Source organism: Metabacillus flavus, from assembly GCF_018283675.1.
GTDB lineage: Bacteria > Bacillota > Bacilli > Bacillales > Bacillaceae > Metabacillus_B > Metabacillus_B flavus.
On sequence record NZ_JAGVRK010000001.1, the window covers coordinates 3,218,061 to 3,273,419 of the forward strand.

A 55,359-nucleotide genomic window follows, 5' to 3' on the forward strand; every position below is an offset into this window, starting at 1 on the left:
ACCGAAGCCTGGTCTGCCAAAGCCAAATCCCGGCCTTCCAAAGCCGAACCCTGGTCTTCCAAAGCCGCCAAAGCCAAATGGACGCCTGAAATCGTCATTTATACTAATTTGTTCATTCATCACATAACCTCCAAAACTCTTTCTGTATCATCCTGCCTACTGTAACCTATGCAGACGGACTGTCCAGAGAGTTAGGCGGAAGCCCTGTTTCCTGTTAAACCTCGAAATTTTCTACGAATGTAGCGAGTGTTCTTGCCATGACTCCTGTCGCTCCCGACGGTCCAAGACGGCCTTCCTTGCTCGTAACCGATGTACCTGCAATATCCAGGTGAACCCATGGCGTATCCTCAGCAAATTCCTTCAGGAAAGCGGCAGCCATAATCGCATGTCCCTCTCTTCCGGGAGAATTGCTCAGATCTGCCATTTTGCTGCTTTTTACACGTTTTGTATCTTTTTCTGTAATCGGCAGCTGCCAGATTGGCTCCCCGCATTCCTTAGATGCCGCTGTCACTTGTTCATAAAGGGATTCATTGTTCGTCGTTGCACCCGTCATATCATTTCCCAATGCAACAATTACTCCCCCGGTCAGAGTCGCAACATCAACTAAATGGGTCGCTCCATGATGTTTGGCATATGTGATGGCATCTGCAAGGACAAGCCTTCCTTCGGCATCGGTATTTAACACTTCAATCGTTTTTCCACTCATGGAAATGATGACATCGTCCGGCTTGAAGGCAGTCGCTGAAATGACATTGTCTGTAGAAGGAATAACCGCCACTACGTTTTGCTCAGGCTTTAGCTCGCCGATAATTTCCATTGCTCCTAATACAGCCGCAGCGCCTCCCATATCTGTTTTCATTCCGACAATACCGGATTTCGTTTTAATGGAATATCCGCCTGTATCAAAGGTGATTCCTTTGCCGACAAGGCCGATTATTTCCGTGCTGTTTTCACTGCCATTGTATTTCAATGTAATCATTTTTGGGGGCTCAGCGGAACCTTGATTTACAGCAAGCATCGCGCCCATGCCAAGCTTTTGCATTTCTTCTTTTTCAAGAATTTCACACTCGAAGCCATATCGGTCGGCAAGCATTTTTGCATGTTCTGCAAGTTCGTTGGCCGTGAGTATGTTCGACGGCATATTGACCAGCGTCCTTGCTGAATTTGTGCCTCTTCCATGTGCCGCTCCAACAAAAAGAGCAGCTTTTATCTCAGAAGCATCTTCTTTCGTCAAAACCGTCAGCTCTTCAATCTTTTTTTCCGGTTCATTTGATTTGTGCTTATAATCCTTAATTTTATAAGAAGCGAGTTCAAGTGCCTCCGCCAGTGCATGTGCGGCTTCTAATCCGTTCAGGTGTTCAGAAGTAAAACTGTCCAAATCAATGACTGCCTCTGTTTTCCGGTCAGCAAGAAGGCGCTTCACGATATGGCCGAATGCTTCTCTTGCTGATTCGAAATCCCATTCCTTCTCTCTTCCCAGCCCGGCAATGTAAATTCGTTTCATTTCCGCCTTTCCTAACGGGAAGATCTTTGCAACGGCCATGGAGTCTGCACTTATATCCCCTTCTTTAAGCAAGGCCGTCACATGACCTTCAAGACTCTCATCTATCGCTGCGAGTGTGCCCTGCAAAGGCTGTGTTTTCTTAAATAATCCTGTAATCAGGGTTTCTTCATTTCCTGTCAGCGTATCATTTACTTTAAACATGTCACATTCCTCCATTAAGGGTTTTTATCAGGACGATTCAAGGTATAGAATAAGCAAGGGGAGACGGGGCAGATCCTTAGTCATTTCATACGGTACCTTATCCGGGACCTGTGGTATAATGAGTAAACAATTTTCCATGAACTGGCTTGTTTTTTCCAAATCAATGCCCCAGTGTGACGGGCGGTAGGGCTGTATGTACTTCCTGCCTGCAAGCATCATGGACCTTGCCCCTTTTAAGTTGCCGTAGCTGTAATGATAAAGGGCAACAGACATTTGAAGCAGTCCTTTTAAAAACAGGTTCGACTTGTCGGTCAGCCACATCTCTTCCAGAAGATCATGGCACGTATAGAAATCGCCTTCATTGAAATGGATGAAAAACTGGTAGTATTCCTCCGGATAACCATCCATAAAGCGGTCCCCCTTCACCTGTTAGCTTTATTCTATCAGAAGGAAAGAATTTGAACACAATTAAGTGCTGATACATATGGAAGGCAGGAGAATCCATTATGGATATATTTTATAATTTCCCTTTAATCGCTGCTCTGACAGCAATATTTTTCGCTCAGGTTGTAAAAGTACCGATTCATTTTATTGCCATTAGAAAATGGGACTGGTCACTCGTAACCAGCACAGGCGGTATGCCAAGTTCGCACTCCGCAGCCGTTACGGCTCTGACTACAGCCGTAGCTCTCGAAGAAGGTCTTGGTTCCACCCTATTTGCCGTGTCGGCCATTTTCGCCGTCATCACTATGTTTGATGCAACCGGTGTACGGCGTCATGCAGGCGAACAGGCAACTGTTCTTAATAAACTGGTCATTGACTTTAACCGTTTCATGAAAGAAGCGAAGGATTGGCAGCAAAATCAGGAACAGGAAAAACAAAAAAGACTGAAAGAATTGCTTGGCCATCAGCCAATAGAAGTTTTCTTTGGCGGGATCACAGGCATTCTCCTTACCCTTTTAATGCACTACCTCTTTTTCCAACTATAGGGCATGAGGTGAACTGGATGAAAATTGTTTCGATTTGCCCAAGCAATACCGAGCTCGCCGTCTGCCTGGGATTAACGGATCAACTAGCGGGACTTGACGATTTTTCAGATTGGCCGGATGAGATTAAGCATCTTCCAAGACTTGGTCCGGATTTGGCGATACGGATGGATGATGTTGAAAGATACGAGCCTGACTTAGTGCTAGCTTCCTTAAGCGTACCGGGCATGGAGAAGAATATTGAAGAACTCGAACGGAGAAATCTTCCGTATATGATATTTGATCCTCAATCCTTTGAAGACCTGAACGATGATTTAATAAGGCTGGGGAAAAGAACCGGCTGCCTGGAACGGGCTCAGGACAAAACGAAGCTCCTGCGAGAGATCCTGATGCAATTTGAAAGAAAGTCATCAGAGCTCTCCTCCAAGCCTTCCGTCTATTTTGAGTGGTGGCCGAAACCGATTTTCACTCCCGGAGGAACAAACTGGCTGACTGAGATGAGCCGCCTTGCAGGTGCAGAAAACATATTCAGTCAAACTGAAGTTCCCAGCATTCAAACGGACTGGGAGGAAATTTTAACAAAAGACCCCGATTACTTCTTTATGGTGTGGGTCGGAGTGAAAGAATCCAAAATGAAAATTGACCATGTTCAAAAAAGGACCCGTTCATCCGAATTATCAGCTTTAAAGAACGGCAGAGTACTCATGCTTCAGGAAGCGCTCTTTTGCAGACCATCTCCCAGACTGTATGAGGGACTGGCAAGCCTTGCATCTATCCTGCATCCAGAGCATTTTAAGGATGAAATTTCCCTAATTCGGAACTCTTCTATTTATTAAAGGATACATAACTCCAATTAAAAGGGCATCCGGATGAGTCATCCGGATGCCCTTTTCGCGTTAATATCCAGTGTTCGCTTTAGTGTATTGCTGCCTGAATGCCTGCAGAGACTCACTTTCATTCAGCTTCGCCAATTCCTTTTCCGTAAAGCTGCCGTCCCCTTTTTTAACAACATACACGTCAAGCTCTTTTTTGCCCCAATTATTATAAACATCCGCAACCGTGTCAAAATACAAGTCCAGCCTGTCACCCTTAATCGCTGAACCTGTATCCGTTACCACTCCATAACCATAATCAGGAATAAAAAGGACCGTTCCAATCGGGAACACCGTAATATCTGCAGCGATCGTAGAAAACAAATCCCTTTTCACCTTTACACCGGAATAAGTTATTCCGTACTCAGGATGCCCGGGATTTTTACCTGTCGACTCAAATCCTGCCGTATACCCGGTAGCTAAAACCTTATGCTTCGGATATTTTCCCCAATCAAAAGCCGACTCCAATGAATCTCCCTTACTCACAGCAGGTGCTGAAGAGGTTAACGCCGCCAAATGATGATCTGATGGCAAAAACTTCAAAGCGAGTCCAAAGAAACGAAAAGATCCGTCTTTATTATTTTGATATGTATACGTATTATATAAATCTTGGGTCAGTTCTCTCGCTTTAACGCCTGATACACCCTCAAACGTTGCAGCCAATGCTCCTGCAAAAAGCATAGCCATAACAAAACGTCTCGACCATATTCCAAGTTTTTTCATTCTTTTGGTTTTCACTCCTCTCACTAGACTATTAGTTCCCAATTAGAAACTAAAATATGCCAAATGAAAGGAAATGAAAAATTTGTAATAAAAAAACCTCCGAAATAACCGGAAGCTTAGAACATTTGATATCCTCTTTTTCTTAAAGTCTGAATCACCAATCCAGAACAGATTGCACCTGCGAGACCGCTTATCAAAATCGTAATGTCCACTCCTTGAAGGGAAACCACTTTATGAAGCAGAGCTGGAAATGACTCTCCCGGTGCGGTGATATACGAGGCAGCTGCCGTATCATCAATAATTAAAATGCAAACAACCGGATAAATGATAGCCATAATCCATGACATTCTAAGCAGCATATTCAATAAAAAACCGATTCCAAAAAACAGCACGAAAAACAAGACGATGGAAATAATAAATACCGGTAATATCATATCAAAAACACCTCCAGTACACCAATTTCAGTGTACTGAAAGCGCATTACATACGTCAATATGAATATTCCTGAATTTTCTATATATCAAGACTTTTTTCCAGTTCCATTGCAGCAATCACATGTTTCTGTACCGCCAAGCAGCAACTGAAAATAACCTTTACCTGAGCAATATGGACATTCTCTCTTTTCAGCCTTCAATGCCATCTATGATCTCCCCTTTACGATCTATTGTTAATTAAGATATCAGGTATCTTGTCAACAATAAAGTCAGATAAGATGACAAAACAGCTAATGAAAGCGAATACATTAAGTCCATACTCTTGTTTTCTTTAATTTTCTTATTTTTTTGAAAATTATAAAAATAAGTTATATGCGGAGTAATGAAATTGCTCACCGGGGTCCAGCTGGTCAAATAACTTCAGTTTCGGATGGATATCTTTTTCTGCCAGAGCGGTAAGCAGCAAAGACGAATCCGGATCCGTTTTCAGCTGCTCGTAAGGAATAAATGCTGCCTCAAAAAGCTCATCTTCCTGGATGCGGATTACATTGCTTGCTGCCCGAAGTTTAAAGATAATCATGTTATCACTAACCTGTCCTTTTATAACGCCGGATCTTACCCCTACAATTCCATCGATGACCGCCTTAACCCCTGTTTCCTCATAAACCTCTCTGATTACAGCCTGATCAACCGTTTCATTCCCATCCACAAACCCAGCCGGCAAGGACCACTTCCCCATCAATCCCCCGTATTTCTTTTTTACAACAAGCCACCTGTTCGATTCATCGGTAACGATACCTGCAGCAGCCAGCCAAACATTTCCCCGTTTACTTGTCATGATGCCACTCCTCTATCTGTCATTCCATCAAATGGTATATACTTTTTATTATGTACCCAAAAATAATAAAAGGCAAAAGCTATAAGCCTTTGCCTTTCCTTACTTATTAAAAGAACTTGAATTTTCCTTTTTTCATGACCATACCAGGTCCGCCCACCATGTATAGGGCACGGTTGTCGATCATCTTTTTCATGAACGATGCTTTCGTTCCAACAAGCTTCTTGCCGAAAACGGTTCCCACTGCATCATCTTCACCAAGGGAAGCAACTGTACCTTTAATGTCAGCTTTAAAGCCTTCCATTTCTCCCTGGCCTTTAATTAATACAGCGAGGTTCTTCGCACAAGTTTCACCCTGCTGCATCGCAATTTGTGCAGTTGGAGGGTATGGACGGTTGATTTCTTCATTGATAATCAATGAGCAATCTCCAATGATGAATACATCTTTGTGGCCAGGTGCAAGAAGATCAGGAGTAACTTTAACGCGTCCGCGCATGTTCTCGAATCCAGCTTCTTCTACTACGCTGTTTCCGCGGACTCCAGCAGCCCACACAACTGTTCCAGCTTTGATTTCTTCCATATGGTCATCTTTAGCAACGACGATTCCATCTTCCGTACATTCTTTAATCGCTGTACCAATTTTAAATTCTACACCTTTGCGCTCAAGGTGGTTAACTGCATATTCAACAAGTTCCGGATCAAATCCTGGGAGAGCCGTTGGAGCAGCCTCCACACAGATAATGCGGACTTTCTTAGGATCAATATCATATTCACGGCAAAGCTTCGGTACACGGTTGGAAAGTTCACCAAGGAACTCGATACCTGTGAATCCTGCTCCCCCAACAACAATTGTCAAACGGTCATCATGTTTTACTTCTTCAGTTTGATACGTTGCGAATTGAAGCTCAATATGCTCGCGAAGCTGGCGTGCAGCATTAATATTTGTAATTCCGAAAGCATACTCTTTCAAGCCTTGAATTCCAAAAGTTTCCGGCTGAGAACCAAGAGAAACAACCAGATAGTCGTAATCAAGCTCGCCCTTCTCAAGAACAATTGTCTTCTCTTCCGGTTTGATCGCAGTTACTGTATCCTGAACGAAGTTTACACGGCTGCTGATTACTTCTTTGATTTGGTAACGGCATTTATCGTGATGAAGCGTACCTGCTGAAGCTTCATGCAGCCAAGTTGTTTCATAATGATAATCATTTTTGTTAACAAGCGTAATATCCGCATCATTAACTCCTACTAATTTAGAAAGACGGTTAACCGTAATTAAACCACCATAACCTGCACCTAAAACCACTACTTTTGGTTTTCTCAAGACGATCACATCACCTTTACTTAATTTGTCGGTAAAAGAACTAAAATGATACCTGTGTATATTTTCCGCTCTTTTCACCATTTTATTTTGTTTTTCGCCAAAAACTTTGTGAAATACTTCACTATATAGTGCGCAAAAAATAATCCAACACATAAAGAATGGTTCACAAAAAATTAACAATTATGCCTATTACCAATATTAATCCTTTGTGAATTGTTTTTCAAGCTATAATTAGCCCAAATCATCTGTTGCGAAAATTCCGAAAATAATGTAGGATACTTACTTAAATTGCATTCTTTTCACCAATTGAAAAGCCTGCAAGCTCTAATCAGGAAAAACTTACCGTTTTTTTATGGAAGATGAGCTTCCTAAAAAAATATGGTATGATGTCAATAAGAATAGTTATCAATTAGGGGGTTACATTGTGAAAGAAGATACAAAGGTTTACGACATTACGATCATTGGCGGAGGGCCAGTCGGCCTGTTCACTGCATTTTACGGAGGAATGAGACAAGCAAGCGTTAAAATCATCGAAAGTCTCCCTCAGCTTGGCGGACAGCTTTCTGCCCTTTATCCTGAAAAATACATATATGATGTAGCTGGTTTTCCAAAAGTCCGTGCCCAGGAGCTCATCAACAATTTAAAAGAGCAAATGGCAATGTTCGATCCTGCTGTTGCCCTGGATCAGGCAGTGGAAGATGTTGAAAAACAGGCGGACGGCGTATTTAAGCTGACAACCAACTCTGAAATCCACTATACAAAAACCATCATCATCACCGCCGGAAACGGAGCATTCCAGCCGCGCCGCCTGGAACTTGAAAATGCTGCACAATACGAAGGCAAAAACATGCACTACTTCATCGATGATCTTAACTCCTTTGCCGGCAAACGCGTCATGATCTGCGGCGGCGGAGATTCAGCTCTTGACTGGGCCCTTATGCTTGAGCCAATCGCAGAAAAAGTAATCCTTGTTCACCGCCGCGACAAATTCCGCGCTCACGAACACAGCGTTGAGCAGCTGATGAACTCCAAGGTCGAAGTCATGACGCCATTTATACCTGAAGAAATTATCGGGGAATACCGCATTGAACAGGTCGTCCTTCAGGAAGTAAAAGGCGAGCGCAAAGAAGTTATTGATATCGACGATCTCATCGTCAACTTCGGATTCGTTTCCTCACTTGGCCCAATCAAAAATTGGGACCTGAACATTGAGAAAAACAACATCCTCGTTAACTCTAAAATGGAAACCAACATCGAAGGCATATACGCAGCCGGAGATATCTGTACGTATGATGGAAAAGTAAAGCTCATTGCCAGCGGTTTTGGAGAAGCGCCGACTGCTGTCAATAACGCAAAAGCATACATGGATCCGAAAGCGCGTGTACAGCCGCTTCATAGTACTAGTTTGTTTGAGAAATAATAAGAAAGAGGGCGGTCATGATGACCGCCCTCTTTCTTTTATCCCATTTTTCTTTTATCCCATCTGCATTCTTGCCTGGCATCCGGTGGATTCGGGGGGTTTGCCTGGCATTCATGGGTCTGGACGGTTTGCCTGGCATTCTTGCCTGGCATCCACGAGTCTGGACGGTTTGCCTGGCATTCTTGCCTGGCATCCATGAGTCTGGACGGTTTGCCTGGCATTCTTGCCTGGCATCCATGAGTCTGGACGGTTTGCCTGGCATTCTTGCCTGGCATCCATGAATTTTGGCCGTTTGCCTGGCATTCTTGCCTGGCATTCATGAATTTTGGCCGTTTGCCTGGCATTCTTGCCTGGCATCCATGAGTCTGGACGGTTTGCCTGGCATTCTTGCCTGGCATCCATGAATTTTAGCCGTTTGCCTGGCATTCTTGCCTGGCATCCATGAATTTTGGCCGTTTGCCTGGCATTCTTGCCTGGCATTCATGAATTTTGGCCGTTTGCCTGGCATTCTTGCCTGGCATTCATGAATTTTGGCCGTTTGCCTGGCATTCTTGCCTGGCATCCACGAGTCTGGACGGTTTGCCTGGCATTCTTGCCTGGCAACCATGAGTTTCGGCCGTTTGCCTGGCATTCTTGCCTGGCATCCATGGGTTTTGGCTGTTTGCCTGGCATTCTTGCCTGGCAAGAATAAGTTTTGGCCGTTTGCCACGCATTGCAAAGTCATTGGCGGTTTTCATGGCACCAAGTAATTCAAGCAGTTTGATAGCCGGAAGTAATTTCTATACTAAACCCCTATATAATTTACAAATTTTTACATATATTCAACAGGTGTTTACGGCATGTTGTAGAATACTTCTTTAAAATAATGAAAGGCGGGAGTCTATGCCAAAGCCGCGAAATTGGAGTCTTAAACCTGGATCTATTTATCACATTGTATCAAGGGGAATACGAAAAACTGCTTTATTTGAAGATTACCGCGATAAAGACCACTATTTGAAAATCCTCCAGGAAGTCCAGCATAAATACCCCTTCAAGCTTCATTCCTTCTGTTTAATGAAAAATCATATTCATCTCCTAATTGAAGTTATACAACACCAGCCAAATGTGATTATGCAGCAGTTAAACTTTCGGTACGCCAGATATTTTAACTCCAGACACAACTTCAAAGGACATTTATTCGAAGGCAGATTTTACGCTGACCCCATTACTACCATCTCAAAATTCCTCAACACCACCCGCTATATTCACCTAAACCCCTACAAAGCCATGGCCGTCCAGCAGGCGGAAAACTACAAATGGAGCAGTTACCCTTATTTGGTCAAGAGCCTTGAATGCCCATTTCTCTATAAAGACAAAACTCTTAGTCATTTCCCCTATCCTCCCGAAGAAGGCTACAAACATTTCGTAGAAGAATTGAAATGGTATGAGAAAGAGGAAGTGAACGAAAAAAAGGCCCTGAAATAGGACCTTCTTGCATCAGCACTCTTCCGGAGTCCCCTTATTCGTCGCCGTCACAAACGATGACCCGCATCCGCATGAGGCAATCGCATTAGGATTGTCGATGGTAAAGCCGCCGCCCATCATGGATTGTTTGAAGTCGATCACGGTGCCTTTTAGTGCAAGGCTTTTCAGATAATTGTAGGGATTGATTCTATTCATTTAGGTTGTCTATTACTATCACCCATAACGGTGTATCTCACTTACTACATTTTACCTAAAGTATAAATAACTTACAATAGATACCTTTATATTCTCTTGAATTTTTCCGCACCCTTTCAGTCAATATTTAGCATATAAGAGTTTGAAGCTTTTCCTTTTCCATAATTTACGGAAATTAGGTTGAGTTGGGATAATTCTTTAAGACTGTTATTCACAGTCAAACGGTTCATCTTGCTCAACTCAGTTAGCTTATCCAGTGTGACGGAAATCGGCGCAATATCCGCATCCATTTCTTTAAAGATATATACCAATAACTTTTGAGACTTGTTTAACTCCAAATCATATATTTTCTTCATACACTCTTCCCTTTTTGGAGCATTATAAAAATTCAATGAAAACTCCAAATTCTGTGGTGGTACTTTTATAAGGAGCTTTTAAGCCTTTCAATGTCTCCTCTACATAGTAAGCAATCTCATCAGCATACACTTCCTTATTGCCTTCTATAAGAACTTCACCCTTATATTGTAAAGTAATTAAAGATTCCCCAACTTCCACTAGGATACCATTCAATGCTTTCACTCCCTCTTTAAAACCAATTTCTCTTCTCTTTGTAGTATAAAACTGATACCACTAAAAATCAACCCTTTACTCTGAACTTTTACAAATCCATACCAAATAATCTCTTCAAAGCCACTTTTATATCAGTTTTTTCATACATCTTTGACACATTAATAAAACCAAAATTCCATCCAATGTCTAGACTATTTCGCACCCTTACCATTGTTATTCGATAGAAACATAGACGCATATCAAGGTGATGAAACCAAGCAAAAACTCTAAAAGATGTCATCTTAACTGCATAATGACATCCCGTGTATGGCTTTTTATTAAAATATAAAGTCACGAACAAGAAAAACTCATTTACTAATTTTAACCAATGAATTACAATTTTATGGGTATCAAAACCCAAAAAACCATAGGAGGTAAAATGAAGACTTTAGTAAAATGGTTTCTATATTTTATGGCTATCTGCATCGTGCTTGCACTTATAATTTCTTTAGGATTGTTTGTCTTAGGAATAGGACTAATCGTATGGGCGGTAAAAATTCATCTCAAGAATAAGCAAATAGGTGTCAGAAGCAAAGCGCCCGCTATGATATCTGTGTTAGGTGTATTGATATTCTTTAGCCAGTTCTACGTTAATTCAGTGGTTTTTAAAGAAGATACTGTACCCGTTGCGGGAGAAGAACAAAAGACCTCAACATCTGCTCAAACTACTCAAGTTGCCACAATTGAAGAACCAAAATCAGAGTCAGAACCAGTCAAAGAAGAACCTGCCAATGTAGAAGCTGCTGCATCAGTAGCAACTCCAACTCCCAAAGTTAAAGTTGAAAAGGAAGTCCCTAAGCAAGCTACAGTGAAGGGTATTAACGGAATTGTGACAAGAGTTGTGGATGGAGATACAATAGAAGTTAAACTTTCTGATACAGGCAAGGTTGAAGACATTCGAATGATTCTAGTTGATACCCCTGAAACTAAACACCCTAGATTGGGAGTACAACCTTTCGGCAAGGAAGCGAGTAAATTCACTACTGACCAATTGAGCGGGAAAAATGTTGTACTCGAAAAGGATTTAACAGAGCGTGATAAATATGGAAGGGTACTAGCTTATGTTTGGGTAGATGGAGTTAACTTCAATAAGAGGTTGATTGAACAGGGTTATGCTCGATTAGCTGTATACCAACCAGACGTAAAGCATTTAGATGAGTTTAGGGCTGCTCAAACAAAGGCTCAAAAGACAGGTAAGGGTATCTGGAGCATTGAGGACTATGTGCTTGAGGATGGTTACAATACGCCTGAAAAGAAAAAGGAAGTAGCAAAGAAAGAAGAACCAAAAGCTGCTGTATCTAAAGTTGAAGAGAAGCCTAAAGACAGGGGTTCTTGTAATATTAAAGGAAATCAGAGTGGAATTTATCATGTGCCCGGTGGTCAATATTACGAAGTAACAAAGGCGGAAGAGATGTTTTGTTCGACTGCCGAAGCTGAGGCTGCTGGATATAGAGCATCTAAAAAATAAGGGATGACTTTCGCTTATAGCTTTAGATAATTAGAGAGCAAGAGTACATTCCACATTCATTCAGAAATAAACTTTAAACAGTCCAGTGCTAAAAACAAGAGTAATAAGGACACCTAATTATAATCAACTCTTGATGTATGAGACCGAACAAAGAAAGGGAGCAATAAAATGGAAAAAAACAAAATGAATATCCAAGAAGAGCAAGCGATATTAATAAAACCAGAAACACCGAGAGATGATGTGGAGACAATTTCAAACGTCAATGTGTGGGATATTAAAGTAATACCTTCCTTCATACTTTCAGCGTTATTCCTTTTTGTGGGGGCGTATAAATTATATGCATACTCAAACAGTGACCTAGGTGAACCAGTCAATGCTTATGTAGAAGGTGATGCTTATAATTTCATTATTAATGCAGGACAATCTACTGCTTATTTTGTCTTAGCTCTTATTTTCGTCGTACTTGGATGCACATTCTTAATATGTAATCAACTAAAAGAAAGTTTCAAAAAATGAGGAAATCTTTGAAGTTTGTCCTTCCCTTCTTTGCATTGCTAATTTTGATGTGTGGTTGCGGAGATAGGGATACTAATAAGCTAGATATAGACAAAAATATCTTTACTGAGGGAAAACAAATAGTAAAACTATATGCTAAAGCATATAACGAGGATGGAGAAGGTGAATCAGGAAGTAAAGCTCATGAGCTTGCAAATGCGTTTTTAGGAGATTATGAGACAGGGAATTATTCCTCTGAGGATGAGGAGTATTTTATAACTTTAATTAAGCTGCTTCAAACACAATATACTGTGTATGGGATAGCAGATTTCAATGAATCTCTATCAGGGGAAGATGAAGGGGTAGAAAGCGCTAAAGAAAAAGTAAAAGATAGCTTGCTAGAGATTAAGGAAACATTCGGTATCTCACTTGAATAGTAAAGCATCCTAAAAATCTAAAGTTCTAAACCGTGTCCAATAAATTAGAGAAACCCTTTCTATGTTGAGAAAGGGTTTTTAATATTCTTTTTACATAAAGCATTACTTAACATCTAAAATTATCTCTAGGTTCTCCCTGTACTCCTTGGGATATGTGCCGCTTACTTTAGCTTGGGCAATTGCGTCATATGCTAGTCGGTTGATTTCGTTCATTACTTTTTCATACTCAGTACCTATAAAGATGGCATGAAGAGGTTTTTGTTTACCACCGAATATCTCTATCAGTTTATTATTATTTTTTGGTGATAGTAGTTTATGAAAGAAGTCATACTGTATTTTAATTGCTAATCTTTCTGCATTTTCAGCAAATGCATTCTTATAGTCTTCCAATAATCCGCTCACTGTAACTATTTCTTTAGAAGTGTCTATGTGTTCAACAATCATGGCTGTATATATATATTGGATTCCGATTGCTTCAAAATACTTTTGTTCATCTTTTTTAAAGGCAAGGACAAAAGCATGCTTAGGTCTATAAAGTGTATCTTGATAGGTTACACTATGTTTATCATATAATTTTTTTATTTCTGTCCTAATCTTGTTCGCTTCCACAACATCTATAGGATTATGCTCTTCTTTGCCATCTTGTAAAATAACTGCATTAGTAACTTCTCTGTAAAACAAAATGCCATCGTCGTTCATTCTTTGTAAAACACTTTTTAAATGGTCTGTAATTCGCTTGCTTTCCCTTGGAATGATGTGCCAAAACATGGAATATCCTATTCTGTACTTTGGTTTAAGGTTATTGTAATGAGCAATCTGTTGATTAGCTAAAATCTTTTTACTTGCTTCATAAAGTGTTTCGCTCATTAGTCCTATATCAAATGCGAATTTCTTAAAAGTAGTGGTAGCAGGGCGAGGTGCTTCCTCTTGAAGATATGATACGACCAATCTTCTTACAATATCTTCATAAGGAATTTGTTTTTTGCCATTGTTTTTCCTGTTATCTTGTCGTACTGAAGGTGTGCTTTTTTTTCCAGTACAAGTTATAATTCTTTCAAAACCATCACCGCTTATTTCAACATTTCCCCAGTCAACTTTCATGTTCTCGATAAGCTGCTTTGTTTGATTTGCTCCAAGATTACCATTTCTCTTTACACTGGACTCTTTTTTTTGGTAGAAATGCTTTTTTAGAGCCTCATTGCTATAACAGCTGTTTACAGCTTCTTCTAAACTGAATGATATGGTTTCGCTATCCATCTAGAACCACTCCTGATTTAAATTTGAACAAGAATCGGTCACTAAATTATACTATTTTTATTATTAATATAGTGACCAATCTTTGTTCAAGAAAACTTATTGTGCGACCTTTTGCTTCTTTTGTGTCGCAACACCTTGAGAAAGTTGTGAGGTACGAACAACTTTATTAAGGTGCTTGTACAAAAGAAGAACTTGCGAAGCAAGTTGGGGTTTTGAATTTATAGCATGATGATTACTCAACAAATAACTATATGACGATTTAATGCAGATACCCAAAATACAATATCAGTGAAAATCTAAAATGTCAAAAACTCCATTAATGTGAATCTTTTGCCAATAGACTCTATTGATTATATGAATAAAATAACATTTTTATCCAATTATAAGCTGCAATCAATAATAAAAAGGAGATGGCACATGGAATTTCCAAAACTAGACCCAGTGAAACGTTCTAGAGAGTTTAATACATATGATGCTTCAATTAGAAGCAGAGTGGTTTTTGAGTATCTATTTAAATCAAAGACCCATCGTTGGATAGATGAACACATAATTGGCTTAAACCCAATTGAAAGCCGTGGGTATCAAGCGATGGGCATTCTCCACCATATAGGACTGAAGGACAAGCACAAAGGGATATTTGAGGGGTATAACATTAAAGAAGCAATAAACAGATTGAGAGGGCAAGCGAACGACTTTCAAATGGTAATAGAAAGCCTAGAACAGTTTGACAGTAATGGAGTTCAGCAAAGAAGCTTAGAAACGACTATTGAGATTGACATAGACGCAGAGCAATCAGAAGAGGAAGAATATCATAAAGATGGGGCTTCTACTTACTATTACGGTAAACGTTATGAGAGAAATCCATATAATCGAGCAAAGGCGATTGAAATTCATGGACTGAATTGTGCGGTATGCGGGTTCAACTTTGAAAAGGTATATGGAGAACGAGGCAAAGACTTCATAGAGATACATCATATAGAGCCATTAAGCACGGTGAGAGAAGAAGTTATTATCAATCCTGCTACAGACCTTGTCCCTGTTTGTTCGAACTGCCATAGGATGATTCACAGAAGAAAAGATAAGGTGTTGAACATAGACCAACTAAGAGAAAAAATGCGTAGATGAAACATTAGGTCAGAGACTCTTTTGGATTTTTGAAAGAGTGAGAGGGAAAGAATCCATTGAAAAACACCATCAAAATACTGATGGTGTTTTCTTTGTAAGATATTCTCTTGACATATATATAATAATACGGTATATTGATAGATACACGTCTCTTAAGTAAAAAAATATATACTCCTAGCTATAATCCTATTATAAATCCATGGGCTGTCGTTTGTCAACAGATTTATTCAATATAGAAGAGTGTAATTAGTTGAGACTGTAAATCTAAATGCGAAAGGAGAAAGAGATACAATCACACTACCTTATATCGAGCCGTTTTGCGTACTTTTTCGGCTAGGCTTTAACAAGCGCTTTTTGCTTGTTAAAGGATGGTGATAAAAAGTACATAGTGTACTGGCGATTGTGCACTTTTAATCTATTTCTTTTAAGAGATAGAGCTTCAAACCCTTGGTACATAAGGGGTTTTGATGAACTTCTGCACTTTCGCACATTTAATAGCAGCAAATCAAGTAAAAGGGATAGCCATTTAAAAAATGAGAGGTATGAAGAATATGAAAGAAATAACAGTTATTGATTCTATCATGGGTAGCGGAAAGACATCTTGGGCAAAGGGGTACATGTTAAAACACAATAAAAGTAAAAGATTTTTATACGTATCTCCATTTTTAGATGAGATACATAATAACATCTTGGTGGACTGCCCATTCCTTAATGAACCAGATAGCAGTTTAGGTAAAGGAAGTAAGCTGAATCATTTCAAAGAACTAGTAGCGAGTGGCAAAAGTATCGTTACAACTCACGCTTTGTTTAGGCTGTTTGATGAAGAGGTTATTGCATTACTGGAGGATGCGGGGTATGTGCTGATTCTAGACGAAGTTGCAAATGTGATTGAAGATTTAAATAAGATTTCCAAACATGATATTGACATTCTTCTAGAGACTAAGATGATTAAGGTCAACGAAAATAGACAAGTAGTATGGTTGGCTGAAAACTACAACGGAGTATTTGATGGAAGATACGCCAATATTAAATACCATGCTGAACTAGGTAACATCTATCTCCATAGAAAGTCGTTGCTGTTTTGGACTTTTCCTGCCAAGATTTTCAGCTTATTCGACGAAGCGTATATACTTACTTATCTGTTTAGGGGTCAAGTCCAAAGGTATTACTACGACTTATTTCAAATAGGATACACCTACAAAAGTGTTTGCAGAATGGGAAAAGGATATATCTTGGTAGATTATAATCCTTTAACTGAAGAGCGAAATCAATTCAGGCAATTGATAAACATATATGATGGCAAGATGAACAATAACTATGTGGATGGCGGAAAAGTAAAAGGTAATGAGTTATCAGCCACTTGGTTTCAAAGAGCCAGTAAAGAAACCGTAACACGATTACAAAAGAACTTGTACGCATACTTTCGGAAAATGGGAAAGTCTAATGACAATCTTTGGACTACAAAGAAATCAATGAAAACTAAGCTTCAGGGCAGAGGTTATTCAAGGAAATTTATCGCATGGACAACTAGAGCAACCAATGACTATCAGGACACTCACAATTTAGCTTTTGCATATAATCTATACATGAAGCCTTTTGAAAAACAATTTTTCGAAGATGCTGGAGTTAAAGTCGACCAAGATTTGCTCGCATTGAGTGACCTATTACAATGGATATGGCGAAGTGCAATAAGAAAGCAGACTCCAGAACCGATAAACATATATATCCCAAGTGTGAGAATGAGGACACTGTTAGTGCAATGGTTAAACAACCAAGAGGTGAAATTTATTAGATAGCCTATAAGATACCGTACACGCATGTCAATAAAACGTACAAGTGAAATCTTTGATTAGCCTTATATCCAACAACAAACACAAACCGACTTAGGTAAACACAAATAATGCTAATCAAGGATTGCACAATGCTTTCAATGGACAATGAATCATATATGTCTTTGGGAGACTGAAATGAGCTTTGGAATCATTCATCTAAAAGGATTGATGAATTGGATAACATACCATTGCTTACGCAATGCCCTGTATTAATTAACCTCTTATAGCTAAAAACGCACAAAGTCCTGTGTTACATCCACGCATTCCGTTAAGAATCCTGCACCGTGCAAAATGGAAAAAAACCGCTTAAATAACAGGGTTTACACGTGTGTGTGACACTAATAAATATAATCAAGGAGTGAACACCATGAAAGAAAAAATCATACAGAATGATGAACTTTGGGAAAAAGCAGGAAAGGAAATTAGAGAAAAAATGCCCCAACATATCATTGAAAGGCTTGCAAGAGAGATATACAAGAGATATCCCTTTACACGAATCAAAGAAGATTCAGAATCGAGGAGTGAGCATAATGAAGGAAAGAATCACACACAACCCTGAGATTGTTGAAAAGTATGGGCGAAGGCGATTCACAAAGCCTACTCTTCAAAGCCAATTGAAACGACGGAGGAAAGCAAAAAGACTCCATAACATCTAAACGCTATCCATCATCAGCGGTTTTGCTTTAGACACTGGAGAGTATTCCTATTTAATGTATTGAATCATCCATTTGAGACCATCTAATTTATAAAAAAGAGAGCCAGTATCATTTAACTGTCTCTTTTTCTAGTTCACTTTTCTTTTTTGCTCTTATTAAAGTGCTTTTGGATATACCTGTAACCTCTTCGACTTGCTTGTATGAACGTGTTTTCAATAATTCTAGAGCGTGTTGGACCTGCTTCTTGCTGAACTTATTTGGTCTACCTTCTCGATAATCAGGACGTTGCCTAGCAATGGCTTTACCTTCTTGTGTTCGTTCGAATATCATGTCTCTTTCGAACTCAGCGAATGAACTCAAAACACTGAAAGCTAATCTACCATGCGGTGTGTTTTCAATCAGACCCATATTAAGGACGTGTACTTTAACCCCCTTATGGAAGAGCATTTTGATAGTTTCTATAGCATCAGAAGTGGAACGAGCAAATCTATCAAGCTTCGTCACAACAAGAGTATCCCCTTCTTCCAATTTTTCTAACAAAATACTGAATTGTGGTCTATCCTTTTTTGTCCCTGTAAACTTCTCGGAATATATTTCTGGGCAACCTTCAGCTTTAAGAGCTTGCAATTGAACCTCCAGTTCTTGAGAGTAACTACTGACACGTGCATACCCATATTTCATTTAAAATTCTCCTATTCTATTTCATACTTATGACCCTATGTTTTGATACCCATTCACACCTTGATTTTACTATCCCTTCAAATATGTGTCAAATTTCTTGAGTTATGGAAATAGTTCATAAAAAAGAAGCCGATTCATTACCGACTTCTTCTATTAAAAACTTTACACAGTGATTGGGAATTGATATTTAATTCAGTTTATTATTAATCTTCTATGTCAGGGTCGTATGAGTCCATAAACTCTACTTCTCCTCCGTTATCATTCATCCATTCGGGAGTATCAACATATTCCCAACATCCTTCACAAAATCCCTCACCACAAATATCCCCATCTAATATTTGGTGACAGCGGATGCAGTTTTCAAAATCATTTTCTTCAATGCAATCATAGCAAACAACTTCACCACTAGCAGTGTATTTATATTTCTCTTTATCTTTATCACAAAATGGACACATCTTCATATATGTTACCTCTCTTAGTAAGTGATTTTTGTAGACCGAGGAAGAGATTGAATATTTTTACTCAATTGAAGACTACGTATGGTTTTGCTTCACATCTTGTATTCAATATAGATTTTAGGGACAAGTAAATCATCTTAATTAAATTATTACTAGCGAGTATCTCCCCACTTTGGTTTCTAATCAGATAAAGGCTTTACAGTAATATGTGGAAACTGAGTGCTGAGAACTTCAGTCATAAAGTAAAGACACACTTTCATGCCATCTCTCTCAGGGATAATATCTTTTAAGTAAATGGGTTTGTCCTCCTTATAATTCTCAGGTAACCATATTGTCACCGAAGATTCTTTGTTGTTTGCCTTCTCAATAAAGGTATATCGCATACCTCCACCACTATGTGTATCAAAAAATTTATGTATTTTTCCTACTCTATCCCATGTTACTAAGGATTTAGTAAACCAAACCTCGTCCCAACATTTGTAGAAAGGGAAATGCGAAATCAAATGTCTTATAATTACAAACAGCTCTTTAACAAGAAGACCATCAATCTGCCCTCTTAATGATTCAATAAATTCAGAAATAATTTTTAAAGGCTTATGGTGTAACAACTCAACATAGATACAAATAGCATCCTTTAGTCTTGAATACCTGTAATATGGGTTTTGTCCCCAGAATGCTTCTTCAAAGACTTCAAGAAAGATTTCATAAAAAGCATCATATGCTTGTTGCAGAAACATGTTTACACCATGTGATGTTTGCTTCATATTTCCAGTCCCTTTGAGTGGTTTACCTTATATTAACATTTCAAACAGTTTTTAACGAATACATCTAGTACATGAACAATAAAAAATCAAATATCTTGATAGTGACAAGTCCTTAAGAATAATAGAAAAACGTATGTTCTGTATAAGGTTTTAGAGTAGCATAGATTGTTATTGTGGACAGGGGGTGCTTTTCACCAAACGAGTGATTGAGCGCACAGGATTAGGAGGGAGCACTCCAATCCCCGCACTTTGAGCATTATCTTCAAGATAAAGGGAGGAATCATATTATCCATATGACTCCTCCCTTCCTTTATTATGTATAGAAATCTTTCTTCGCTTTACTCAAGACATAATGGACACCTTCTCTAATCCATACAGAACGCTTAGAATCTTGCTTTGAACGTTCATGAAAATCATTGATTAGCTGGTTTGAAAAAATGCAAATAGGCTTTACAACTCTCCCCTCGCCTTGCTGCTCCTCCCTTCGATTAAAATCTTTTGAAGAAATCTTCATGTACCTCGTTTCTCCACTAACGTCAACGAGCATATGCATATATCTGGTATCGTTTTTTAAACAAGCATTTAATGCTTCTTTAATGAATTGCCTTTCTGCTTTAGACATCTTCCTACACCTCCTTATACATCAGGATAGTATTTCTAGGTAAAAAAGCATGTGTTTAAATGTAAAAAATATGTAAATATTACTATTAATTACTAATTAATCCCCCTTCTCCCCCTTCAACAGCATATCAACGTGAGTGAATTATTTTATAGCGGGTAACGTTATTTAATGAAGGAGATGCGAAAAATGAGGCAAAAACTTCCAACGACTGAACAAAGAAGTAAAATCATGAGTAAAATTAGAGGTAAAGGAACGAAACTAGAGGAAAAGGTTACCAAAGCACTTTGGTGGAGAGGAATTAGATTTCGTAAAAATGTTAAAGGGCTACGTGGTACTCCAGATATTGCAATTAAAAAGTATAAAATAGTTATCTTTATTGACTCCTGCTTTTGGCATGCCTGTGAAATACACGGTAATCGTCCTAAGAAGAACGTTGATTTCTGGAACAAAAAATTAGATAGGAATATTGAGAGAGACATGGAGGTTTCTGAATATTATCATAAAAAAGAATGGCATATTCTCAGAGTGTGGGAACATGAACTTAAAAAAGATACTTTTCCAGAGACCATTGAAAGAATATATGATTTTATTAGAGATGCACAAATCAAAGAGACTTAAGGTATGGGGTAGTATGCTTATATTAACCCCTTCTAGGTCTCCCTCTCTCTTCAGCTTTCACACTAACACTGTGACAAAACAAATTCTCCCTCTCTATTTTAGGTTCTTTTAGATTAGTTACCCAGTTCTTCGGAAAAGTGGTATAATTACCCAGAATATTTCTATAGGAGTGATTATTTGACTATGCTACTTGATTCAACAGGAAAAGCTGCTTGGGAAGCTAGAAGCTCAGGAAACATCCATATTGCCGAGGAAGTCTATTATCGGAACGCTAATTTTTTCTTAGATAGCAATTCCTCGATTAAAACTGATATTACCCAGAGTTTGAGCAGCATGCTCTGCCCCTTGGATTTCAGAACAAAAGGGGTTACAAGAACCGGCTTTTATCAAAAAAGAATAGGAGCACAAAAACTTAACAAGACTATTAAAAACCAACTAAAAACCAATATACCTAGCGTGAAATTTGAAGTGGAATTTAAAGAAGGGGTATTTTTCGACACTCCCAGAACAGGTGGATTTGATTTCGCAATTTACGATGACCATTTCAACATCTTAAATTTCTGGAACTATTGTTTTGGTAGAAGGGCTATACATAACGGTAACGACCGTTGGACAGAAGAGTTAAATAAGCGAATCGATTGGAAAAACATCGCTACGACAAATTCATTAGACCAGCTACCTATAGGAACAGATTTAGTAACCAAAAAAACCTGTCCTATCGTAATTGGGGAAATACAATTTGCGAACTGGGGATTGCTATACTATGACATCTTAAAAGCTGTTCATATCGAACAATTTGTAGATATAGACTTACTTGTATATGTAACAGCTACGGGAGACTTAGCATCTTATATAAGTACAGGGACAGTTAATTTCAATAACGCCAAAGAAGCACTTGAAGAGATGAAAAATTCCATCAAAGTTCCAATATGGTTAATCGGGATTGATTTAACCTAAAAATATCCAAAGTCGAACCCCCTAACTTATATTGGAAGGGGGTTCTAGGTTTGCAATACTATTGTAAAGTCTAAAGAACTTTTTTGACTCTTTTTATTACCTTCTTCATTGTAAAATACCCTTTTCTGATGGTCCGTTTCGATTTAGATTTTTCATGATTTTTTACTACACTAGCATGGTGTCTTCTCTTGTTTCTTTTATTTAGTGAACCTTTGGTTTGACGCTTTTGATTTTTTTGTTTGATGGAGAGTATGATACTGTTATCATTTAGTAAACCAACTTCAGTGTTCACAATGAAGTTCTTATTAGTTTTGTTATTTAACTGATTGGTTAACGCCTTAATCTTCGAGACTAGTTGTCCATTAACTTCCTCAAGTTCTTTAATACGTTCTACATACTTATTCTCAATAGAAGAAACCTCTTCAGAGTAGAGCACTTTTATTTTTTTTCCCATCTTTTCAATAAGTCCTACAACTAGTGCATTGCCCATGCAAAAATATCTTGACTTGTCAGGCATTCCTTCAGTCCAATTAGGTGGAAAATCATTTAACAATTCACATTCAACAGGTGTTAAGATTCTCAGCCTACCAGTTTCTGGGTCTCTTACAACGTGAGTGCTTCTATTTTTAGTTCCTTCACTTGTCAACATCGTTCTAGCGGGGCTTTTTAAATCATCAGGAAAGCTCATTCCACCTTCGGAGTACATATATACATGACCATTGTTAGCCGTTCTCTCAACTTTTTTAGGTCCTTTCATATATTCAAACATTTCCAATGTGGATTTACCATTTCGTCCTATTTCATCTTCTTTGAGGAAATATTTATCTTCAATGGCCTGATGTTTTTTTCCTTCCACTAACACTTCACCTAGAGTTTTAGAAGAAATAGCGTCTGGAATTATTTCTTCTGTATAAAACTCCCCGTTCTTCATTATTCCTGAGTTTCTGAACGTAGCTATAAAAGTGTCCGAAATCTCGACTATATCTTGAGGAAGAACATCAGCAGAAGCGGGATGTTTCAAAGAAGACGCTTTAACCTTAAATTCTGATGAGAAAAAACCTTTTTCATGAAGAATTTCTTGATTTGAGTATTTCATTTGATTTGAAGCAAAACGAGTCGTATCTTTGTATGCAAATATGAATACCCTTCTCCTCTTCTGGGCAAATCCATAATCAGCAGCATTGATTACTCTCCATTCAACAAAATATCCAGCATTTCTAAAGCTAGCTAACATAATAGCAAAATCTCTACCACGTTGACTTGCGGGAGATTTCAATAGTCTATCTACATTCTCCAGTAAAACAAAGGTAGGTTTTCTGAAATTCACTATGTCCATTATCTCCCAAAACAATACTCCCTTTTTGCCCTTGATTCCAGATTCACCGTATAATGACCTAGCTACAGAGTAGTCTTGACACGGGAAGCCTCCTACCAACAAATCATGCTGTGGTACTGTATATTTCACCTTTGCTATATCTTCATTAGAATGCGTGCCTCTACCTGCAAAACGTTTTGCGTAACAATCAAATGCATGTTGAACTTTCTTGGAGGGCTCCCACTGATTACCCCATATTACATTAAATCCTTCGTTTCTTTCTAAACCTACTCTGAATCCGCCTACACCTGCAAATAATTCCACTACATCTATCATATATGCGAACATCCTTTCGATGCATCAAAAACACTTTAATTTTTATTATAATGTATTTATCTATTCTTTTAAATCTACAACACTTATTTCCAGAATGAAAACATGGTAATATATAACTATAACAATTTAGGAGGAAACATTTTGAAGTACAAATTATATTCATACCGCCATGGTCTTCAAAATCTGGAAACAGACCCAGAGTTTACAGAAACTTGGAAAGAAATTACGAATGCAATAACTAACATTAGTGATGAAATGCTAATAGACCTACATCAAAGTAAATATATTCAATCAAATAAAAGTATATCAAAAGCAATAAACAAACTGCTCAGCTTACAATTGTCCCATATGCAATGGAAAACTGAAAGTTATATTTTTAAAGAGAATAAATATAAAAACAAGGCTTGGCGTCTTGATTTCGCTAAAGAAAGTATCTCTCTTGAAGTTGCTTTCAATCATAGTGGAACAATCGCATGGAATCTAATGAAACCTGTAATAGCTGGAGAACTAAATCATGTTCAAAAAGCTGTTCAGACAAAAATAGGAGTAATTATATGCGCCACTAACGAATTGAGAGACTTAGGTGGCTTCGATAACGCTATCGGTACTTATGAAAAGTACATTGACCATCTAATCCCATTACGTAGCCAATTATCTGTACCACTTGTTATTGTAGGGCTTGAGAAGCCTGAAAGTTTCTACATCGAGAAGTATAAGATTAGTAAAACCGAAACAAGAGGAAGAATTAGATACTATGATGAAGTTACAGGTCTTGTTTAATCTCACAATACTAACAAAGTATCATCTACACAGAAGCCGCCTATTGCAGTAGGTGGCTTTTTGTATTTCGTGTTAACTTTCTGACATAATCTTTTTATTTAATTCTCTTTTCTAGTTATCGCATCAGAAAATGTTCCAGCAACCCTGTGCTTAGTCATAGTTACCTCCACTACTTTTTTAGTGTACCAATTAATTTCCTCTATTGAGGTCATTCCATAGAATTTTCATGATTAGACTCCACCCTTTCTTTTTCTAAGATTGTTTATGGGTGAGAACTCATCATGTCTTGACCGCATATCCGATATGTCCATCTGTATATACCTTCGCATAGTTCGGATATCTGTCCAACCACCCATCTTTTGCAATGTGAATGCGTCACAACCGTTGAGAATCATGTTCTTCGCCCATGTATGCCTGTACACATGGGCTGTAACTTTCTTCTTTTCGACTCCAGCTTGTTCCGCATGATACTTCAATCTTTTATTTAGTTGGTTAGCTGCAAGAGGTTCACCGTAAGTGGATAAGAAAATCCTATCAACCCTAAAATGTTTTTCGTTTTCCGTTATTAAATGGAGAATCAACTTCATTACATATGCTGAAATAGGTACAATTCTGGGTCTTCTGTTTTTATTATGAACACCATTTAGTGTGATGAATCTGGTAGAAAAATCGATGTCAGCTGCTTTCAAGTTCACGAGTTCACTGATTCTCAATCCACTATCTAACAATAAGTTAATGGCGACAAAATCTCTGAAACCTACATAATTTCGTTGATTAGGCTGTTGAAGTATAGCCTTTACATCAGTATCCGAGAGGCAATTTGTTAAATCAATATCTTGTTTGAGTTGTCTCACCTTATCCATTGGATTCACTTCAATTAATTCTTCTCTCTCCAAATGATTGAACATGGAACGGTAAACACGCAATCGAATGTTAATCGTAGTTTCCTTTAATCCAATGGATTGTTTGCTGGAATCAATAAACTTGTGACCCGTGTAACGTACGGCATCGTATTTTAAATAGTTCACATAGTTACGAATCATTTCCGTCGTAATCTGGTCAATAGTCTGAACGTTTTCATAATTGTTCAACATCCATTCGGTGAAGTACCCCCAAGTTTTGATGTAATCTGTAACGGTTCTCTCTCGAATACCTTCCGCCTTCTTACCAGCAATAACTATGTTTAATGCTTCCTGAAGAGGCAATATCGGGTATTTCTTTGAGCTCATCAGCTCCCCAACTTGTTTTCTTTTTTTCCGATTCAAAGCCAAAGGAAAAACCTCCTTATCAGTGAAATTGGTATTCACCGTTAAGAAGGTCGTAATTTGTAACCTAAATGAACTGACTTTACACTCGATTCAACCTTATTTCGAGGTAACGTGCAGCATGTAATCAATCTACAATAATCCACCCGTTTGAATCGATGGACTCAACCGATGATTTCCAACCCAACGTTCAGCAATAAACCGTTGAAAACGTTGATATACCTCAGCACTCTTCCGGTGTACCCTTATTCGTCGCCGTCACAAACGATGACCCGCAGCCGCATGAGGCAATCGCATTAGGATTGTCGATGGTAAAGCCGCCGCCCATCATGGATTGTTTGAAGTCGATCACGGTGCCTTTTAAAGCAGGTGCACTTTCTTTATCGATTAGGACAGGGATGCCGAAGAATTCGAGTTCGACGTCGCCTTCTTGTTTTTCGTGGTCAAATCCCATTCCGTAGGAGAGTCCGCTGCAGCCTCCGCCTTTGATTCCAACGCGGAGGAAGGCATTTTCTTCTTCGTGTTCTTTCATCATGTCTTTTATTTGAAAGGATGCTGCTTCTGTAATTGTAATAATCTCAGCCATGTGATCACTCCTTTTTATAAATGGCTATAGGTTAAGTATACATGGTGAGTTGGTTAGACTCAAATACTTGAGCTAGCGGATATGGTACGTGCCTTCAGCGATGACTTCTGCGGGGCCGGTCATTAGGACATTTCCTTGTTCGGTCCAATTAATGATGAGATCTCCGCCTGCCAGGTGGACGATGATGTCTTCTCCTCTTGGGGATTTTCCATTTAATACGGATGCGACGGCAGCGGCGCATGCTCCTGTTCCGCATGCCTGTGTGATGCCGGATCCTCTTTCCCATACCCGAAAATTCAGTTCGTTTTGGTTCACTACTTCGATAAATTCGACGTTGATTCCGTCATGGAATCTCGGATCTTTTTCAACGGATGGGCCCAGTGTGGTTAGTGGGGCTTTTTGAATATCATCTATATAAAAAATAATATGTGGATTTCCCATTGATAGTGCGGTTATCTCATAAGTTTCTCCTTGGAAGAGCATGTTTTCCGCTATTACCGTCTCTTCAGGGACTCCATCCATTGGAATGTCTTTTTTTTGAAGTCTTGGTTTTCCCATATCCACGGTTACTGCTTGAACCTGATTATGGCTTAAATGAATCTTGGCTTCTACTAAACCGGATAGTGTTTCAATTTTGAAGACAGTTTCAGATACAAGCTGATGTTCATAGGCGTACTTTGCGACGCATCTTAATCCGTTTCCGCAGTTCAAGGCCTCCGAGCCGTCATTATTGAATATACGCATTTTGACTGGAGCCTGTTCGGATGGACAAATGAGGATCATTCCATCGGATCCTATTCCCGTGTAGGGATTGGCAACCTCTCTTGCAAGCCTGGGCAGATCCGCTTCATTTAGGTTTTCTTCGAACATGTTGACATAAATATAATTGTTGCCGAGTCCATGCATTTTGGTAAATTGAAAGGTCTCCATTTTCCGTCCTCCAAAAAAATGATTTCTATAAGTATAAAGTTTGCGGAGGCGGTCTACAATAGGAATATCCCCCGTTTGAATAGAACGATAAGAACTCCTTGCGACTTTAGTAAGGAGTTTTTATTTTTTCTGTTTAGCTGGATTATAGAATATTGAAGTTCCGACGGTTATTTATGGTATAATAGAACTACTTTATTGGATCCGAAAGGAGATCGAGAATGGAAATTGCTCATTTATATGACAAAAATACTACTTGCGTTCTTTGCAATACTTCCTTCAAGACTAAAAAGCTCCGTTCCTCATTCATCCGCATTGAGTTCAATGATTCGGATTTTTACTCTAAATACAGATTAGAGAGCTGCAATCCGCTCCTTTACTATGTAACGGTGTGCCCGAATTGCGGGTTCTCTTTTTCTGAAGAATTTTCTCCTCATTTATCCGTCCCAGCCAGAAAGCATTTAACTGAGCAAGTATGGAATCACTGGACAAATAATGATTATTGCCAGGAAAGGTCGATGCAGGGTGCCCTTTCGGCTTATAAGCTTGCGATTTACTGCGCAGAACTTAAACAGGAAAAACACTCGGTAAAAGCGGGTTTGCATCACCGTTTGGCCTGGCTGTACCGTTCAGCGGGCAATGAGGATCAGGAGATGCGTTTTTTGGAGCTTGCTCTTGAGGAGTACATCCGATCTTATATGAAGGAAGATTATGCGGGAACGAAAATGACCGAAATGAAAGTGCTCTATTTAATTGGTGAATTGAGCAGACGAATCGGAAAGGAAACTCAAGCGGTAAGGTACTTTTCCCGAATAATTGAAAATCAGAGTCAGACTCTTGAAAAGGGTCTGGTTGAAATGGCTAAGGACCGATGGCAGGAAATGAGAGATGCGAGAGCTCTTGTTCAGTAGCATACAGAAAAGGATGACCTCGGGAGGCCATCCTTTTTATATTAGAACATCGGATTCTCTTCCAGATGCTGATAGATGTTTTCAACGAGCTGGTCCGGGTTTTCGCCAGTTACGGCCTCACCGTTTACAAGAGCATACATGGATTCGAAGCATTTGCCGCAGTATCCAAGGCAGCCGTATTCCACGATATCCAAGTTGGGATCCTTTTCGAGCGTTTCAAGTGCCCGCTGTGATCCGTTTGCCAGATTGCTTATGCAAAATTCAATTATCGGCTTCATGCTATCACCTCTCTAATTCCTTCTTATCCTACCCTTTTTCGATAAAAATCGTCAACGTTTATTGCTTATAGACTTCCAAAAGCTCTGTTCACTTTGTTACAATTAACTTAACACATTTACGTAATAAGGTTGTACTATTCAGCACTTTTACATAGTAAGTGGATATTTTGCCGCGGTATATTGTGATTTTGCGGCAAATTCGATATACTTTTTAGTGGCATTTTGAAAAGGTTTTCTTCAATTTTATCAATTTAGAATACTATTTTTTTATTAATTCCCGTGGGGAGAAGGGGAAATTCGCATATGAAAAATCTAGTAATTCTTGGCGGCGGGTATGGGGGAATGAGAATTCTTCAAAGACTGCTTCCAAATAACCTTCCAAATGATGTTCAGATCACCCTGGTTGATAGAAATCCCTATCACTGCCTGAAAACGGAATACTACGCGCTGGCAGCCGGAACGATTTCTGATCACCACATCCGGGTGGATTTTCCAGAGCATGAAAATCTGACTCATAAGTATGGGGAAGTCGCTTCTATTAACCGGAAAGAAAAAGAAATTGTGTTCACAAATGGAGAAACGCTTGGCTATGATGATCTTGTAGTGGGTCTTGGCTGTGAAGATAAGTATCATGCCGTCCCTGGAGCACAGGAATATTCATACAGCATTCAGACGATTGATCAGTCCCGTAAGACGTATCGGGAGGTCAATGACCTGCCTGCAGGTGCAATCGTTTCCATAGTGGGAGCAGGTTTAAGCGGAGTTGAATTGGCAAGTGAACTGCGAGAGAGCCGTAAAGATTTAAAAATCAAACTTTTTGACCGCGGGGCAACGATCCTTTCAATGTTCCCGGAAAGACTTAGCCGCTATGTACAGGGCTGGTTTGAGGATCATGGGGTTGAAATTATTAATGGTGCAAACATTACAAAGGTTGAGCCGAATATCGTTTACAATCACAATGAACCCGTTCATAGTGATGTGATCGTTTGGACGGCCGGGATTCAGCCGAGTAAAATTGTTCGTGAATTGGATGTTGAAAAGGATACGCAAGGCCGTGTCGTGTTAACTCCGCAGCATTATATTCCGAATGATAAGAGCGTATTTGTCGTTGGAGATTGCGCTTCTCTGCCTTATGCTCCAAGCGCCCAGCTTGCAGAAGCGCAGGCTGAACAAATTGTTGTTGTTTTACTGAAACGGTGGAAAAACGAACCGGAACCTGAATCATTCCCGCAATTTAAGCTTAAAGGCATTTTAGGATCGCTCGGTAAAAAGCATGGCTTTGGATTGCTCAATGAAAAGCCGCTTATGGGCCGGGTTCCGCGCTTGCTTAAATCAGGGATTTTGTGGATGTACAAGTTTCATAGAGGGTAATTGTTCATGGCGGAGAATACTTTCCGCCTTTTTCTTCGCTTTAAAAAAGGCTGATTTGTCATTTACAGGCTATTCATTTTAATGGAGGAGTAAAACGTGAGCATTCCGGTTATAAAAGAATACGCAGATGAGTTTCAGAATGAAACAGCAGAGTTAATCCTAGCGATTCAACAGCACGAATACCAAGTTGCCATTACAAAGGAAGAGCAGCCTGATTTACTTAATATCAAAGAATTTTACCAGGCAGGTAATGGGAACTTTTGGGTAGCTGTTTATGAAAGAGAAGTAGTCGGTACGATTAGCCTGCTGGATATAGGCAGCCAGCAATTGGCATTAAGGAAGATGTTTGTGAAGAAAGAATTCAGAGGGCCAATCTTTCAAACAGCAAGTCTATTGCTGAATACTGCTTTAAAATGGGCCAAAGATAAATCAATATCAGCAATATTTCTTGGAACAGCACCACAGTTTAAAGCTGCTCATAGATTTTACGAGAAAAATGGATTTATCAGTATAAAGCTTGAGCAATTGCCGGCAAGTTTTCCTGTGTTACAGGTGGACAAGAAGTTCTGTACCTATTTGGTATAGGTGCTAGGGTTTCGCTTTTTTCAAATGGCTATGATAGAGCATGGTGTTGATTTTTAACACCTGGTGATTGGAGCGGAAGGCGTGAGACTCCTGGAGGAGCAGCGGGACAGGTGAGACCCCGCAGTGGCGAAGTTGGGAGAAGGCTCACCGCCCGCCCAAGGATAAGCGAACGCCTGCTAGCTGCAATCAACAGCCTAGTTTAACAGAGCTTTTCAAATAAGGGATTCCTTTTAAAAACCGCAAAAAAAAAGCACTCTCATCAGAGTACTTCCCCAAACTAACTATTCATTTCACAAGGAAGTACCTGTTACGCTGTAATCCATGAATACTTCTTTATTGCTTTGCTGACGGCTTTTGATTTTGATGGATCAGCTGAACTGGTATGGATTACTCCATCTTTACCTGTAACGTACACTTTGTATTGCAGCTTTCCTCTTCCGTCTTTCTCAAGATGGATATCGATCATGCACTTGGTTTGATTAATTTCATATTCATATGTGTGATTTTTGATGACTGTATAGTTTTTTAGTGCGTTCATTTTATTCATGATATAGCCTCCTCTAAGAAAACTATATCATGAAATAGGTCATTTTACTTAATTATTTTTGGAAAATAAGGAGTTTAGGTAGTCGGATTTTCCCTAATTCAACATGCTAGCACACAACTTTATGCCCCTTTTACGAAGCCGAGCTTTTCAAGTTCTTCGCAAATAGTTTTAAGCCTTGGACTGCCTTCTCCAACCACATTGCCGTTTATGACGACGAGGGGATAAAAATATTCGTCGTTTCGCACTTTTTCGGCCATGTCTTTTTTTGCCCCTTCAAGATCGGGGTTATAGATGTCTATATAAGAGACTTCAATGGCTTGATCAGGGTATTTTCTTAAAAGTGCTGCGCTTAGCCACTCTTGCGTTTCTTTTGATGAAGGCATGTTTACACAGCTTGGACATAAAACTTCTGCACCATAGACTTCAATGTTCATGATTTTCACCCTCCGCGGTCAATGCTTTTCTCCATTGTATTCGATACGTGCGCTTTTTGCATATGTTTTTAACAGACATCATTTGTCCGTATGTTTCTCAATAAAAATGTGATACAATAGGTGAAAATATGGATATTTCCGAGTCTTGGCATTCGATTTTATTGAAGTGCCGGAATATAATAGTAGCAGGAAGGAGACGATTGCTATGGAAGAAAATCAAAGAGAACAAGTACAGGAAGTACTCGATAAATTGCGTCCATTTTTGCTTCGCGACGGCGGAGATTGTGAACTGGTGGATGTAGAAGATGGAATTGTAAAACTTCGTCTTTTGGGAGCTTGCGGAAGCTGCCCAAGTTCAACGATTACACTGAAGGCTGGTATTGAGCGCGCATTGCTTGAAGAAGTACCTGGTGTAGTGGAAGTTGAGCAAGTATTTTAATGCATAAAAAGAAGCCTCCGGTTTTGGCCGGGGGCTTCTTTTTTTTACACATGCTCATTAAACCATGCAGTGATAGCATTCAGCCTCTCCACCCTAAGCAATGGATGGCCACTTCGGGATAGCTCGTGATTTTGATCGGGAAAACGAATGAACTTGACGTTTTTTCCTTTTCTCTCTAGAACTATATAAAGCTGCTCTGCCTGCTCAATCGGACATCTATAGTCCTTTTCGCTGTGAAGGATGAGGAGCGGTGTGTCGATTTCATCGGCGTATTTCAGCGGAGAGTGGTCCCAAAGCTTCATAGCATCCTCCGGCATGGTTCCGCCTACTTCCCATTCTGTGAAGAACGTGCCGATATCGCTCACTCCGTAAAAGCTGAGCCAGTTGCTTATGGATCGCTGGGTCACTGCTGCTTTAAAGCGGTTTGTATGACCAACAATCCAGTTTGTCATAAATCCGCCGTAGCTTCCGCCTGTTACACCAAGTCTTTCCCGGTCAATAAACGAAAAATCCTCAAGTGCCGCATCGACAGCACTCATTAAATCTTTGTAATCACTGCCTCCGTAATCGCCTCGATTTAAATTCACAAAATCCTGGCCATATCCATGACTTCCGCGCGGGTTTACGTAAAGAATGGCATAGCCTTGTGAAGCAAGCACCTGGAATTCGTGAAAATAGGTGTTAGCATACATCATATGAGGGCCTCCATGAATCTGGAGGATCATCGGGTATTTTTTCCCCTCTTCCATTACAGCAGGCTTCATGAGCCATCCATGAATGCTCCATCCATCTTCCGCTTCTGTTTCTAACGGCTGCGGAGCAGAAATAGAGGCACCCTCCAGCCATGGTTTATTCAGCCGGGTAAGCTGAACCATTTCCCCGGTTTGAAAGTCCGCTTCAAACAGCTCTGAAGGCGAAATGGGAGTACTGATTGAAAGCACTCCCCAGTGCTCTGATGGGTGCATGACAAACCCGTTTACATGCTCTGTTTCCATTCGGACTGGATACATTAGTCCTTCTATTGAACCGTAGTAGACTCCTGTACTGCCCCGATCCGTAACAACCATATAAAATCCTTTAGAATCTGCCGTCCATTGAATAGCTGGAGAAACCGCACCATATAACGAGTCACTTACAGCAGCATCGCCTGCATACATATCCCATTCACCGGTCAGACATTGCAGCATTTCATTTTCAGTATCGTAGAGCCAAAGCTTTTGAAGGGTAGCACTTTTATATCCTTTCTCATGTCCGAAAAACGCCAGGCAGCGGCCATCAGGTGAAAATTGAGGTTTGGAGAAAATGCCTCTTCCTGCTGTTATGTTTTTGTCCGTTCCTGTCTTTACATTTTTTATATGTACATCCGAAACAAGTCCTTTCCCGGGAATTTCGGGAGGAGTATGGATGTACGCAAGCTGGTCGTCTGACACTGAAGGACTTTCAGCGTCTCCTTCACAGCTTACCCATTCTCTTGTTTCACCTGTTTTAACATTGAGGTGATAAAGCCTGCTTTTTCTGTCCCGGATGAACCCGTCACGATCAGATTTGTAGCGGATTTGGGTCACTTCAAGAGGCGCAGGCTGCTCTGCTTTCCTCTTTGGATGTTCATACGAATCGTCTTCCTGAAAATAAGTTAGGAAAAGAAGCTGCTCATCATCTATCCATAGCGGATTTGATGCACCGTGACTGGAAAAGGTAAGCTGTCTCCCTTCCCCGCCACTTGCTTTCATCAGGTAAAGCTGGGAAACACCCGAACGGTCTGATACAAAAACAAGTTTTCCGCCTGGTGACCAGCGCGGAGAATGGTTTTTATTTTCGCCAAATGTCCACTGCTCCTCTGCTTGGCTGTGCCTATTGATTACATGCAGGTGGGATTGATACGAATGCGTTTTTTCAATGATAGAGGATACTGTAAAAACGGTCCGGCTGCCGTCCGGCGAAATACGCGGATCAGCAGGAGTCTTTATTTTGTACAAATCCTCTGATGTTATTTTTCGATGGGTCATAATGTGCACTCCTCCTTATTGCCATTATACTTACTTCGGCTATCGAAAGGATTTCCCTTTAATTTTATGGCATCGCTAAAAAGACACGCGTGCTTTTGGCGTGTCTTTTTATCATAAACTTCCCGAATGGTTATAGCTTGAAAAGTGTTCGACCGTACTGCCCTCCGAAGGGACAAATAAGAGATCTACATGACAGGCAGCAAATTGCTTGCGAAGCAGTTCAGCAATCCTTGGTCCGTCTCCCGGCTTGGCAAAACAGATTACAGCAGGTCCTGCTCCGCTTAGCGCGGTGCCATAGGCTCCCGCTTCTTTGGCAGCATCTGCGACGAGTTCTAATTCAGGTGTCAGAGTTCCTCTGTATGGCTGGTGAAGCAAATCCTTCTCCATCATCTTTCCTGCCAGCTTCCAGTTGCCTGTCATGAAAGCAGCAACGAGCATATTTCCAACAGCTCCCGCTTCAACTGCTGTTTTAAATGGCAGGGAGGCTGGCAGTACGTCTCTTGCATCCTTCGTAAAAACCTTGTACGAAGGAATGACGACAACCGGATCCATTTGAAAATCAGACAGGTGAACGATGCTGGTTTCATCTTTTTGGTGGAGGCCGATCACCATTCCGCCATACACAGATGCCCCTGCATTGTCCGGATGTTCTTCCTCAAGACTCGCAAGCCTCGCCTTCTCTTCCAAAGTGAGAGCGAGCCCGCATAAGGCATCTGCAAGCTCAACACCTGCAACAATTGCAGCAGCACTGCTTCCAAGTCCTCTTGCTACAGGAATATCACTCCATACCTTAACATGGCAGGAAGGCAGGCTTCCTCCATACTCAGCAGCGGTCCGTTCCGCTACCTGATAGATCAGATTTTCCTTTCCCTCAGGCAAACCTGATGTTTCAGGACTCTCCGCTTCAAAGAACCATGAGTCAGATAAAGCTACTGTCAGAATCAGATACCTGCTGAGAGCAAGGCCGATTGAGTCAAAGCCCGGCCCGAGGTTTGCGGTACTGCCGGGTACTTTAATTTTCAGCATCTCTCCTTCTTTCATACCGGCTGTACTCCTTTAAGACGCTCCAAAATACTGTCTTCTTCATTCGGGAGAAGAATTGGTTTGATTTCATTATAATCAATAGCTGTATTCGGATCCTTCAGGCCATTTCCTGTCAGAACGGAAACAATCCGGATTCCTTTTGGAAGCTCTCCGCTCTTCAGCTGTTTAATGACCCCTGCAATAGATGCGCAGGAGGCAGGCTCTGCAAAAATACCCTCTTTTCTTGCGATAAGCCTGTATGCCTCCAGTATTTCATCGTCCGTTACCTCATCAATTTTTCCCCCTGACTGGTCTGCCGCTGCAACGGCAAGCTCCCAGCTGGCAGGGTTGCCGATTCGGATAGCCGTTGCAATCGTTTCCGGCTGATTGATGACCTGATTACGAACAATAGCTGCCGCACCTTCCGCCTCAAATCCTCTCATTTGGGGCAATCCGGTTTGCTTTTTCTCGTGATATTCCGTAAATCCCTTCCAGTAAGCAGAAATATTGCCTGCGTTTCCGACAGGAATGGATAGGATATCCGGTGCGCTTCCTAATGCATCACAGACTTCGAAGGCCGCTGTCTTTTGTCCTTCAAGCCTGTATGGATTCACAGAATTCACCAATGTAATCGGAAGCTTTGCGCATACACTTCGGACAATCTTTAGAGCATCATCAAAATTCCCGGGAATGGAGTAAATCTCTGCTCCGTACATCACCGCCTGCGCAAGCTTTCCAAAAGCAATTTTCCCTTCAGGAATGACGACAATGCTTTTCATCCCCGCTCTTGCCGCATAGGCTGCGGCTGCCGCGGAAGTGTTTCCCGTGGAAGCGCACATGACGGTATTGCTTCCCTCTTCTTTCGCTTTGGCAACGGCCATGACCATACCGCGGTCTTTAAAGGACCCTGTCGGATTCGTTCCCTCTGTTTTCACATACCAGTCAACTCCGTACTGTTCGGACAGGTTAGACAGGCGAATCAGGGGCGTATTGCCTTCATTTAAGGTCAGGTCAGGTGTCCGCTCATTAACCGGCAGATAATCCTTGTATGCCTTTAACAGTCCGTCCCAGCTCATACTCCGCCATTCCCTTCGACCCGATATGTGCTTTTGACCTGAGAAACCACTTCAAGTTCATCCAGCTGGATCTGAATTTCTGAGAAATCTTTTTGGGAGGCATGGTGCGTCACAATGACGATTTCTGCAAGCTCACTGTTTTTCAGCGGCAGCTGAAGGATTTTTTCAAAGCTTACTCCCCTCTCTGAAAACAAACCGGTAATTTTCGCTAATGCCCCCACTTGATCCTTCACATGGATTCTTAGAAAATGCTGAGCGAAAATTTCTTCCTCCTTCTTCATTTGTTTTTCATACTGTGGAGAAACAGCGCTTCTTCCGTTCACTCCCAGTCTCATATTCTTCATAACTCCTACTAAATCAGAAACGACGGCTGTAGCTGTAGGCAGACTGCCTGCACCGGGGCCGTAGAACATCGTTTCCCCTACCGCTTCTCCATATACGTATACAGCGTTGTATTCATCGTTTACAGCTGCCAGCGGATGATGATCCGGCAGAAGGGTCGGCTCAACACTCACTTCAATTTTATTGTTATGCCTGTGGGCAATACCGATTAGCTTCATTGTATATCCGAGCCGTTTGCTGTAATTGATATCATCATCTGAAATCGCAGAAATCCCTCTTACCTGGACATCCTTTAAATCTACATTCATGGAGAATCCAAGACGTGCGAGAATCGCCATTTTCCTGGCCGCATCAAGACCTTCCACATCTGCTGTCGGATCAGACTCTGCATAGCCTAATTCCTGAGCTTCTTTTAATACATCTGAATATGGACTTCCATACTTGCTCATTTTTGTTAAGATGAAATTGGTTGTACCGTTCACAATTCCCATCATTTTTGTAATCCGGTCTGAAGCAAGTCCGTCCACAAGACTTCTCAGGATTGGAATTCCGCCTGCTACACTCGCTTCATAAAATAAGTCACAGCCATTTTTGGTAGCTGCTGCAAGCAGTTCGGAACCATAAAGAGCCATTAAATCTTTATTAGCCGTAACGACCTGTTTCTTCTCATTCAAAGCAGCCAGCAAATACTCTTTTGTCTGCTCAATTCCGCCCATTACTTCAATTAAAACGTCTACATCTTTATCTAAGATTACTTCATTTGGATCCGTTGTCAGTAAAGAGGGATCTACATCCACCATCCGCTGCTTATCTTTTTCGCGAACGAGTACTTTTTTCACTTCCACCGGACAGCCAACCAGATGCTGTAACTTGTCCTGATGCTCACGAATGATTTTGACTACCCCGCTTCCTACCGTACCTAATCCGAGCAGTCCTACTTGAATAGCTTTCATCTGAATGGTCTCCCCTCTCTCAAAACACAAATGTCCTCTTAAGAAAGACACTTGTATTTATGTAATAGACATTTTATGCATAGTTGCATTATAAATCCCGTCATATTATTTTACAAGGCTGAATTTTCTGCTAACTATAAATGTAAACGCTTTACCTTATGTGGACAGAGGATTTCTTCTTTTTTAAAAAACCCCGGCACCTCAATAGGTCCGGGGTTCTCATGCAAGCCAATGGAGGACAGGAAGCTGGATTTTCTTCGTTCTCATGGAAAGCATCCCTGCGTAAGACGTTAGAAACTGCTCATATTCAGCGGAACGCTGCAATAATTCTTGAAGCTTCTTTTCGTAATTCGGTTTTTCTGAATCCGGAGCTAAATAATAATCCTCAATGCATTCAAAGTAATGAATAGGAAATAGCAAGCGGCTGTAAATAAGCCTCCATGAAAAAGAAGAAAGCGGTGCAGTTCGGTCATAGTCGGCCAGGAAATTGCCTCCTTCGTTTCTTAGCTGGTCTGGATTTTGGAGAAAATCATATCTTAAATACTCAGCAATATCACGGCTTGCATGATCAAACACCCAATCTGTCGGCAGCTTAATTGTAAATTCCCTGTTCCACAAATCTGAATGAAACCGGTTATGGCAGATGGCAGCTGCGTCTGAGAACAGCGGTTCATCATCAAGCTCCGTATCAACAAGGTATTGAATCCCGTTCTCCGCGAGTCCAAGGTAATAAGGAAAGGACTCAATAAACAACTTTTCAAAATGGTCCAGCGGATGCGCCTGCACCTTTCCTCTCCAAAAGACTTCGAGCTGATCAAGCCTTCGTTCCCACAGATCCTTCCATTGACCGATGCGCTTCGTTTTATCTGCCTGGTATGGATAGCTTCTCGATCTCTGGTGAAATTGAGCCAGTTCTCTCCCGGCAGATTGCCCTCTTGAAACAATACGATCCGGGCATTTTAAAACCGTGTATCGCCTTCCATCCTTCTCTGCAGATAATGTTCCTTTCAGACTCGGCCAGAATACCGCCACGTATGGTTCTCTTTTTTCCTGTAAATACTGACTCATATAATAAAGCTCATACAGCTCCTGTTCGTCGATTTGCTGTACGGGAACGATGATTCCGATTGTGCCATGAACCCGAAAGGCATCATAGCTTCCCGCTTTAAATATTCCAGGTACTTGAAGGCCAAAGTGCTCTTTCAAAAAATCTTTCAGCGAAACCATCTCCGTTTCAGGCAGTCTTATCCTATCCTAATCGAAGAATCGGCTGAATATGCTACTTTTTGGCGCTGAATACTCACACCATTTAATGACGAATGTATAAAATATTCATATAAGGCGACCTAGCTGGAAGAAAGTTCTGCTACATGTGCGATGTCCTGCCGCAGCAAAGAACTGACATGCTTCCAGGAGGACTCCTGCTGGACTATGGTTGAAAAGACCCTAAACAAGATGGGATGATGCGGATGGAGAAGCGCGACATGGATAATGTTGAAAAAAAGGCCAGACAAAAGATGGCGGAGCGCGGGGTTCAGATAACCGATATTGCAGAGCTCGTCTACTATTTGCAAAAAAAATATCATCCGAATTTGCAAATGGATGATTGTACAGCCAACGTAGAAAGAGTTCTGGCGAAAAGAGAAGTCCAAAATGCCATTCTGACTGGAATTCAGCTTGATGAACTGGCGGAAAAAAAGATGCTTGAGGAGCCGCTGCAGGGTATTATTGAAAGCGATGAAGGCTTATATGGGGTGGACGAGATTATGGCCTTTTCCATCGTCAATATATATGGATCCATTGGTTTTACCAATTATGGATACATTGATAAGGAAAAACCGGGCATCCTTGGATTTTTAAATGATAAATCCACCGGCATGTGCCACACGTTTCTTGATGATATCGTCGGAGCAATTGCAGCTGCAGCATCGAGCAGGCTTGCTCACCGTGCAGCGAATACTGAATGAGGTATAGAAACAGCCGGGAGACATCTCCCGGCTGTTTCTTATATGTTTTTGAACCATTCTTCGAGTGAATGAACGGCATAAGTTGGCTGAACATCCACTTCTTCAAGATGCTCTTTAAGCGTGACGCCGGTATGGACAATAAGAGTGTCCATTCCAGTCCTGATGCCAGCCAGAATGTCTGTTGCATAATTATCCCCAACCATGAGCGTATCCTCTTTTGGAACTCCAAGTACCTCAAGTGCCTGCTCCATAATAATGGGCTCAGGCTTGCCGATAAAGACAGGCTGTACTTGAGTAGAAACAGTGATAACAGAAGTCAGAGAACCATTTCCCGGAAGGAGCCCGCGCTCTGTTGGAATGGCAATATCACCGTTCGTTGAAATAAACTGTGCACCGTTTCTGACAGCAAGGCATGCGGCTGCAAGCTTTTCATATGTAATTTCCCGGTCTATTCCGACTACCACGAAATCAGCCCGTTCATCCCCTGAGGAAAAACCCTTTTCTTCCAGAGCCTGTCTGATTCCCTCTTCTCCAATTACATACACGGTTCCGCCAGGTTTTTGTTCATGCATATAATTGGCAGTGGCTTGAGATGTGGTAAAGACCTGCTCCGGAGCCGCAGGAATATCGAAGGCATTCAGCTTTTCGGCTACTTTTTCAGGAGTGGCCGAAGAATTGTTTGTTACAAATAGATAGGGAATACCCTTTTCGTTCAGCAGTTTAACAAACTGTCCTGCTTCCTCGATCTTTTCCGTACCCTTATACATCGTGCCATCTAAGTCAATTAAATAGCCTTTATATGATTTCATGCTGTTCACTCCTGCTGGAACTTAATTTTTGAATGCCGATACCGGACCAAGCTCATTCATGAGATACGTGCGGACCTTTTGAGGAAAAGCCGTCAGTATATCCAAATGTGTGCTCAGCAGATTTTCAAGCTGCTTTGTTTCTGCAGTAATATACTCTTGGATCAAAGGCTTTCTGAAAAAAACCAGTTCCTTCAAACCAGCCTCATCATCCTTTGCAATTACTTTTTCATCCAGCAATATATCAATGATATCCTCATAACTTCCAGGATCCCTCATGATAAATCCATCAATCAGGGCATTGCCGGTGTCAAGAATGCATTCGATCGTCAAATGCCCCAGCCTTTGCAGAGCCAGCTTTTCCATTTTCGTTTCAAAAGAATCGGTTTCTGAAAAAAAGCTGAGAAGGTCTTCCATCAGCTTCAGCGTTTCCTCAATTTTTTCCCTGTCTACAAAATACATGCAGTCATCCCCTTTTTAGAAGGCTACCCGTTCTTTTTGAAGCAATCCAGGCTTGGCATAAAAATAGCCCTGTGCCAAGTCTACCCTATTTCTGGTCAGTACATCAGCCTCTTCTTTCTTTTCGATGCCCTCAGCCACTACAAGCGATCCTGTTTCTCTTGCGATAAGAAGAAGTCCTTTAAGCATCGATTCCTTTACCCGGTTCGTATCAATATTTTCAATAACCGACCGGTCAATCTTGATGATATCCGGCAGTACTTCGCTGATTGTATGCAGACTGGCATAGCCCGCTCCTGTATCATCAACAGCAATGCGGATTCCAATATTCCTCAAGTCGCTGATATTATCCTTAAAGAAAGCCATTCCCTCAATGGAATCCCGCTCTGTAATTTCCAGAATTATATTCTGCGGATTTACAGCAGGATGACGTTCGAATGCTTTTTTTACAGAAGCAACAAACCGCTTGTTCCCCAAAGTAAGGGGGGTGAAATTGATGTAGATATCCTCTTGTGTACGCGTTTCTTCAACGAGAAGCATGGCTTTTTCCAAAATCAGCATTTCGAGATCATAGACCATATTGGTTTGCCTTGCGACTGAAAATAATTGGAGCGGATTTTCAAGAGGTGTGCCTTCAGGGCCTCTCGTTAAGATTTCCCAAGCGTGTACCCTGTTCGTATCCAGTTCAATAATCGGCTGGGCAAGGAGCCTGATTTTCTGCTTTTGGACAATGTCTCTCATGTTGAGCATCATATCGATATATTTGGAATGGATCCGTTTTTCAGCCATATCAGCGGCCTGCTGCTGGGTTCTTAAGATCGCCTCGTGGGTGGATCCTTTTGTTCTGTCAACGAACATATAACCGGATTCACTTGTAAAATGAATATAAGGATATTCTTGAGAAAGCCACTTTTGAATCATAGATACAAAATATCCGATGAATTGTTCGATATAGGGGACGCTTTGCTTATTTTCATCAATTTTCAAAAAAACGGTCAAGCCTTTATTATAATAATCGTGCACCACAAGTATATCATTCTGAAACTCAGACGTCTCCAGTATGAATTTAGTCTGCTTTTTAAACCTCAGACAGAACTCCTTCTCCTGAGAAGAGTCCAGCTGTGAAATAAATTCTTTTATGTTCGTAAAATTTATGACAATTCCCGCTACTTTTTTTCCGTCGATGACAGCATCATAAACCCCTTCGAGCAGCGGATTCCGCAAGATGAATTGCGGAGGGAAATATTTTAAATAGGTATATGGGAGTAAAACTTTACTCCATTTGGTAATCCGCTTAGCGTTTGTAGTACAAAAATCACGGAACATGTTCTCAGCCCTTCTGGTTACGCACCAATATGTAAGACTATTTTACCACAAGTGAACAAAAATCGGATTTTTCACGTGAAATTTTCTGTTTTAAGAAGAAGGAAGATTCTGAATTTGGTATACTTTTATAAATAAACAGGTTAAGGAGGGGAAAAATGGAGCGATTTTTTTTATATGATGAGGTAGATTCAACAAAAACAAGGTTTGTCAGTTTCACTGGCGAGCATCAGCGCTTTGATTTAGCCTTGCTGCATACGAACCGGTACTATGGCAAAATGATTGTGCTCAACCTCCAAAGCAGCCGGTTTGCGATTGTTGGTACAGATGACTTAGATGAACCCGGCTATATTGAGCAGGCATTCGAGCTTTCAGAGGAGGAGGCAGCAGAACTTAGAGAGTTTCTGTACGAAACCGTTTAAGAGCTGGGATAAGGCGAGCCTGATTCGATAAAACTACACCTAAACAGAAATTGGCAGGTGAAGAGCAGTGGATCAATCCAAAAACGATGAATACCGGGATTTTTCAAATGTCGAAGCGATGAGGAATTACATTACGCCAGAAATAACTCCAGAGGGCCCATATGGTGCTCCGAGAGGAAAAGACACCCCTGTTGAAAACAAAACCACCCCATGGAAAAAAGGACAGCGGTATTACAGCGCCTTTAATTATGAAAATAAAGACCTTCACCAGGAACTCCAGCGCCAGGATCCGGGTGCACACCCGACTCACGATGACCCCGATGCAAATGAGCAGTAAAAAAGAGCTTTTCGCTATGGAGCGAGAAGCTCTTTTTTTCTGTTACTTTTAGAAAGAAGCCTATTTACGGACTTTTCGTAAAACAAAATATGCACAGCCGAAATTACAGTACTCATAAAGATACTCATCAAGGGTGCTGATTTTGGTATCATAAGAGGCTTTCTGGTTTTGATCCTCGAAAAATCCTTTCAGCCTAAGCTGACCGTAACCCCAATCACCAACGATGTAATCATATTTATTTAAGATGTCCGAGTACCGCGCTTTAAAGGCTTCTTCGTTAAAGCCGTCTCGCTCATCTTTGAACAGTTCATAATGAATATTTTGTACGGTTACCAATGGACAGCGCTCCTTATAGCGGACGTTTATTTTCTTTATCATATCGGATTTTCCCTTCTCCATCAATTACTAAGGAGAATTTGCTTGAAAATGGTCATGTTAATAACAGGAGGTGCATGAAATTGAATTTTGTTAAACCGTTCGTTTTCCTGACAGCCCTTCTCCTGGCTTCCGCATGCCAAATGGGTGAGGAAGGGCAAAAAGATATGACCGATCAAAATGGAAGTACCATCAATGTAGATGAGAATAAAGATATGTACAAAAAGACAAGCAATGAAAGCAAAAAGGAGCAGAAAACAGAGAACTACGGGTTTGTCCGGCATAAAAAAAGCGGTTTGACAGAGAACGGCAAACAGACAGAGTATTATGGAATTAACCGCGAAGAGCTTGCTGATACAATCAGCGGGTTATCCGTTCAGCTCCCTGGTATTGAGGAAGCGGCAGTCCTTGTAACAGATGAAGAAGCTTTGATTGCTTATCGGGGCAGCGGCAAAAATAGAGATGAAATGGCTGATATGGTGAGCAAAACGGCTATTTCTGCCGTTCCCCGCTATTATCATGTATACATTTCCGATAATCCATCTTATTTTGACCAGCTTCAATCGTACAGTAAAATGGACTCCCAAAGTCCGAATGCCGATGCGATTATTTCCAAACTGATCCGGCAGATGCTTAAAAGTTCTCCACAGGGCAAAAGCTTGAATAAAGGGGAAAATGCAAACGGCGAGGGTTATGGAGAAATGAATGAGAACATGGATGAGGATATGAAGGACTCTTACGAGAAAACACGGCAGCAATAATAAAAAAAGTGTCTGCTGCCTGAGGCAGAGACACTTTTTTTTATGCGTTTGCCTGACGCTGCTTGGATGCTTCGTTTACCTGCTCATCAGCATGGTAAGAAGAACGGACCATCGGGCCTGCTTCACAGTGGCTGAATCCTTTAGAAAGAGCGATTTCTTTCAATTCTGCAAACTCATCAGGATGATAGTATTTTTGAACTTTCAAGTGCTTTTTCGTAGGCTGCAGATACTGGCCGATTGTCATGATATCTACATGATTTGCACGCAAATCGTCCATCGTTTCAATGATTTCTTCCTTTGTTTCTCCGAGACCAATCATAATAGAGCTTTTCGTCGGAATATCGGGCTGAAGTTCTTTGGAACGCCGAAGCAGTTCAAGAGAACGGTCGTATTTCGCACGGGCCCGGACTCTTGGCGTAAGACGCTTAACAGTCTCGATATTATGGTTCAGAATATCAGGACGCGCGTCCATAAGGTTTTTAAGGTTTTCATACGAACCGCCCATATCTGATGGAAGCACTTCTACTGTTGTGAACGGACTTTTTCTGCGGATTGCACGAACAGTTTCTGCAAATACCTGTGATCCGCCATCTTTAAGATCATCTCTTGCAACAGCCGTTACAACGGCGTGCTTAAGGTTCATAACCGCAACAGAATCTGCTACACGTTCCGGCTCCTGAAGATCAAGCTCTGTTGGCAGGCCTGTTTTAACCGCACAGAAGCGGCATGCACGCGTACATACGGAACCTAAAATCATAAAGGTAGCTGTACGTCTAACCGCCCAGCATTCATGAATATTCGGGCATTTTGCTTCTTCACAGACCGTGTTGAGCTTTTGCTCCCTCATTAATTTCTTTAGGCCCGTGTAATTTTCATTCGTATTCAGTTTTATTTTTAACCATTCCGGTTTACGTAAATGTTCCTCTTGTTTGGCCAAAAAAATCATCTCCAGTATGTAGTCTCATGAGTGAAAAAAACAAATGAAAACGTCACCACAAAAAAACAGGTAATCACCCTGTAAACTTTTTTCTACACCCTTCACTTTAACATAGAGAAGGATTTAAGGACAAGGAAAACTCCCCCTTTCTGTTTTTCTAACATTTACTACTAATGAAATGCTCCATTGGCTCCAAACTAAACATATTGGAAAGAGCTTGAAAGGAGACTATTTACTATGCGGTATTTATTGATAGCCCTTATGCTTATCGTTTTCTGTTTTCCGCCTCATGCGGCCGGAGCAGAAATTGATGTTGAAAAAGCGGAAAATACAAAACGGATGATTCTGTTTAAAAAAACGGGAACACAAACTCATATTTCCTGGGAGCTGCTTGCGGCAGCTGATCAATTTGAGCGGAATGTCAGGCTTTCGAGAAGAGACCTGCCAAAACAAAAAGGATTGATTGGCATATACATTCAGCCTGACCGCTGGAGCGGTCCATTAAACCCTAATGCTTCTGACATAAATCCCGCACGCATTCATCTTTTTGGAGGGATCGGCAAAGACGGGAATGGGGACGGGAAGGCTGATCCGGCAAATGATGAGGATGTCCTTTTCTCCTATGCGTCCTTCCTTTCTCAATATGGAAGAGGACTCGAAAACATAAAAATCGGGTTATGGGACTACTACCAGAGAGACAAATCCGTTGGCCTTATTTTAGGCCATATGAAAATCATTGATAAAATGGAACATTTGGATTTAGGCGGCCGTTCTTTCCCAGTGCCGATTCGATATAATTACAGCTACCGGAGCACGTGGGGCGATGCCCGGGGATGGGGCGGAAGAAGAATTCATGAAGGAACGGATATATTTGCTGATTACGGTGTTCCTGTTTTAGCGACCTCTTACGGAATCATTGAGATGAAAGGCTGGAACCGATTTGGAGGATGGAGAGTCGGCATCCGCGACATTCGAAACACTTACCATTACTATGGACATTTAAACGGGTTCGCCAAGAACTTGCGGGAAGGAATGATTGTGAAACCCGGCCAGGTTATCGGCTCAGTAGGCAGCTCAGGCTATGGACCGCCCGGCACGGCAGGAAAATTCCCGCCTCATCTCCATTATGGGATGTACAAAGATAATGGTCGTACAGAATGGTCTTTTGATCCCTATCCTTATTTACGGATATGGGAACGGGGAGATAAAAAAAATAAAAAGTAAGAAAGGACGCCTTGATCGCGTTCTTTCTTATTTTTTTGGCTGGAGTATGACCGCATTTCTCACCGCTCAACCTTCAACTTTCACTGAAGGCTGGAGGTTTCATTTTAGCTCAATGGCTGGAGCCTGCCCTCCGCCGTTGTTGTAATAGTCCGGCACGTCTCCAATAACGGTTTTGATATCTACGGGGATGCTTGTTGAAACGGTTGTACTCTTACTTGAAAATGGAATAATCACCCGAAGGTTAACCTTCACATCAATGTTGATTTTAATAAGCGCGTTGTTAATTCCATATGGTTCTGCCGTTGTCTTTGAATCGGTCAGAGCATGGCCGATCAGCTCAAACCGGACTGGGATCTTTGGCCCTATACTTCCGAGCAGAACGTTTCCTGTTGTTTGGCCAAGAGGAATCTGATAAATAAAATTTTCTTTCGATTCCTTAAGCTCCGGAATATCCAGCACAGCCAGATTTCCTTTCTCGGCTAACAGGAGATTTCTTTGTATATGATCTGTAAAGCCCGCAAGCATCTTTCGTACTCCGCCCGAATCCAAATCAATTAGCTTTCCTTCTTTATCCACATTGGCATTTACAAGTTTGCTCGTATCCCCCTCTTCCTCCAGCTGTTTTTTTAAGGCGTCATTTATAATCAGGGATGCAATCTTTTGTGTTTCAGCTTCGGCTATGCTCATCAGCACCGGCTGAATTTCTTTATTCACGATATACAATCCCGCTGCAGTAGAAAGAAGGAAAAAAATAAAAGAGAGCAGCAGCACATACCGGAAAGGCATCGGTCCTCTTTTTGGGAGACGTCTACGAAATTTGGCCAAAAAAACACCCCCTTCACATGCTATATGTATGCATGGAAAAGGGGATGTACGATAGTATTTTCATGATTTCGCCGCTTTAATGGGGTGTAAAAGGCAGGTGAGATGAACTGCCCATAAAAGCCCGATTGGTTCAACTAACCATGAGTGGGGATGAAAAGACTCCCCACTCATGGAAGTTTCACTCTATATCATTCGTAAAAGTGCGTCTCTTCCTGTCATACCAGCGTGAATTCCGAACCTTTGGGCTTCGAAGGTGATGGATTCAAGCGGAGCATGCAGGAGCTGGTCGATCGTCCTTACGCCGACCGCTCTGCCTGCAATAATCTCACGGTCCTTTAATTGATCATTTAATAATGCTACATCCAAGGCTCCGCATGCGATGTAGCCTTTCTCACTGGATATAGCCATAAAGTTAGTTTTCGGCAGCTTAACGGTCACGGCAGTAAACATATGGCCATCTATAACAATGGGTGAAATGGTCACCATTCTTCCACACCCCCTCCTCCTAACAGCATATGTGGAGAAAATGATGAAATGAATGGGATCAAGTATTTACTGCCATTTTTAATGGGTAAGAGTCCACTCCAGCAGGTCCCTTAGGAATTCAGGCATAAAATATTCTTTATTTGGCGAGTGGCCGATTATGGGATACAGCGGTCCAAGAGTAAACATATCCGCAGTAGAAATTTTGTATTTACGGTTCGGATCGAGGGGCTGTCCATTAATGGTAACAGAGGAAACGTGATTTTTTCCGTCTTTTAAAGTCTTATGCTTGACGTCAATGCCATCATAAATCATCTTTCCCATTACCGCACCGCGGAATCCAAGTCCCTTCATTTTCAGCTGTTCCATCTCTTCAGAGGATGCCTGGCGGATTACCTCAAGAAGCTGATCTCCCATCAGTACTACATTACAGGGATTAATAGGATGGGGACAGATTCTGTGAAGGTCTTTTTTTGTAACCGGACCTTTAGGCAATGAATCAAGCAGCATGCCTGCATTGATCATCGACGCTTCCCCTCCGCACCAGGACCGCAGACTTTTTGCAAGCAGCGCGGAGAAATCAGATTCCTCGAACCAGCGGACGTTCAGCTCCTTATCGAGCTCCGCAATAGGGTCCGATAACAGGGCAATGCTTTCTTCCAGATGATGATTCAGCTTCTTCTCATCCTCCAAGCTTACTTTTTCAGCTTCCATAGATTTGACGGAGGCTGTCTGTTTCAAAATTGACCTCGTCTTCTCATCGTATTCTATTTCAACATGACCTGTATGTGTTCCATATTTTCCTGCTCCGCACAGTAAGGTACCATTGATCCATTTTCCCTCTTCGAGAAGATGGTGGGTATGGGCGCCTAAAATCAGGTTCAATTGTGGAAACTCCTCAGCCAGTTTCTCATCATCATATAGACCGAGATGAGATAAAATCACAAGGTAGTCTGCCTGCTCAGCAACGCCGGGAAGCACCTCTTTCAGGCTTTCAAATGGATCCTGAATCACCCAGCCCAGTTTTTCATAGAAAGGCTTGTAGCTGACTGTCACACCAAGCAGACCGATCTTAAATCCGTCTGAGAGCGTCAGAATTTCATAAGGCTTCGCCCACCCCGGCCTCTGTCCATCGGGCTGAAATAAATTAGACAAAATGACCGGGAAGCCTGCGCTGCTGTATAGGGAATTTAACGATTCATAGGGAAGGGTAATGCCTTCGTTATTTCCGATGGTCGCCGCATCATAATGTAGCTCGTTCATCATTTCCACATTCTTTTGGCCAAAGGAGGCTTCGCTGATCGGATGAAACCGGTCTACGTGATCTCCGATATCAAATAAAAAACTCTCCTCGGAATCTTTCGAGTTCTGCTGCCTGCTGCTTTTTACATAATGGGCAATCTGAGGCCAATTTTCAAAATGGCTGTGGAGATCATTTGTATGGTAGATGTGCAGCTTCTTCATTGTTTTCTCTCTCCTTCAACTACCTTAACTGATGCCTTGGTATATTAGACGGACTCCTACTAAAACAAGGACAATCCTGAGCAAAATAAGAATGGTTTTGCTCTCAAGTTTATTATTTATAAAAGCTCCAAGTTTTCCGCCCGCATATGCGCCGGGAATCAGCGCCAGCGCATAGAGCCAGTTTACGTTTCCCATGTACGCGTGAATGCCTGAGCTTGCTATGGATGAAAGGAAAATAATAAACATGGATGTTCCCACAGCAACATGGGGCGGGAACAGGAACAGCATGACCATAACCGGCACCATGAGCGATCCGCCGCCAATACCAAATAGCCCGCCTAAAAATCCAACAGCAAAGGCAACGGCAATTCCGGTAAGAGGCTGGTAGGAATAGTGAATTTCCTTTCCATCCTTGTCTATGTATACTCTTTCGATTCCTTTTTTCCCTCTGCGGCCTTCAAGCGGGACAGCCCGCTCCTTAAGCATGAGAACAACGGCCATAGCAATCATGAACAGCCCGAACCAAACGGAAAAAGAATCATCAGTAAAAGCCCGGTTTACCCATGCTCCCAAAAGGCTTCCCGGCCCGCTTCCAATAAATAAGATCCAGCCGCTTTTATAATCCACTCTCTTATATTTCATATAAGCAAGGGTGGAAGATAATCCTGTAAAAATCAGAACAAACAGGGAGGTTCCCACTGCTTGCTGCGGTGTAATATCAGCCGCGAGGAAGCCTGACAGAAAGAGGAGGGCCGGAACGATAATAATTCCTCCTCCAAGCCCGACTAAGCTTCCGAGCGTACCAGCTGTGAGACCCAGCAAAATTAAAACAACCCATTCCATAACGATTCCTTCTCTCTCATTCTAATCAAAATCAAGTAAGCTTAACTGCCGGGGGAGAGGTTCTCATACGTAATACCGAGCAGATCAATCAGCTCCAATGCATTTTTCGCCGCATCTCCGCCTGAATTATTGTTAAACAGGACAAAGAGTTCTTCTGTCCTTCCGCTGAGGTCTTTAAGTAGTTCAGCCCATTCTTCAAGCTCTTTTGTACTGTATTTATACAAATAACGGACCTCACGCCATTCCTGATCATTCCCTGTTTTATTCCAGCCGTGGACGTTTCTGCCGTGAAACCGGACCAGAGTTTTTTCGGGATTTGCAATCTCCAGAATCGTTGGGACAGACCCCTTCCCAGCTTGAGGCTCGTCACAGATACTATGAATCCAATTCTCTTCTTTCATAAATGAAAGAGTCCGGTCTTTTACATCAGGCTGAAACCAGGATTGATTTCTAAATTCCAATGCACAAGGAAGATCGGCCATTTGCTGCCTGCACCACCTCAGATAATCAACATTCTCCTTCTTGCAATCAAACCACGGCGGAAACTGAAACAGCACCATCGCCATCTTGCCTGCCTCTATTAAAGGCTTTAAGGAAAGCTTAAAAGCCTCAAACATCTCTGTCTTCGTTTCAAATGGAATTTCCCCTCGTTCATGCCCGGTCATTCCCTGATAAGCTTTTACAATGAATTGAAATGCTGAAGGGGTTTCTTCCGCCCATTTCCTCATGTTCCGTTCAGGCTGAACCGCATAAAAGCTCGCGTCGATCTCCACGGCCGGAAAATGAGCACTGTATTCTTTTAATTTGTCAGAGGGCCGGATGAAATCCGGATAAATGGAATCATGATCTCCCCATCCTGTCACTCCAATATGAATCAATACACTCTCCCCTTCCTGCAGCGGCCGCTTTATCCAGCCATTGGTGAAAAACCAGCGATATTGGCTGTTTTCCTTTATTATATCAAAGTATTCCTTCTTCAAAAAATAGGAGATTTCAATTGAAAAGAACATGTTATACTAAGGAAATAGGAGGATGAAAATGAAAAAACACCTGATCATATCAGATATTCTCTTTTATTTAGTATTGCCATATGTCATCTGGGAATATGGAAAAGCTCCGCTTGGTGATTACTGGGCGATGCTGCTCTCCACAGTCCCCGGAATTATTTATACCGTCTATCGTTTTTTTGCTGAAAAACAATTCAACGTGACCGGCCTTTTTATCATGGCTTCACTAAGCATCAATACGATAATCGACCTGCTCTCCCAAAACGCAGAGCGAATGCAGCAAAATAACGTGTGGGTTTCGGTCGGCTTCGGGCTCTTCTGGATTGCCACCATCCTTATTAAAAAGCCATTTGGCCTCTATTTAATGGTCGATATCGCCTATTTGCAGGGCCATAAACGGGAAGACAGCCTAAAGCTGTACAAGCAGCCAAAGCTGCTGCCCCTCTTTTATCTGGTCAGCTTCGTATTCGCCATGCAAAATCTGCTGAATGCTGCATTAAGAGCGTTTTTGCTGAACCAATACGGTATTGCCCAGTATGATAAGATTCTGTTCTATATGAAAATTTACGGCTGGGTCTTTACGGTCATTCTCATGATCACCTTTGTATTTGTAGGGATGAGGATCAACGATGCTTCTCCGGATGATTCGGATGACAGGAATCAGTCGATTGTATAAGCTAAACTGGCGCTTTTACGGAACGCATCAGGATGCCTGATGGCGAACGGACTGCTCCAGCTCATAACAAATGAAAAAAGCACCCCGGGACACTGAATGAGTGTTCCCGGGGTGCTTTTTTGTTCTCAGGTAAATTTAGAGTCCGGGTCTGTTTTTTACTCCCCACTCACACAGTTCTTCTAATACAGGCAGCAGCGTTTCCGCTTTTTTGGAAAGACTGTATTCTACTTTTGGAGGGATTTGAGGATATTCTTTGCGGTGGATGAGACCATCTGCCTCCAGCTCCTTAAGATGTGAGCTTAACGTTTTGTATGTAATCGTCCCGATTTGATTCTTTAAATCATTAAACCGAACGACCCGGTTTTCAGCAAGGAGATAAAGGATAACCATCTTCCACTTTCCGCCGATCACAGATATCGTATAGCCAAAAGGCGTATCCTGAATATGCTTTATTTTTCCCTTATACTCAGTCATCCCCATACTAATCACTATCCTTTCTGATAGTATCTATCCAATAAGTGCGTACTTTTATTTATTTTCGTACAGTGTAATCTAGACTTAACCGAAAGTAAAGGAGAGAGGAAAATGGACAAAAAAACAATCCGGCTTCTTATGCCGCAGTGGCAGGGCGGGAACAATCCTAATTATTCTTTTGGAGCAGAGCTACTGGCATGGCTTGCCCCTGAAAATGGTCAGCCCCTTATAGAGGTACCGGTTCAAGCTTATGCCGGCACCCCCCTGGAAAATGAGAACGGTGTCTACGGGAGAACTCAGTTACTGGAACAATTAAAGGCTGCCCGCGATCTTATCAGTGCCCATCAGCCGGACCGCATTGTCATGTTTGGAGGAGATTGTTTAGTGGAGCAAGCTCCGTTTGCCTACCTGAATGAACGATACAGCGGAGAGCTCGGATTGCTATGGATTGACGCCCACTCTGACTTGATGAGAATTCCCGGATATGATTACGGTCATACTCTTCCCCTCGGAAATCTTCTTGGGGAAGGTGAGAAGGAGTTTGCAAGCTTTGTAGCCACTCCATTCAAAACTGATAACGTTTTTATTGCAGGTCTGGCCAAACCTGCGATGCAAGAAGCGGAAATAATCTCCAAGACGCTTCAGGAAAAAGGAATTGCCATACCGGATGATACAGAACTATTAAAAAGACTGGGTATTCGAACCGCGGGAGCTGAAGAACTTGCGGAAACCTTGGATTCGGTAAAATCATGGATAAAAGAGAGCGGCATTAAGTACCTGGCAATCCATCTTGACCTGGATGTGCTTGATCCGGCTGCTTTCCGTTCATTATTATTTGCCAATCCGGAATCGCCCTATCTTTATTCTCCTAAGGGAACGATGCAGGTCCCCCGTTTGCTTGAGATCATGCACCTGGCGTCCGAGGAAGCAGAGATTGTCGGATTAGGAATAACGGAACATATGCCTTGGGATGCCATTGCTTTGAAAAGCATGCTTAACTCGTTTCCATTATTAGCAAATCCGATCTGATCGTTTGGCACAGGTAAGTAAGAAGAGTCCGCTGCTGCGGACTCTTCACTTGTCATTGAAATGCCTTATCTGAATGGATTTACCACATACTTCTTACTAAAGCTTCCCAGGCCGTCAAAATAGGCATCAGTCAGAGCTGCAGGATCCTGCGCCATTGCTCCTCTGCTTTGGCTGTCATCCGAGTCATCCCATCCCCAAGGAGCATTGGCTGCATTGTCTTTCCCATTATCTCCTGCAAACGTTCCAAATGACGCGTACGTTTCACTGCTGCTTCGGCGTTCCCATAGTCCGCCCGGCTCTGTTACGGGAATCAGTTTATAGGAGGCATTTCGGTCATTTCCGCTGGAAGGTACGCTCCCTTCCGTTCCCGGCCTGTAAATTACTCCATCACCGCCAGGGAATTCTTTTCCGTTCCACGCTTTCAATCCATGGCCTTTCGATTCCTGGAACGTGGATGGTCTTCCATCTGTCATGAGGATAGAGCCGTCAATGTTCTCCTCCCCATTTGTAAGCGGACTTCCCGCCGGTACAAATGAGTAAAAATGATTGTGTGAAACGGTAACCATTCCTTCAAGAGTGCCGGAAGGACTGCCATTCTTTCTGACAATCATCATGGCTCCTTCCAAATCATTTTCATGCGTGTCCAGCCCGAAATCAGGATAGTCTGTCCAGTCTCTTGGATGATAAAAGCTGTAGATGATAAACCAGTGCGTTTCCGTCTCAGATACTGAATAGTAGGCACTTCCTTTTAGCCTGCCGGGATCCTGGGTTTGATTCTCCCAATTATTGCGCATGTTCCAGTCCCCGTCATAATTAGCGGAAGTCAGATAATCTGCATCATAATCGGTACTGTCTGTATCCTGGTAATGAACTGGTGCCCACTTGGATGCGAGGTCCAGTTCAGATGCGCTCGCATTTCCTCCTGCAGGAAACGCAGCAAAAAGCGAAATAATAATAGCTCCAGCTGTTTTCTTCACGGTTAATCTCCTCCTGATCTGATCTCCTTTTAACCATAGCAAGCATTTGTTAAGGTTGGATTACAGATTTTTGAAGGTTGGAAATTGAGCCAATAGACATGGGGAAGGGAAGTCAGCAATTATACAAACAATTCCGCCTTACACCCGCTCCGGTCTCCATTAAACTTAAGTCCTCTGGCTTTACCTGATAAATAATATGATTATCCTTCGACAGCATCCATTTCCCAGCTATTTTGCAGCTTACGAATAAAAATGATCTGTCCGATGTGATAAGCATTATGTGTTGCTGCATTTCCAAGGATCTCCCACCATTTCGCAGGGACCGGGAACCCATTTACTTCCGTCTCAACCTTCTCCTCCGATAATAGTTCTTGCCATTTCAACAGTACGTCCAAAAGACGTTCCTTTAAGTGCTTAAAGTTTTCATTTTCCGAAATGACAAAGCTTTTATTATTATCACCTATAGGGGGCACAGCATGAACATTTGATTTTTGGTATCTCGTTTGCCATGTTTCATTCCAGTACAGGAGATGGTGAACAATTTCAGCAATGCTATTACAATTTTCGTTTGGCTTCCAAAACGCATCTTTTTCTGATAGTTCTGCAACTGCATCGGAAAATGGAAGATACCAGCTCGGATCATTAGCATTAGCTAATAATTGATCGGATAATAAGGCTTTTGCATGGACCATGCTATACACACCCCTTATAAAGATTTTGAACCCAATAGTATTTATAAATCTAAAAATCATTTGATCTTTAGCTATGAAATGAAGGCATTAGCATCTGGTTTTTGAGGAAATATTCTTGGAGAAACGTAAGGACTTACTATTTTGAGGCTTTTTACATCACCACTTGAAATTAAAACTGTTTGAATGGTAATTACAGAAAGGCATCCGATTGCAGAAGTTATTGAAAAAAATTTCGAATAAGAAAAACATAGGGAGAATTGAATCTACCTATGTTGTCATTCGTATTATTTCTCTGTTTGTTTTTGCTTTTTTTTCAAATACTCCGCACGTATTTTTTCAAGTTGCTTCTTTTTATCAAATTTGGCAGGCGTGTGTTTTTCATGAAACTTTGTCACGGCTACCTGACCTTTGTGATCCAATTGATATTTCCCCACTTTGTTCACCTACTTTTCTTATCTTTAGGCTCTGTTAAAGCCTGATGTTGATTTTTGTCACCTGTTGATTGGAGTGGAAGGCGCGAGACTCCCTCGGGAGCAGCGGGACAGGTGAGACCCCGCAGGCGCAAAGCGGCGAGGAGGCTCCCCGCCCGCCCCGCTGGTCGCTGAGCGCCTGCTAACTGCAATCACAGCCAAGTTTAACAGTGCTTATCTTTAAAGAGAATCTATTCAACAAATATAATATACCTTATTTTACTGAAGTAAACCTTATTACTTTATTAGTGTCCTGCTAACTTTGCATATATCAGTAAAACGTTAGAAACTTAGTAAAAGTAATTAATCATTCTTTTTAGAAGAGAATATCTTAAATTTTTCCAAGGTGATTATTCCTCCTAATATAAGAGATCTAACATAGACTTTTATTTAAAAAAGCAAAAAAAGTTTCGAGTTGGCGCAAAGTTGGCACTCCACTTACTAATTTACACATAAAAAAGCCTTGGTATAATCCCTATACCAAGGCTTTTTGTAATTTATCCGATTGAACCTTCCATCTCAAACTTGATCAGGCGGTTCATTTCAACGGCATATTCCATTGGAAGTTCTTTTGTAAATGGCTCGATGAAGCCCATAACGATCATTTCTGTTGCTTCTTCTTCAGAAATACCGCGGCTCATGAGATAGAACAATTGCTCTTCAGATACTTTTGAAACCTTCGCTTCATGCTCCAATGAGA

66 protein-coding genes and 3 pseudogenes (2 of these 69 running past the window's edge) are annotated in these 55,359 nt (G+C 41.3%); 24 read left to right on the top strand and 45 right to left on the bottom strand.

The genetic code is table 11. From position 1 onward, the window contains the following. The 3 genes from J9317_RS16550 to J9317_RS16560 form a co-directional block, all read right to left on the bottom strand. Nucleotides 1-120: the 5' portion of a hypothetical protein gene (locus tag J9317_RS16550; protein WP_211560465.1), read on the bottom strand. The gene continues 201 nt to the left of window position 1, outside the view; only the first 120 of its 321 coding nucleotides appear in the window; its start codon is at nt 118-120; its stop codon lies off the left edge, out of view. Nucleotides 121-214: 94 nt separating this feature from the next. Continuing rightward, a complete protein-coding gene (locus J9317_RS16555; protein ID WP_211560467.1) occupies nt 215-1,705 on the bottom strand; it encodes a leucyl aminopeptidase in 1,491 nt (496 codons plus the stop codon). 27 nt (nt 1,706-1,732) lie between these two features. Beyond that, a complete protein-coding gene (locus tag J9317_RS16560; protein ID WP_211560469.1) occupies nt 1,733-2,113 on the bottom strand; it encodes a DUF309 domain-containing protein in 381 nt (126 codons plus the stop codon). A 98-nt stretch (nt 2,114-2,211) separates the two neighbouring features. Here J9317_RS16560 and J9317_RS16565 point away from each other — a divergent pair, with 98 nt between their 5' ends. Together J9317_RS16565 and J9317_RS16570 are read left to right on the top strand one after the other, a co-directional pair. After that, the gene (locus tag J9317_RS16565) at nt 2,212-2,694 is read left to right on the top strand and encodes a divergent PAP2 family protein (RefSeq protein WP_035411095.1); all 483 of its coding nucleotides are present in this window, start codon (nt 2,212-2,214) and stop codon (nt 2,692-2,694) included. A 17-nt stretch (nt 2,695-2,711) separates the two neighbouring features. Further along, nucleotides 2,712-3,527 carry a cobalamin-binding protein gene (locus J9317_RS16570; RefSeq protein WP_211560471.1) on the top strand — a complete coding sequence of 272 codons (816 nt, stop codon included), beginning with the start codon at nt 2,712-2,714 and terminating at the stop codon, nt 3,525-3,527. Nucleotides 3,528-3,587: 60 nt separating this feature from the next. On the opposite strand, the gene J9317_RS16575 is transcribed toward J9317_RS16570, so the two are convergent. The 5 genes from J9317_RS16575 to J9317_RS16595 form a co-directional block, all read right to left on the bottom strand. Then, nucleotides 3,588-4,286, bottom strand: coding sequence for a 3D domain-containing protein (locus tag J9317_RS16575; RefSeq protein WP_211560473.1), 699 nt, complete (start codon nt 4,284-4,286; stop codon nt 3,588-3,590). Nucleotides 4,287-4,402: 116 nt separating this feature from the next. Further along, complete coding sequence (locus J9317_RS16580; protein WP_211560476.1) at nt 4,403-4,720, bottom strand: YuiB family protein; 318 nt, start codon at nt 4,718-4,720, stop codon at nt 4,403-4,405. A gap of 86 nt (nt 4,721-4,806) precedes the next feature. Continuing rightward, nucleotides 4,807-4,926, bottom strand: a complete 120-nt coding sequence (locus J9317_RS16585) for a YuiA family protein (RefSeq protein WP_211560477.1) — start codon at nt 4,924-4,926, stop codon at nt 4,807-4,809. A gap of 149 nt (nt 4,927-5,075) precedes the next feature. Further along, nucleotides 5,076-5,558, bottom strand: coding sequence for an NUDIX domain-containing protein (locus tag J9317_RS16590; protein WP_211560479.1), 483 nt, complete (start codon nt 5,556-5,558; stop codon nt 5,076-5,078). A 106-nt stretch (nt 5,559-5,664) separates the two neighbouring features. Further along, on the bottom strand, nt 5,665-6,885 hold the full coding sequence (locus tag J9317_RS16595; RefSeq protein ID WP_347880534.1) for an NAD(P)/FAD-dependent oxidoreductase: 1,221 nt from the start codon (nt 6,883-6,885) through the stop codon (nt 5,665-5,667). A 415-nt stretch (nt 6,886-7,300) separates the two neighbouring features. On the opposite strand from J9317_RS16595, the gene yumC reads away from it, so the two are divergent. Beyond that, on the top strand, nt 7,301-8,296 hold the full coding sequence (gene yumC / locus J9317_RS16600; RefSeq protein WP_211560483.1) for a ferredoxin--NADP reductase 2: 996 nt from the start codon (nt 7,301-7,303) through the stop codon (nt 8,294-8,296). A 38-nt stretch (nt 8,297-8,334) separates the two neighbouring features. Here yumC and J9317_RS16605 read toward each other — a convergent pair whose 3' ends face one another. Further along, nucleotides 8,335-8,640, bottom strand: a complete 306-nt coding sequence (locus J9317_RS16605; RefSeq protein ID WP_211560485.1) for a hypothetical protein — start codon at nt 8,638-8,640, stop codon at nt 8,335-8,337. After that, nucleotides 8,613-9,020, bottom strand: coding sequence for a hypothetical protein (locus J9317_RS16610; protein WP_211560487.1), 408 nt, complete (start codon nt 9,018-9,020; stop codon nt 8,613-8,615). Before J9317_RS16610 ends, J9317_RS16605 begins: the two co-directional genes overlap by 28 nt. 158 nt (nt 9,021-9,178) lie before the next feature. Between J9317_RS16610 and J9317_RS21060 the strand changes: the two are divergent. Continuing rightward, nucleotides 9,179-9,532: pseudogene (locus J9317_RS21060) on the top strand (transposase); the annotation flags it as partial. A gap of 240 nt (nt 9,533-9,772) precedes the next feature. Here J9317_RS21060 and J9317_RS16620 read toward each other — a convergent pair. The 3 genes and pseudogenes from J9317_RS16620 to J9317_RS16630 all read right to left on the bottom strand — a co-directional run. Next, a pseudogene (locus tag J9317_RS16620) lies at nt 9,773-9,913 on the bottom strand (HesB/IscA family protein); the annotation flags it as partial. 158 nt (nt 9,914-10,071) lie between these two features. Next, nucleotides 10,072-10,311: a GntR family transcriptional regulator gene (locus J9317_RS16625; RefSeq protein WP_211560503.1), complete on the bottom strand. Its 240-nt coding sequence runs from the start codon at nt 10,309-10,311 to the stop codon at nt 10,072-10,074. A gap of 22 nt (nt 10,312-10,333) precedes the next feature. Beyond that, nucleotides 10,334-10,525, bottom strand: a complete 192-nt coding sequence (locus tag J9317_RS16630) for a hypothetical protein (protein ID WP_211560506.1) — start codon at nt 10,523-10,525, stop codon at nt 10,334-10,336. Between the two features lie 418 nt (nt 10,526-10,943). On the opposite strand from J9317_RS16630, the gene J9317_RS16635 reads away from it, so the two are divergent. From J9317_RS16635 to J9317_RS16645, 3 genes are all read left to right on the top strand, one after another. Continuing rightward, a complete protein-coding gene (locus J9317_RS16635; RefSeq protein ID WP_211560508.1) occupies nt 10,944-12,032 on the top strand; it encodes a thermonuclease family protein in 1,089 nt (362 codons plus the stop codon). Nucleotides 12,033-12,200: 168 nt separating this feature from the next. Then, nucleotides 12,201-12,548, top strand: coding sequence for a hypothetical protein (locus tag J9317_RS16640; protein WP_211560510.1), 348 nt, complete (start codon nt 12,201-12,203; stop codon nt 12,546-12,548). Nucleotides 12,549-12,556: 8 nt separating this feature from the next. After that, complete coding sequence (locus J9317_RS16645; RefSeq protein WP_211560512.1) at nt 12,557-12,964, top strand: hypothetical protein; 408 nt, start codon at nt 12,557-12,559, stop codon at nt 12,962-12,964. 102 nt (nt 12,965-13,066) lie between these two features. On the opposite strand, the gene J9317_RS16650 is transcribed toward J9317_RS16645, so the two are convergent. Next, on the bottom strand, nt 13,067-14,221 hold the full coding sequence (locus J9317_RS16650) for a hypothetical protein (RefSeq protein WP_211560514.1): 1,155 nt from the start codon (nt 14,219-14,221) through the stop codon (nt 13,067-13,069). A 417-nt stretch (nt 14,222-14,638) separates the two neighbouring features. Here J9317_RS16650 and J9317_RS16655 point away from each other — a divergent pair, with 417 nt between their 5' ends. The 3 genes from J9317_RS16655 (at nt 14,639) to J9317_RS16665 (ending at nt 17,737) form a co-directional block, all read left to right on the top strand. Then, entirely contained in the window at nt 14,639-15,346 is a 708-nt protein-coding gene (locus J9317_RS16655; RefSeq protein WP_249292210.1) for an HNH endonuclease, read from the top strand. A 551-nt stretch (nt 15,347-15,897) separates the two neighbouring features. Then, nucleotides 15,898-17,142 (top strand): hypothetical protein, encoded by a 1,245-nt coding sequence (locus J9317_RS16660; protein ID WP_211560516.1) that lies wholly within the window; start codon nt 15,898-15,900, stop codon nt 17,140-17,142. Between the two features lie 403 nt (nt 17,143-17,545). After that, nucleotides 17,546-17,737, top strand: a complete 192-nt coding sequence (locus tag J9317_RS16665) for a hypothetical protein (protein WP_211560518.1) — start codon at nt 17,546-17,548, stop codon at nt 17,735-17,737. A gap of 205 nt (nt 17,738-17,942) precedes the next feature. On the opposite strand, the gene J9317_RS16670 is transcribed toward J9317_RS16665, so the two are convergent. The 4 genes from J9317_RS16670 to J9317_RS16685 all read right to left on the bottom strand — a co-directional run bounded on the left by J9317_RS16670 (nt 17,943) and on the right by J9317_RS16685 (nt 20,359). After that, complete coding sequence (locus J9317_RS16670; RefSeq protein ID WP_211560526.1) at nt 17,943-18,515, bottom strand: recombinase family protein; 573 nt, start codon at nt 18,513-18,515, stop codon at nt 17,943-17,945. 203 nt (nt 18,516-18,718) lie between these two features. Further along, entirely contained in the window at nt 18,719-18,976 is a 258-nt protein-coding gene (locus J9317_RS16675; RefSeq protein WP_211560528.1) for a hypothetical protein, read from the bottom strand. A 176-nt stretch (nt 18,977-19,152) separates the two neighbouring features. After that, complete coding sequence (locus tag J9317_RS16680) at nt 19,153-19,737, bottom strand: hypothetical protein (protein WP_211560530.1); 585 nt, start codon at nt 19,735-19,737, stop codon at nt 19,153-19,155. Nucleotides 19,738-20,050: 313 nt separating this feature from the next. Further along, nucleotides 20,051-20,359 (bottom strand): hypothetical protein, encoded by a 309-nt coding sequence (locus J9317_RS16685; protein WP_211560531.1) that lies wholly within the window; start codon nt 20,357-20,359, stop codon nt 20,051-20,053. A 186-nt stretch (nt 20,360-20,545) separates the two neighbouring features. Here J9317_RS16685 and J9317_RS16690 point away from each other — a divergent pair, with 186 nt between their 5' ends. Together J9317_RS16690 and J9317_RS16695 are read left to right on the top strand one after the other, a co-directional pair. After that, entirely contained in the window at nt 20,546-20,977 is a 432-nt protein-coding gene (locus J9317_RS16690; RefSeq protein ID WP_211560533.1) for a very short patch repair endonuclease, read from the top strand. A 183-nt stretch (nt 20,978-21,160) separates the two neighbouring features. Beyond that, nucleotides 21,161-21,934 carry a BglII/BstYI family type II restriction endonuclease gene (locus J9317_RS16695; protein ID WP_488656185.1) on the top strand — a complete coding sequence of 258 codons (774 nt, stop codon included), beginning with the start codon at nt 21,161-21,163 and terminating at the stop codon, nt 21,932-21,934. A 418-nt stretch (nt 21,935-22,352) separates the two neighbouring features. On the opposite strand, the pseudogene dcm reads toward J9317_RS16695, so the two are convergent. Continuing rightward, a pseudogene (dcm, locus tag J9317_RS16700) lies at nt 22,353-23,585 on the bottom strand (DNA (cytosine-5-)-methyltransferase); the annotation flags it as partial. A 141-nt stretch (nt 23,586-23,726) separates the two neighbouring features. Here dcm and J9317_RS16705 point away from each other — a divergent pair. Continuing rightward, the gene (locus J9317_RS16705) at nt 23,727-24,365 is read left to right on the top strand and encodes a BglII/BstYI family type II restriction endonuclease (RefSeq protein ID WP_211560545.1); all 639 of its coding nucleotides are present in this window, start codon (nt 23,727-23,729) and stop codon (nt 24,363-24,365) included. Nucleotides 24,366-24,595: 230 nt separating this feature from the next. On the opposite strand, the gene J9317_RS16710 is transcribed toward J9317_RS16705, so the two are convergent. The 3 genes from J9317_RS16710 to dapF form a co-directional block, all read right to left on the bottom strand. Then, complete coding sequence (locus J9317_RS16710; RefSeq protein ID WP_249292211.1) at nt 24,596-25,636, bottom strand: tyrosine-type recombinase/integrase; 1,041 nt, start codon at nt 25,634-25,636, stop codon at nt 24,596-24,598. 217 nt (nt 25,637-25,853) lie between these two features. Further along, nucleotides 25,854-26,216, bottom strand: a complete 363-nt coding sequence (locus tag J9317_RS16715; protein ID WP_211560547.1) for a HesB/IscA family protein — start codon at nt 26,214-26,216, stop codon at nt 25,854-25,856. A 72-nt stretch (nt 26,217-26,288) separates the two neighbouring features. Continuing rightward, complete coding sequence (gene dapF / locus J9317_RS16720) at nt 26,289-27,146, bottom strand: diaminopimelate epimerase (RefSeq protein WP_211560549.1); 858 nt, start codon at nt 27,144-27,146, stop codon at nt 26,289-26,291. Nucleotides 27,147-27,364: 218 nt separating this feature from the next. Here dapF and J9317_RS16725 point away from each other — a divergent pair, with 218 nt between their 5' ends. Continuing rightward, nucleotides 27,365-28,054, top strand: a complete 690-nt coding sequence (locus tag J9317_RS16725; protein ID WP_211560551.1) for a DUF2225 domain-containing protein — start codon at nt 27,365-27,367, stop codon at nt 28,052-28,054. A 41-nt stretch (nt 28,055-28,095) separates the two neighbouring features. Here J9317_RS16725 and J9317_RS16730 read toward each other — a convergent pair whose 3' ends face one another. After that, complete coding sequence (locus tag J9317_RS16730) at nt 28,096-28,332, bottom strand: YuzB family protein (RefSeq protein ID WP_211560553.1); 237 nt, start codon at nt 28,330-28,332, stop codon at nt 28,096-28,098. Nucleotides 28,333-28,635: 303 nt separating this feature from the next. Here J9317_RS16730 and J9317_RS16735 point away from each other — a divergent pair, with 303 nt between their 5' ends. Continuing rightward, entirely contained in the window at nt 28,636-29,703 is a 1,068-nt protein-coding gene (locus J9317_RS16735; RefSeq protein ID WP_211560560.1) for an NAD(P)/FAD-dependent oxidoreductase, read from the top strand. Between the two features lie 96 nt (nt 29,704-29,799). Then, the gene (locus tag J9317_RS16740) at nt 29,800-30,288 is read left to right on the top strand and encodes a GNAT family N-acetyltransferase (protein ID WP_211560562.1); all 489 of its coding nucleotides are present in this window, start codon (nt 29,800-29,802) and stop codon (nt 30,286-30,288) included. A 307-nt stretch (nt 30,289-30,595) separates the two neighbouring features. Here J9317_RS16740 and J9317_RS16745 read toward each other — a convergent pair whose 3' ends face one another. Both J9317_RS16745 and J9317_RS16750 read right to left on the bottom strand, forming a co-directional pair. After that, nucleotides 30,596-30,835: a hypothetical protein gene (locus tag J9317_RS16745; RefSeq protein ID WP_211560565.1), complete on the bottom strand. Its 240-nt coding sequence runs from the start codon at nt 30,833-30,835 to the stop codon at nt 30,596-30,598. A gap of 119 nt (nt 30,836-30,954) precedes the next feature. Then, a complete protein-coding gene (locus J9317_RS16750; RefSeq protein ID WP_211560568.1) occupies nt 30,955-31,269 on the bottom strand; it encodes a YuzD family protein in 315 nt (104 codons plus the stop codon). A 205-nt stretch (nt 31,270-31,474) separates the two neighbouring features. Here J9317_RS16750 and J9317_RS16755 point away from each other — a divergent pair, with 205 nt between their 5' ends. Then, a complete protein-coding gene (locus J9317_RS16755) occupies nt 31,475-31,708 on the top strand; it encodes a NifU family protein (RefSeq protein ID WP_123919089.1) in 234 nt (77 codons plus the stop codon). A 44-nt stretch (nt 31,709-31,752) separates the two neighbouring features. On the opposite strand, the gene J9317_RS16760 is transcribed toward J9317_RS16755, so the two are convergent. The 5 genes from J9317_RS16760 to yutH form a co-directional block, all read right to left on the bottom strand. After that, nucleotides 31,753-33,714, bottom strand: coding sequence for a S9 family peptidase (locus tag J9317_RS16760; RefSeq protein ID WP_211560572.1), 1,962 nt, complete (start codon nt 33,712-33,714; stop codon nt 31,753-31,755). Between the two features lie 111 nt (nt 33,715-33,825). Beyond that, nucleotides 33,826-34,755: a homoserine kinase gene (gene thrB, locus J9317_RS16765; RefSeq protein ID WP_211560583.1), complete on the bottom strand. Its 930-nt coding sequence runs from the start codon at nt 34,753-34,755 to the stop codon at nt 33,826-33,828. Then, nucleotides 34,752-35,813, bottom strand: coding sequence for a threonine synthase (gene thrC / locus J9317_RS16770; protein ID WP_211560585.1), 1,062 nt, complete (start codon nt 35,811-35,813; stop codon nt 34,752-34,754). Before thrC ends, thrB begins: the two co-directional genes overlap by 4 nt. Continuing rightward, a complete protein-coding gene (locus J9317_RS16775; protein ID WP_211560588.1) occupies nt 35,810-37,108 on the bottom strand; it encodes a homoserine dehydrogenase in 1,299 nt (432 codons plus the stop codon). The genes thrC and J9317_RS16775 overlap by 4 nt, the downstream gene beginning before the upstream one ends. A 219-nt stretch (nt 37,109-37,327) precedes the next feature. Then, nucleotides 37,328-38,314, bottom strand: a complete 987-nt coding sequence (gene yutH / locus J9317_RS16780; RefSeq protein ID WP_211560591.1) for a spore coat putative kinase YutH — start codon at nt 38,312-38,314, stop codon at nt 37,328-37,330. A 278-nt stretch (nt 38,315-38,592) separates the two neighbouring features. Here yutH and J9317_RS16785 point away from each other — a divergent pair, with 278 nt between their 5' ends. Next, complete coding sequence (locus tag J9317_RS16785) at nt 38,593-39,075, top strand: phosphatidylglycerophosphatase A family protein (RefSeq protein ID WP_431190692.1); 483 nt, start codon at nt 38,593-38,595, stop codon at nt 39,073-39,075. A gap of 38 nt (nt 39,076-39,113) precedes the next feature. On the opposite strand, the gene J9317_RS16790 is transcribed toward J9317_RS16785, so the two are convergent. From J9317_RS16790 to J9317_RS16800, 3 genes are read right to left on the bottom strand one after another with little or no spacing between them, the layout of a single operon-like run. Continuing rightward, nucleotides 39,114-39,884 carry a TIGR01457 family HAD-type hydrolase gene (locus tag J9317_RS16790; protein WP_211560594.1) on the bottom strand — a complete coding sequence of 257 codons (771 nt, stop codon included), beginning with the start codon at nt 39,882-39,884 and terminating at the stop codon, nt 39,114-39,116. A 21-nt stretch (nt 39,885-39,905) separates the two neighbouring features. Beyond that, nucleotides 39,906-40,343 carry a DUF86 domain-containing protein gene (locus J9317_RS16795; RefSeq protein ID WP_211560596.1) on the bottom strand — a complete coding sequence of 146 codons (438 nt, stop codon included), beginning with the start codon at nt 40,341-40,343 and terminating at the stop codon, nt 39,906-39,908. A gap of 15 nt (nt 40,344-40,358) precedes the next feature. Continuing rightward, nucleotides 40,359-41,666, bottom strand: coding sequence for an EAL domain-containing protein (locus J9317_RS16800; RefSeq protein ID WP_211560599.1), 1,308 nt, complete (start codon nt 41,664-41,666; stop codon nt 40,359-40,361). 155 nt (nt 41,667-41,821) lie between these two features. Here J9317_RS16800 and J9317_RS16805 point away from each other — a divergent pair, with 155 nt between their 5' ends. Next, the gene (locus J9317_RS16805) at nt 41,822-42,085 is read left to right on the top strand and encodes a DUF3055 domain-containing protein (RefSeq protein ID WP_211560603.1); all 264 of its coding nucleotides are present in this window, start codon (nt 41,822-41,824) and stop codon (nt 42,083-42,085) included. Between the two features lie 118 nt (nt 42,086-42,203). Next, entirely contained in the window at nt 42,204-42,422 is a 219-nt protein-coding gene (locus J9317_RS16810) for a hypothetical protein (RefSeq protein ID WP_051860775.1), read from the top strand. Between the two features lie 60 nt (nt 42,423-42,482). Here the strand turns inward: J9317_RS16810 and J9317_RS16815 are convergent, their stop codons facing one another. Continuing rightward, entirely contained in the window at nt 42,483-42,758 is a 276-nt protein-coding gene (locus J9317_RS16815) for a YutD family protein (RefSeq protein ID WP_249292543.1), read from the bottom strand. A gap of 122 nt (nt 42,759-42,880) precedes the next feature. Here J9317_RS16815 and J9317_RS16820 point away from each other — a divergent pair, with 122 nt between their 5' ends. Next, nucleotides 42,881-43,558 carry a YhcN/YlaJ family sporulation lipoprotein gene (locus J9317_RS16820; RefSeq protein ID WP_211560608.1) on the top strand — a complete coding sequence of 226 codons (678 nt, stop codon included), beginning with the start codon at nt 42,881-42,883 and terminating at the stop codon, nt 43,556-43,558. 40 nt (nt 43,559-43,598) lie between these two features. On the opposite strand, the gene lipA is transcribed toward J9317_RS16820, so the two are convergent. Beyond that, nucleotides 43,599-44,495: a lipoyl synthase gene (gene lipA, locus J9317_RS16825; protein ID WP_211560611.1), complete on the bottom strand. Its 897-nt coding sequence runs from the start codon at nt 44,493-44,495 to the stop codon at nt 43,599-43,601. Between the two features lie 237 nt (nt 44,496-44,732). On the opposite strand from lipA, the gene J9317_RS16830 reads away from it, so the two are divergent. Next, nucleotides 44,733-45,719 carry a M23 family metallopeptidase gene (locus J9317_RS16830; protein WP_211560614.1) on the top strand — a complete coding sequence of 329 codons (987 nt, stop codon included), beginning with the start codon at nt 44,733-44,735 and terminating at the stop codon, nt 45,717-45,719. Nucleotides 45,720-45,818: 99 nt separating this feature from the next. Here J9317_RS16830 and yunB read toward each other — a convergent pair whose 3' ends face one another. The 5 genes from yunB to J9317_RS16855 form a co-directional block, all read right to left on the bottom strand. Further along, nucleotides 45,819-46,544: a sporulation protein YunB gene (yunB, locus tag J9317_RS16835; protein WP_211560635.1), complete on the bottom strand. Its 726-nt coding sequence runs from the start codon at nt 46,542-46,544 to the stop codon at nt 45,819-45,821. A gap of 183 nt (nt 46,545-46,727) precedes the next feature. Beyond that, nucleotides 46,728-47,030, bottom strand: a complete 303-nt coding sequence (locus J9317_RS16840) for a YunC family protein (RefSeq protein WP_211560639.1) — start codon at nt 47,028-47,030, stop codon at nt 46,728-46,730. A 78-nt stretch (nt 47,031-47,108) separates the two neighbouring features. After that, a complete protein-coding gene (locus tag J9317_RS16845) occupies nt 47,109-48,491 on the bottom strand; it encodes a bifunctional metallophosphatase/5'-nucleotidase (protein WP_211560642.1) in 1,383 nt (460 codons plus the stop codon). A gap of 24 nt (nt 48,492-48,515) precedes the next feature. Next, nucleotides 48,516-49,334, bottom strand: coding sequence for a sulfite exporter TauE/SafE family protein (locus J9317_RS16850; RefSeq protein ID WP_211560645.1), 819 nt, complete (start codon nt 49,332-49,334; stop codon nt 48,516-48,518). Nucleotides 49,335-49,375: 41 nt separating this feature from the next. Next, on the bottom strand, nt 49,376-50,212 hold the full coding sequence (locus J9317_RS16855) for a DUF72 domain-containing protein (RefSeq protein WP_211560647.1): 837 nt from the start codon (nt 50,210-50,212) through the stop codon (nt 49,376-49,378). Between the two features lie 160 nt (nt 50,213-50,372). Between J9317_RS16855 and J9317_RS16860 the strand changes: the two genes are divergently transcribed. Further along, nucleotides 50,373-51,017, top strand: a complete 645-nt coding sequence (locus J9317_RS16860) for a VC0807 family protein (protein WP_211560650.1) — start codon at nt 50,373-50,375, stop codon at nt 51,015-51,017. Between the two features lie 135 nt (nt 51,018-51,152). Here the strand turns inward: J9317_RS16860 and J9317_RS16865 are convergent, their stop codons facing one another. Next, on the bottom strand, nt 51,153-51,497 hold the full coding sequence (locus tag J9317_RS16865) for a winged helix-turn-helix transcriptional regulator (protein ID WP_035410239.1): 345 nt from the start codon (nt 51,495-51,497) through the stop codon (nt 51,153-51,155). Nucleotides 51,498-51,602: 105 nt separating this feature from the next. Between J9317_RS16865 and J9317_RS16870 the strand changes: the two genes are divergently transcribed. Continuing rightward, nucleotides 51,603-52,520 carry an arginase family protein gene (locus tag J9317_RS16870; RefSeq protein WP_211560653.1) on the top strand — a complete coding sequence of 306 codons (918 nt, stop codon included), beginning with the start codon at nt 51,603-51,605 and terminating at the stop codon, nt 52,518-52,520. Between the two features lie 65 nt (nt 52,521-52,585). Here J9317_RS16870 and J9317_RS16875 read toward each other — a convergent pair whose 3' ends face one another. From J9317_RS16875 to sufB, 4 genes are all read right to left on the bottom strand, one after another. Beyond that, nucleotides 52,586-53,497: a hypothetical protein gene (locus tag J9317_RS16875; protein ID WP_211560657.1), complete on the bottom strand. Its 912-nt coding sequence runs from the start codon at nt 53,495-53,497 to the stop codon at nt 52,586-52,588. A gap of 200 nt (nt 53,498-53,697) precedes the next feature. Next, complete coding sequence (locus J9317_RS16880; RefSeq protein ID WP_211560659.1) at nt 53,698-54,189, bottom strand: DinB family protein; 492 nt, start codon at nt 54,187-54,189, stop codon at nt 53,698-53,700. Between the two features lie 284 nt (nt 54,190-54,473). Beyond that, complete coding sequence (locus J9317_RS16885) at nt 54,474-54,623, bottom strand: hypothetical protein (RefSeq protein ID WP_211560670.1); 150 nt, start codon at nt 54,621-54,623, stop codon at nt 54,474-54,476. Between the two features lie 533 nt (nt 54,624-55,156). Continuing rightward, a protein-coding gene (sufB, locus tag J9317_RS16890) for a Fe-S cluster assembly protein SufB (RefSeq protein WP_211560673.1) crosses the window boundary here: on the bottom strand, nt 55,157-55,359 show its final stretch. It continues 1,195 nt past the right edge of the window; the window shows 203 of its 1,398 coding nt (coding positions 1,196-1,398); its start codon lies beyond the right edge, outside the window; the stop codon is at nt 55,157-55,159.

Bases quoted from the DNA above. Each gene is read 5' to 3' on its own strand.
- J9317_RS16785 (WP_431190692.1), top strand. From the start codon at position 38,593: ATGGATAATGTTGAAAAAAAGGCCAGACAAAAGATGGCGGAGCGCGGG.
- J9317_RS16735 (WP_211560560.1), top strand. From the start codon at position 28,636: ATGAAAAATCTAGTAATTCTTGGCGGCGGGTATGGGGGAATGAGAATT.
- J9317_RS16730 (WP_211560553.1), bottom strand. From the start codon at position 28,332: ATGAAGCCGATAATTGAATTTTGCATAAGCAATCTGGCAAACGGATCA.
- J9317_RS16840 (WP_211560639.1), bottom strand. From the start codon at position 47,030: ATGGTGACCATTTCACCCATTGTTATAGATGGCCATATGTTTACTGCC.
- J9317_RS16870 (WP_211560653.1), top strand. From the start codon at position 51,603: ATGGACAAAAAAACAATCCGGCTTCTTATGCCGCAGTGGCAGGGCGGG.
- J9317_RS16790 (WP_211560594.1), bottom strand. From the start codon at position 39,884: ATGAAATCATATAAAGGCTATTTAATTGACTTAGATGGCACGATGTAT.
- J9317_RS16750 (WP_211560568.1), bottom strand. From the start codon at position 31,269: ATGAACATTGAAGTCTATGGTGCAGAAGTTTTATGTCCAAGCTGTGTA.
- J9317_RS16760 (WP_211560572.1), bottom strand. From the start codon at position 33,714: ATGACCCATCGAAAAATAACATCAGAGGATTTGTACAAAATAAAGACT.
- J9317_RS16865 (WP_035410239.1), bottom strand. From the start codon at position 51,497: ATGGGGATGACTGAGTATAAGGGAAAAATAAAGCATATTCAGGATACG.
- J9317_RS16745 (WP_211560565.1), bottom strand. From the start codon at position 30,835: ATGAATAAAATGAACGCACTAAAAAACTATACAGTCATCAAAAATCAC.
- J9317_RS16675 (WP_211560528.1), bottom strand. From the start codon at position 18,976: ATGAAGATGTGTCCATTTTGTGATAAAGATAAAGAGAAATATAAATAC.
- J9317_RS16810 (WP_051860775.1), top strand. From the start codon at position 42,204: ATGAGGAATTACATTACGCCAGAAATAACTCCAGAGGGCCCATATGGT.
- J9317_RS16860 (WP_211560650.1), top strand. From the start codon at position 50,373: ATGAAAAAACACCTGATCATATCAGATATTCTCTTTTATTTAGTATTG.
- J9317_RS16670 (WP_211560526.1), bottom strand. From the start codon at position 18,515: ATGAAATATGGGTATGCACGTGTCAGTAGTTACTCTCAAGAACTGGAG.
- J9317_RS16690 (WP_211560533.1), top strand. From the start codon at position 20,546: ATGAGGCAAAAACTTCCAACGACTGAACAAAGAAGTAAAATCATGAGT.
- thrC (WP_211560585.1), bottom strand. From the start codon at position 35,813: ATGAGCTGGGACGGACTGTTAAAGGCATACAAGGATTATCTGCCGGTT.
- J9317_RS16610 (WP_211560487.1), bottom strand. From the start codon at position 9,020: ATGACTTTGCAATGCGTGGCAAACGGCCAAAACTTATTCTTGCCAGGC.
- J9317_RS16565 (WP_035411095.1), top strand. From the start codon at position 2,212: ATGGATATATTTTATAATTTCCCTTTAATCGCTGCTCTGACAGCAATA.
- J9317_RS16795 (WP_211560596.1), bottom strand. From the start codon at position 40,343: ATGTATTTTGTAGACAGGGAAAAAATTGAGGAAACGCTGAAGCTGATG.
- J9317_RS16830 (WP_211560614.1), top strand. From the start codon at position 44,733: ATGCGGTATTTATTGATAGCCCTTATGCTTATCGTTTTCTGTTTTCCG.
- J9317_RS16625 (WP_211560503.1), bottom strand. From the start codon at position 10,311: ATGAAGAAAATATATGATTTGGAGTTAAACAAGTCTCAAAAGTTATTG.
- J9317_RS16685 (WP_211560531.1), bottom strand. From the start codon at position 20,359: ATGTCTAAAGCAGAAAGGCAATTCATTAAAGAAGCATTAAATGCTTGT.
- J9317_RS16805 (WP_211560603.1), top strand. From the start codon at position 41,822: ATGGAGCGATTTTTTTTATATGATGAGGTAGATTCAACAAAAACAAGG.
- J9317_RS16655 (WP_249292210.1), top strand. From the start codon at position 14,639: ATGGAATTTCCAAAACTAGACCCAGTGAAACGTTCTAGAGAGTTTAAT.
- J9317_RS16560 (WP_211560469.1), bottom strand. From the start codon at position 2,113: ATGGATGGTTATCCGGAGGAATACTACCAGTTTTTCATCCATTTCAAT.
- J9317_RS16715 (WP_211560547.1), bottom strand. From the start codon at position 26,216: ATGGCTGAGATTATTACAATTACAGAAGCAGCATCCTTTCAAATAAAA.
- J9317_RS16640 (WP_211560510.1), top strand. From the start codon at position 12,201: ATGGAAAAAAACAAAATGAATATCCAAGAAGAGCAAGCGATATTAATA.
- J9317_RS16575 (WP_211560473.1), bottom strand. From the start codon at position 4,286: ATGAAAAAACTTGGAATATGGTCGAGACGTTTTGTTATGGCTATGCTT.
- J9317_RS16680 (WP_211560530.1), bottom strand. From the start codon at position 19,737: ATGAAGCAAACATCACATGGTGTAAACATGTTTCTGCAACAAGCATAT.
- J9317_RS16850 (WP_211560645.1), bottom strand. From the start codon at position 49,334: ATGGAATGGGTTGTTTTAATTTTGCTGGGTCTCACAGCTGGTACGCTC.
- dapF (WP_211560549.1), bottom strand. From the start codon at position 27,146: ATGGAGACCTTTCAATTTACCAAAATGCATGGACTCGGCAACAATTAT.
- J9317_RS16580 (WP_211560476.1), bottom strand. From the start codon at position 4,720: ATGATATTACCGGTATTTATTATTTCCATCGTCTTGTTTTTCGTGCTG.
- J9317_RS16650 (WP_211560514.1), bottom strand. From the start codon at position 14,221: ATGGATAGCGAAACCATATCATTCAGTTTAGAAGAAGCTGTAAACAGC.
- J9317_RS16665 (WP_211560518.1), top strand. From the start codon at position 17,546: ATGAAAGAAAAAATCATACAGAATGATGAACTTTGGGAAAAAGCAGGA.
- J9317_RS16570 (WP_211560471.1), top strand. From the start codon at position 2,712: ATGAAAATTGTTTCGATTTGCCCAAGCAATACCGAGCTCGCCGTCTGC.
- J9317_RS16605 (WP_211560485.1), bottom strand. From the start codon at position 8,640: ATGCCAGGCAAACGGCCAAAATTCATGAATGCCAGGCAAGAATGCCAG.
- J9317_RS16845 (WP_211560642.1), bottom strand. From the start codon at position 48,491: ATGAAGAAGCTGCACATCTACCATACAAATGATCTCCACAGCCATTTT.
- J9317_RS16635 (WP_211560508.1), top strand. From the start codon at position 10,944: ATGAAGACTTTAGTAAAATGGTTTCTATATTTTATGGCTATCTGCATC.
- thrB (WP_211560583.1), bottom strand. From the start codon at position 34,755: ATGAAAGAAGGAGAGATGCTGAAAATTAAAGTACCCGGCAGTACCGCA.
- J9317_RS16775 (WP_211560588.1), bottom strand. From the start codon at position 37,108: ATGAAAGCTATTCAAGTAGGACTGCTCGGATTAGGTACGGTAGGAAGC.
- J9317_RS16695 (WP_488656185.1), top strand. From the start codon at position 21,161: ATGCTACTTGATTCAACAGGAAAAGCTGCTTGGGAAGCTAGAAGCTCA.
- J9317_RS16880 (WP_211560659.1), bottom strand. From the start codon at position 54,189: ATGGTCCATGCAAAAGCCTTATTATCCGATCAATTATTAGCTAATGCT.
- J9317_RS16585 (WP_211560477.1), bottom strand. From the start codon at position 4,926: ATGGCATTGAAGGCTGAAAAGAGAGAATGTCCATATTGCTCAGGTAAA.
- J9317_RS16590 (WP_211560479.1), bottom strand. From the start codon at position 5,558: ATGACAAGTAAACGGGGAAATGTTTGGCTGGCTGCTGCAGGTATCGTT.
- J9317_RS16800 (WP_211560599.1), bottom strand. From the start codon at position 41,666: ATGTTCCGTGATTTTTGTACTACAAACGCTAAGCGGATTACCAAATGG.
- J9317_RS16555 (WP_211560467.1), bottom strand. From the start codon at position 1,705: ATGTTTAAAGTAAATGATACGCTGACAGGAAATGAAGAAACCCTGATT.
- J9317_RS16725 (WP_211560551.1), top strand. From the start codon at position 27,365: ATGGAAATTGCTCATTTATATGACAAAAATACTACTTGCGTTCTTTGC.
- J9317_RS16755 (WP_123919089.1), top strand. From the start codon at position 31,475: ATGGAAGAAAATCAAAGAGAACAAGTACAGGAAGTACTCGATAAATTG.
- J9317_RS16660 (WP_211560516.1), top strand. From the start codon at position 15,898: ATGAAAGAAATAACAGTTATTGATTCTATCATGGGTAGCGGAAAGACA.